The organism is Salmonella sp. SJTUF15581 (genome assembly GCF_043356775.1).
GTDB lineage: Bacteria > Pseudomonadota > Gammaproteobacteria > Enterobacterales > Enterobacteriaceae > Salmonella > Salmonella enterica.
Genome location: NZ_JBEUJY010000002.1, coordinates 631,673 through 673,044 on the forward strand (window position 1 = coordinate 631,673; position 41,372 = coordinate 673,044).

The following is a 41,372-nucleotide window of genomic DNA, read 5'->3' on the forward strand; positions in this document are numbered from 1 at the left end:
CTAACTTAGGCTTCTGCACTTTCCCAATCCTTCATATGTTGACGCATTATTTCTGCTAAAGAGAGGAAATAACGCTGCATAACTTGCCCAATCTCATCACGCCGCCCCTGGCGTATGACGTCAGCCAGTTCAGCGAAAAGCTGCGCCGACTCCTGATTATCTTTTTTCAGATGCAAAATAACATAAGAGACATAACCGTCCAGGAACTGCTGATACACCTTTTCCAGATAGCGGTTATTCACATAAGAAATCAGCATCGCATGACACTCCAGTTCGCAGGATTTGTCTTCTGCGACAGCCAGCGCTTGCGCACGTATCAGGAGGGCATCGCCTACTTCGCTGGGTATCAGCGAAAACATTTCGGCGGCCATCGCGGCAATCACGCGAAAAATATGACTCACGCGATCGGCCTCAAGATGCGCGACCTGCATGTGCCTGTTGGGCAGTCGGATTAAAAAACCTTCCTGTTCGAGTGACTGTAGCGCTTCTCGAACCGGCATTCGTGAAAGACCGAGCTGCTCCGCAATACTTTCCTGCGCGAGTTCTTCTCCCGCTTTTATATTGCCGGAAAGAATTTCATAGCGAAGCATTTGCGTAATGTGATCGCGGGTTTGCGTTCTTTGGATCTTTTTCACGACGTTCTCGTTAATAACCGATAAGACGTGAGGAGTTTAGCAGATTTAGTACTTGATTTCGTGGCTTGTTTACAGTCAAAGAAGCCGGAGCAAAAGCCCCGGCATCGGGCAGGAACAGCTTATTTATTAATAAAATCTTCACCCAACTGAATATCTTTTTTCAGCGTATCCAGCATAGCGTCCAGCGAATGTTGCTCGAAAGCGCTCAGTGTGCCGATGGATTTACGCTCTTCTACACCGTTTTTACCCAGCAGCAGCGGCTGAGAGAAGAAACGGGCATACTGACCGTCGCCTTCCACATAGGCGCATTCCACCACGCCTTTTTCGCCCTGCAGAGCGCGAACCAGAGAAAGGCCGAAACGCGCGGCAGCCTGGCCCATAGAGAGGGTTGCCGATCCGCCGCCAGCTTTCGCCTCGACGACTTCAGTACCGGCGTTCTGAATACGTTTAGTCAGCTCGGCCGCTTCTTGTTCGGTAAAACTTACGCCTGGAATCTGCGACAGCAGCGGCAGAATCGTCACGCCGGAGTGTCCGCCAATCACCGGAACTTCAACTTCCGTTGGCAGCTTACCTTTCAGCTCTGCGACAAAGGTATTAGAGCGGATGATATCCAGCGTGGTAACGCCAAACAGTTTGTTTTTGTCGTATACGCCTGCTTTTTTCAGCACTTCCGCCGCAATCGCAACGGTGGTGTTCACCGGGTTGGTGATAATGCCCACGCACGCTTTCGGGCAGGTTTTAGCGATCTGCTGCACCAGGTTTTTCACGATGCCGGCGTTAACGTTAAACAGGTCGGAACGGTCCATACCCGGCTTACGCGCCACACCAGCAGAAATCAGTACTACGTCAGCGCCTTCAAGCGCCGGGGTTGCGTCTTCACCGGAGAAACCTTTGATTTTTACAGCGGTGGGGATGTGGCTCAAATCAACGGCCACACCGGGAGTCACTGGAGCGATGTCGTACAGGGAGAGTTCTGAACCTGAAGGCAGTTGGTTTTTTAAAAGTAATGCCAGCGCCTGACCGATACCACCAGCAGCGCCGAGGACTGCGACTTTCATCCTAAACTCCTTATTATATGATTAGCTAAGTGTCTATTGCTCCGCGGCGGCGACCTTAATTCACAAATTCAATGATTACAATCCTCACTCATCAAGAATGCGGAGTCGCGCAATTTTGGCTTTTATGCATTTAATTTGCGTAATCCGGATCGACTGCAACCAGAGAGCAACGTTCCTACAGGTGGTGACAATATACCCTACTATCCTCTCAAAACAACATCATTTTGATAACAATTAATTTACTTTTAATCTTATTTGCGAGGCGTGACACAGGCATGTTTCTTGATAACGAAATTTGATAAAATTCCGCTCTTTCATAACATTATTTCAGCCTTAAACAAGGCAGACTGTTTGCATAAAAATTCATCTGTATGCACAATAATGTTGTTTCTACCGCCATATTACGGGTGACTTATGCGAAGCTCGGCTAAACAAGAAGAACTAGTAAGAGCGTTTAAAGCGCTCCTCAAAGAAGAAAAATTCAGCTCACAGGGCGAAATCGTCCTCGCGTTGCAGGATCAGGGCTTTGAAAATATCAATCAGTCCAAGGTCTCGCGCATGTTGACTAAGTTCGGCGCAGTGCGTACACGTAACGCAAAAATGGAAATGGTGTACTGTCTTCCGGCTGAACTGGGCGTCCCAACAACATCCAGTCCGTTGAAAAATCTGGTGCTGGATATCGACTATAACGACGCTGTCGTGGTGATTCATACCAGCCCCGGCGCAGCACAACTCATTGCGCGCCTGCTGGATTCACTGGGGAAAGCAGAAGGTATTCTCGGCACGATTGCCGGCGACGATACTATCTTCACTACGCCTGCCAGCGGCTTTTCCGTAAGAGATCTGTACGAAGCCATTCTGGAACTTTTTGAACAAGAGCTTTAGTCCCACTTCCTCCGTCGTCGTACGGCGGAGGCACCTTTTTGTCCTCTCCCCTCGCCGCTTTCCTGTACGGCTATCATTTGGCAAATGATGCCCTTAAACATTCACCGCATGAATGACAAATCAAAAAAACGCACAAAATGTCAAATTTTTTAACCTATTGATTTTCTTTTATTTTTTAAACAGCAGCGGCGAAAAACAGCAATTTTAATTCCATAACGTTATAAAAAATAAAATTTTTAATGCCTTTAAAAAGCAGAAACAATTAGCGTGGTATTAATTAATCGCGTGATTAGTGTATACTTAATTTTGTGATGAGGGTCACGAAACAAAGACCCCAGTAAAGGAATTCGACGAGGTAAAAATCATGAAAATCAAAACCACTGTTGCAACATTAAGTGTTCTGTCCGTTCTCTCTTTTGGCGCTTTCGCCGCAGAACCTATCAGCGCAGAGCAAGCGCAAAATCGTGAAGCAATCGGATCGGTTTCAGTCAGCGCTATCGGCTCATCGCCTATGGATATGAACGCCATGCTGAGCAAAAAAGCGGATGAACAAGGCGCTACGGCCTACCACATTACCGAAGCGCGTAGCGGCAGCAACTGGCACGCCACTGCCGAACTGTACAAATAAAATTCACCTGCCATCGCATATAACGTGTCATTGCTTCGCGGAGATATCGCATAAGAAAAGCCCATTAATCCGCGAGGTTGATCCTAGAAAGGAATAAAAGACCATGAAAACGAAATACATTATCGCATCACTCGGCCTGGCCACTCTGCTCTCTTTCGGCGCAAATGCCGCAGTACATCAGGTCAACGCGGAACAGGCGCAGAATCTGCAACCGATGGGCACCATTTCCGTCTCGCAGATTGGTAGTACGCCAATGGATATGCGCCAGGAGATCGTCGCTAAAGCTGAAAAAGCAGGCGCTAATAGCTATCGCATCATCGAATTAAAAGAAGGTGATAACTGGCACGCCACCGCCGAGTTGTATAAGTAAACCCTCGTCGTCTAACCCGACGACTTGCCCCCGCCTGTCAGGGGCTTTTTTATGCTTTTTCAATGCCGGACATTAAACCGTAGCCGCCCCTCCAGCTCTTCTTCCGCTTCATCAAAGAGTAAAATCAGCGCCCCGTAGCGCCTGCGCAGTTTATCAGGCAGGTGAACGAACTCAATCTCTAGCGGTAGAGGTAAGATATCGCTCATTACCGCATCCCATAATGTATCAAGATCGCTTACTTTCTCACTGGCAAGACCAAACGTCTGCGTAAACTCGCGATAAAAATCGCTTTGGTTTTTAATATCATTAAAATCAAAAGTATAGACATTCATAGCCAGCCACCATCCCCGACAGACAATTGTCTGTTTTACTACTAAGCATCATTATGCAGAGGTTTCACTTCCAGAAACGCTTTTAGCCCCGGAGCACTCTTGCGCTGTTTTTGTATCTCAAATAAGTATAGTCATAAAAAAACCGACGCTTTTGGCATCGGTTCTTGTGGGTTAGCTATCGGTAAGCGCGTTCTGGTATTTATGTAACATGCCCGTCAGGCGTTTAACCGGTTCCGTCACCTGCGGCGGCGCCTCCCAGATACGTAATTTCTCCTGATAGATATCCAGCTCATCCAGCAACTGACCAAAGTAGCGTCGCCGTTTATCATCGCTTCCGGCGGAAATAACATGGTCTGCGGTACGACGAAGCTGACGGTGGAACACTGACAGATCTTCATTAACCGGTATCGGCGCGTCGCGCAGACGTTGATGAGCAATGATCATCGTTAGCGCCAGGCGAAACTTCGGCAAATCGCCAGGGAATTTATTCATCAGCAAAAAGAGTTGCTGATATAACGCAGGCAGACGGTTTTCTTTACGACGTACCACGTTGGTCGTCATTGCCGAGACCGCAGCGGAAACAAACTGATTAAGCAGCACGCGACCGGTTCGATCTTTGGATTTATCACGCACCAGCAGGATGACGATAAACGCCAGCATACAGCCGACAATTTGCCCCAACGCGCTGTCGAGGAACTGGCTGAAATGGAACGTCATCGGATTATCCAACACAATAATGTTAATCGTACTGGCCAGCGCCCCCATCGACCCCAGACGCCGTTTCTGGACCTCAATGCCGATAAAGAACCCCAATACCGCCAGGCTCAAACATAACAACAGCATACTTTGCTGCGTATTGGGAATAATCACCAGGAAATAGAGCAATCCCAGCGGCAACGCCGCCAGAGTGCCATAAATAAAATCAATGCAGACCATGCGCGGATTGGGTAAACGCATCGCCAGCGAGGTCACCACAGCAATCATCACCATCGCGCCATTACCCGATGTCCAGCCGGTCCATAGCCAGAATAATGTCCCCAGAATGCAGGAAAGCGTGGTGCGCCAGAAGTTCACCATCGCATGGTGACGTTCAGCGGATTCCACTTTAACTACGGGCTCGCCTTGCAGGATCTCTTCTTCCGTCGTGCTGATTTTGGTGTTACTGATCACGCCGCGTTTAAGCAGCAGATAGCGCGTCGCAGCGCCTACCCAGCTATAAAGCGTGACGGGCGTTTCGCGCTCGCCGGTCCAGACAATAACACGCCGCATCCGTTTTAACTGCCTGTGGACGTCCTGTACCGTTTCAACCGGCGTCTCGAACAGTTCCCGGAATGTATCGGTAATCAGTTCCGGCCGCGTGTTTTGAATAAGATAAGTTTCACAGGATTGCGTAATCAGCGTGAGCGAAAGCGTATTCAACGCTTTCAGGCGGCGGTTAGCGCGTACCCAGCGCGAAGATTCCATATTCAGATTACTTCGCATCCCCTCCAGCGCCGCCGTGCGTCGCACCAGATCGCCCCAGGCGTTGTCGACTTCTTCGCTGTCGCCATGCTTAATACAAAGTTGCATTAGCTGATATTGCGCTACCAGTAAACTGTCCAGTTCGCGATCAACCTCCTGCTTTATCGATCGCGGCGAGAAAAGCAGATCCGCTAAAATAGCGCAGCCAATGCCGATGACGATTTCGCTACAGCGCTCAAGCGCAAATTGCGGCGTGAGCAGCGGCTCCGTCTGAATGGTAATCACAATGATCAGCGCAGTATAACCTGACAGTCCCCACGCATAAGAGTTTTCGATCCGTACTAAAGAGGAGATCCAGGTACAAAAACCGGCCCAGACACAGCACACCAGAATCATCAATAGCGGCGCGCGGATCATAGAGATAATAATGATAAGCGCGGCGATACAGCCAATAAACGTCCCGATAATACGCAACATTCCGCGATAACGGATAGCGCCGGAATAGGGTTCCCCGCCGGCGGCAAATGCCGGGCCTGCCGCCACGATCGCGGCGGTCAGCACCGCCCAACGCGGCGTCTCCAGTTGAAAATGGAAGCCGATAAATAATGCCAGCACAATGGCGCACGCCAGCTTTACCGCAAAACGAATGTGCTGGTTGGCAATGGAGAAAATGCCCATGACGATTAACCGAATTCGCGCAGCCGGTGCGCCAGTTTACGGAAGAAGGAGTCCTGGCTTGCGTCACGATCCTGCTTACCGGTGATCACGACGGTTGCCGTCGTACCGGCAGGCCACAAATTCCCCTGCTGCTCGTCGAGCCGGATGCGCACCGGAACACGCTGGGCCAGACGCACCCATTCGAGGTTAGAGTCTATCGTCGCCATCCCTTTCGCATCGCTGGTACTGCTGGCATTCGTTACCCCTGCCGCCACGCTATCGACGGTACCTTTTAATACCCGGTTGCTGCCAAGCGGCGTGATTTCGGCACGATATCCCGGACGCACGCCTTCCAGCTTGGTCTCTTCCATATAGGCCTGCACATAAAAAGAGTTCTTTTTCACCAGGGCGACGGCTGTGGAACCGCGGGTAATAAATTCACCGGCATAAACATTGAGGTTAGTCACCCAGCCGTCGGCAGGCGCGCGAATGACGGTGCGCTCCAGATCGAGTTTAGCCAGATCGCGCGTCGCCTGGGCTTTAGCCAGTTGATGCAGTACAGTCTGCAAGACATTGTTCGCCTGATCGATCTCTTCCCGGGACATCGCCTGTACGCCGAGGCGATTACGGCGACCGGCTTCCTGGCGTTTTTCCTGCGCCAGGACCTGATAATAGGCTACATCAGCTTCCGCTTCCGCCAGCGCTTTTTGATAGCGTGGCTGATCGATGGTAAACAGGACCTGATCCTTTTTCACCAGTTGGTTATCATGCACGTTTACATGGGTAATCAGGCCCGCGACATCCGGGGCAATAGCGACGACATCGGCGCTAAAACGCGCGTCACGCGTCCAGGGAGATTCGGTGTAATACACCCAGGCGCGGAAAATGGCGATAAAGGCCAGAATAACCAGTACGAGGGTAATGGCCGTACGGGAGAGTTTTCTTGTTAGTGTTTTCACTTCAACCTCAAACGAACAGGCGCGATATTAAATAAAACAGACAACAATACAGCGCGGTATTGAACAGAGCCGGATGCCAGACAAAATCATAGATACCCGTCGGCACAAGCATCCGACGCACCAGCCAAAAAATAGCCAGTGACAAAAGCAATTCGAAAAATATCGGTGGGAAGGAAAGACCAAACACCACGATAACGGGAAACAGACTCATGTTGACCTTGATTTCTGAGAGAGAGCAGGCGATAGATTGTTAAGCTACATCGCCGCAGAGAAGGGCAAGAAACGCCAGGCGAGAGCGACATAGCTCTTATTCGAATAATAGTATATTAACGTAATTGTTATGCTGTTATCTATATTATGTGATCTAAATCACTTTTAAGCCAGAGTGAATAATGGAACGATTAAAACGAATGTCGGTATTCGCCAAAGTTGTCGAGTTTGGCTCTTTTACCGCCGCAGCCAGACAGCTGCAAATGAGCGTATCGTCCATCAGCCAGACTGTGGCGAAACTGGAAGATGAGCTTCAGGTTAAATTGCTCAACCGCAGCACACGCAGCATTGGGCTCACCGAAGCTGGAAAAATCTATTATCAGGGCTGTCGTCGTATGCTGCATGAAGTGCAGGATGTTCACGAGCAGCTTTACGCTTTTAATAACACGCCTATCGGTACATTGCGTATCGGCTGTTCTTCAACCATGGCGCAAAATGTGCTGGCCGGGCTTACCGCAAAATTATTAAAAGAGTATCCCGGTCTGGCGGTCAATCTGGTGACAGGAATTCCGGCCCCGGATTTAATTGCCGACGGGCTGGACGTGGTGATCCGCGTGGGCGCGCTGCAAGACTCCAGCCTGTTTTCCCGTCGACTCGGCGCGATGCCGATGGTTGTGTGCGCCGCCAAGCCGTACCTCGCTCAGTACGGCGTCCCGGAAAAACCCGCCGATCTCAGTAGCCATTCCTGGCTGGAATATAGCGTGCGCCCGGATAATGAGTTTGAACTTATCGCGCCGGAAGGAATTTCTACCCGACTGATTCCACAGGGGCGGTTCGTCACTAACGATCCGATGACGCTGGTACGCTGGCTGACCGCCGGAACCGGAATCGCCTATGTGCCGCTGATGTGGGTGATCGATGAGATCAATCGTGGCGATCTGGAGATCCTGCTGCCTCGCTATCAGTCCGATCCCCGTCCGGTGTACGCGCTGTACACCGAAAAAGATAAGCTGCCGCTTAAAGTGCAGGTAGTGATTAACGCGTTAACTGACTATTTTGTCGATGTCGCACACCTGTTTCAGGGGATGCACGGGCGAGGGAAAGAAAAATAAAAACACCGGGTAATTGCGGAAGACGATTGTAGCCAGATGCCACCCGAGGCAGACATTTCCTGATGGCGCTGCGCTTATCAGGCCTGGGCGGCACACACCACAGGCCTGATAAGGCGGACAGTTATGCGGTGCCGCCAACCGTCAGGTTATCGACTTTCAGCGTCGGCTGGCCTACGCCTACCGGCAGACTTTGACCCTCTTTACCGCAGACCCCCACCCCGTTATCCAGCTTAAGGTCGTTGCCGACCATGGAGATCTGTTGCATCGTTTCAATGCCTGATCCAATCAACGTCGCGCCCTTCACCGGCGTCGTGACTTTACCGTTTTCAATCAGATACGCTTCCGAGGTAGAGAACACAAACTTGCCGGAGGTGATATCTACCTGACCGCCGCCAAAGTTAGGCGCATAGATGCCGTACTCAACGGATTCGATAATTTCCTGCGGCGTTGACTGCCCCGCCAACATATAGGTATTCGTCATACGCGGCATTGGCAGATGCGCATAAGATTCGCGACGCCCGTTACCGGTCGGCGCAGCGCCCATCAGGCGCGCGTTCAGCTTGTCCTGCATGTATCCTTTCAGTACGCCATTTTCAATCAATACGTTGTACTGGCCTGGCGTACCTTCATCATCGATAGCAACGGAGCCGCGACGGTTCATCATTGTGCCGTCATCCACTACGGTGCAAAGCGCGGAGGCAACCTGCTCGCCGATCTGACCGCTAAACACAGATGTCCCACGACGGTTAAAATCACCTTCCAGCCCGTGACCGACCGCTTCGTGCAGCAATACGCCCGGCCACCCGGCGCCCAGAACCACCGGTAACGTCCCCGCTGGCGCAGCGACCGCGGAGAGATTAACCAGCGCCATGCGTACCGCTTCTTTCGCCCACGCGTCAGCGCGAACCTCGCCGTCGAGATCGGCAAGAAAATACTCATAACCAAAGCGACCGCCGCCGCCGCTGGCGCCGCGCTCGCGTTTACCGTCTTCTTCCACCTGCACGCTAACGGACAACCGCACCAGTGGACGGACATCCGCCGCCAGCGTCCCGTCGGTCGCCGCCACGAGGATTAATTCATATACGCCGGTCAGGCTGGCGTTAACTTCCTGCACGCGTTTATCGGCTTCTCGCGCCACTTTGTCAACGCGTCTGAGGATATCCAGCTTCTCTTCGCGGCTCATACTTTGCAGCGGATCAAGGGTGGTGTAGAGCGGCTGATGCGCTACGGCGGCGAGCGTTTTTACCTTGCCTTCGCCGTTCTCGCGTACAATGGTTCGCGCTGCCTGCGCACTCTGCTCCAGCGCCAGGAGGCTTATCTGGTCAGCATAAGCAAAACCGGTTTTTTCGCCGCTAATGGCGCGAACGCCAACGCCCTGGTCGATATTATATGAGCCATCTTTAATGATGCGGTCTTCTAAAACCCAGGATTCGTGATAGCTCGACTGAAAATAGAGGTCGCCATAATCAAGACGGCGTTCGGCCAGTTGGCCCAAAATAGCGAACAGATCCTGATGGTTCAGGCCATTCGCCGCTAGCAATTGTTCACTTACCAGGTTCAGACTCATCGTTTTTGCTACTCGTTGATTTCTGCCGGATGGCGGTTCACGCCTTATCCGGACTACGTTGTTAGATTGTACAAACCGGATAAACGCAGCGCCGTCCGGCATGACTATTTACTGAGAGTGGGGCAATTCCTCGCCCCCGTCAAATCATTGCTGGCTTTCTTTTCTCGGTTGGCGCAGAACTTCGTTGATCTGCGGCGCATCGACCGGACCGGTAATGCGATATCGCAAAATGGAGACCTTGCTCCATAGCGGCCCCAACACTTTACTGGCGGCAAATACCGCCGCGCCGACAATCGGGTTAACGGCAAACGCGGCGGCGACGCCCACGGTGGCGGAAATTTCCGGCGCGACAACGGCCTCCATATCAAGACGACGACGCACCAGATCAACAGAACCTTTCATTGCAATATCCGCTTCCAGCCCATCCACCAGCGTATCGTCAGTATGCAGGACGCCATCTTTAATCCACGCGGTACTATGAATAGAGTCGAAATAGAAGCCCTCACTAAAGGTATCTCTGAAGTCAAACCGCAGCTTACGCAGCAACGCGTCAAAACTGAGCAGCCGCAGTAGCTGTCCGGCATGACCGCTACTGAGATCAGTAAACTCGCCTTTGCCCAGACGCGTACGTAAAATCCCGTTGAGCGTGGCTTCCTCAGGTTGCCAGGGCGGGTTTCGCCAGTGCAGATCGTAATCTACGTTAAAAGACGCGTTCTGGATTGGCGTCGAGATACCGAAGAACCCGGCAGCCGTGTCGAGGTTACTACCATGCAGACTACCTTTCAGCGAGGTTCGTTCATTACCCGGCGCATTCACCCACTCGCCGTTCGCTTTCAAACGGGCGAATCCGGTATCGATCAGGCCATTCGCCAGAGTCAGCGTATTGCCTTTGATGGCGAAATCGCCATCAATACGCCCATATTTTTGCCCCCACAGCCAGCACTCTTCGCAGCGAAGCTGTAAGTCCGGCCAGCCGCGGAAGCTAATCGTGTTCGCCGAAGCCAACGGCGATGTCGGCGTTGGTGACGAGGCGTGCGTTTTTGCGACGCCAGGGTTGTAGTACAGGTACTTAATGTTCGCCAGCCACGGCGCATGGTTGCGCATGAGCAGCGTGGCGTTCACCTCACGGCCCTGCGCTTCAATTTTTGTTCCGTTCAGCGAGGGGGCTGAAACGACGCTCAAATTGTTCCACTGCTGGCCGCCCAGCGATAGCGCGGGAGTACGCAACGTGACGCGTTGAGGAAACTCGGCCGAACTGCTCACGTTATCCACCGCGCCTTTCTGGAATAACGCCAGCCACTGCGCGCCATCCAGCGCCGGCAGATTGAGCTCAACGCCTTGTTGAGCAGGTAATGGCGGAATCGTCCGGCTGTCCGTCGTCCAGATAGCCCGATCCAACGTCAGCTTCTGATTTAATAACCAGCGGCTGTTAAAGTGATTTTTACTCCCTGCGCTCCCCGTTAGCGCAAAACTTTTCAGGTTGCCGTCAGCCTGAATGTTCACCGGAATGGCTTCGCCTGCGGGTTTATTTAGCGGAGAAGGTAAGTGACTACTCACATTTCTCAGATCGCCGTTCAGCTCGATGTGATAAGTGGTGTCAGCGTGATATGGAAGATCGATGCCGACTTTACCATTCCACGTCACGCTGCCGCTCAGGGCGTCATTCAGTTGCGGCGGTAAGACGCCCATACGCGTTGGCTGCCAGTTACCGTTCAGGTTGACGGCGACCTGATAGGCTTTTGCCCCTTCCGTCGTACTGAAATCCAGGTTCAGCGGCTGATTAAACCAGTTTGCCGTCAGCGGCCCGCTTTTTAGCGCGCCATTCACAAAGCTGAATTTACCGTTCAGATTTTTGAGCGTGCTGTTTAGCGGCTTAATAAACAGACTGTTATTACGCAACGAGACATCGCCCTCGGCGGTAACCTGTTCTCCGTCCAGCGGAATATCAAGATGTAAGCGAGCATTCACATCGCCATCTAATTGGAGCTCCGCCAGCGTCGAGCCAAGCGAGTCTTTTAGCGGCGTCTCGTCAAAATAAGGCCCAACGGCTTTTCCCGGCCCGTTAATATCGGCATCAATGAGCAGTTTCTCTTTGGAATAATCCGGAATCGCCGCCGCGAGTTTGCTGGCCTTCACCCCGCCCAAATCGACGCTATCCGAACGCATCCACAGACCGTCGTTCAGGAAATCCAGTTCAATGTTGAGATTTTTTAGCGCCGGCCAGTCGGGTTGAAAAGCAAACGTCGCATTGCGCAGCGGCACCAGCACTTCAAACTGACCTTCGTTATGCTTATAGGGAAAGAGGTGCGGGTTACCACCGTAAACCAACGTGGCGTTATCCGCCTCGCCGCCCTGAATCGCGCCGCTAAGGTAATCGACCAGCGCTTTGCCCATCAGGTTTTCCGGAAAATAGCGCCACGCCTGAGATCCATCGTCGGTACTGATTCCGGCCAGAATACCCAGCCACGGTTCGTCGCCCGTCGGTTGCAGATAGCGGAACCCGCCGCGCGCATGTACCGCCTTTGCTTTGACGTCAATGTCGCGGCCATCAAGCTGAAAGCCGTTCTCATTCTTCAACCAACTAAGCGTCGCGACGCCGTTTTCAATTTCCAGCGGCGCGCGAAAAACGGTTTCATAGGGCATCTTAGCCTGCTGCATCGCAACCTTCATCTGCCCGTCTTCTACGCTTCCCGCCAGCGTACCGGAAAAATGTTCCGCGCCGGGCAACAGCTTCCACTGTTTCCAGGCAAGATTTTCCCACGATGCCTGAAAACGCGTTTTTTCGGTCGCCTGTAGCGGAATATCCAGCGCCAGTGTGGCGATCTTTCCGCTCGGCTGCGTAGCCTGCCATATTTCGCCCAGCACAGGCGACAGTTTAGCCGCCAGCGGACGTAATGCTTCCAGCCCCGCCAGTTCAAGATTACTGGCGCGAATGCGTAGCTCATCGCTACGTGTGTGATTCTCGCCGCCGACGTCCTGCTGCGGGAGCCAGGCCACGGTTAAGGCTCCGCTCGGCCAGGGTTTACCATCAAGCGTAATCCGTGTGTCCGGAATATAAAACTGCCAGCCCGGCTGCTCGCGGCTAATCTGCGCCGTCAGGTTATCGACAGACAGCGTGTGCGTCGTGTTATCGCCCAGCCAGCTTGCGCCGCCCTGTTTCAGCCAGACGTCTCCTCCGGCGATTTCGCCTTTACTGAGCGTCATCCAGCCTTCCAGACTGAAACGCGCCGTCTGGAGCGCCACATTATCCTGCATCCATTTGCCCAGCCACGGCTTGACGTCAATATCGTCGGCCTGTAACCAGACTCTGCCGTTATTCAGCAAACCGTCGTCATCGCGTAAATCCATCCGCACCTGCATCACGCCGTGCTGCCCGGTCAGGCTGGAGAGGCTGACCTCGCCTTCGGCGCGGTGCCGCTCTTTGCCGTTTAGCCAGGTAAGCTGTGGGATCGCCAGCTCCGCGCGTTGTCCGGAAAGCGTCAGAAAACTGATTTGGCTATCGCGCAGATCGAAATGATCGAACTGCCGCAGGAAAAGATCGCTTAAACGGCTGGTTTCGATGCCTTCGCCGTCGCTGCTTTGAAGAGGCGTGTTGGTGCGGAAATTGAGTTGCCAGAAGGTCAGGTCGCGAAACTGCCAGCGCATATGCAACAGGCTTTGCCAGACGTCCAGCGCCAGCGTAACGCGTTTTATCGACAGTTCGCCGCCATCTTTCAGGGCGGCATGAATATTATGCGCTTCCAGCGTAGGGCCAAAATTTTGCCAGCTTGCGGAGAGTTGGCTGGCGGCCACCGGCACGCCGGTCACAGACTCAATCTTATTCAGGATAGCTGGACGCCAGGCGTCAAGATGAGGCAACGCCAGGCGCAGCCCGCTAACCAGCAGCGCTGCAATGACGATGAGCGCGGCTCCAGTGAGCAATAAAATCCCCGGCAATCGCCTCACGCGTCTCTCCTTGTCTGCCAAAAAATACGACTCACAACCTTGCTTTGCCGGACGGCGGCGTGAACGCCTTATCCGGCCTGCAAATGCTCGTACGGGTCGCGGTCTTTTACATCATTACGACGTCAAACTGCTCCTGGTTATAAAGCGGTTCGACCTGAACTTTAACCTGTTTGCCGACAAAGATTTCGACTTCCGCCAGCGCGTGTGATTCTTCGCCTTTCAGCGCTTCCGCCACCGCAGGAGAAGCATAAACCAGGAAGCGATCGGAGTCATAAGCGTGATGAACACGTACAATTTCACGCATGATCTCATAGCAGACGGTTTCCACCGTTTTTACCGTCCCGCGGCCATGACAGGTTGGACATTCGTTACAAAGCACATGTTCCACGCTTTCACGAGTCCGTTTACGGGTCATTTCCACCAGTCCCAGCGGCGAAAAACCGTTAATACTGGTTTTCACGCGATCCTTACTTAACGCCTGTTCCAGCGAATGCAGCACCCGGCGGCGATGATCTTCATTATTCATGTCGATAAAATCGATAATGATAATGCCGCCCAGATTACGCAGGCGTAGCTGGCGGGCAATGGCCTGAGTCGCTTCAATATTGGTATTAAAAATGGTGTCGTCGAGATTACGGTGTCCGACAAACGCGCCGGTATTGATATCTACCGTCGTCATCGCTTCGGTTTGGTCGATAATCAGATAACCGCCGGACTTGAGTTCAACCTTACGCTCCAGCGCGCGCTGGATCTCATTTTCCACGTCATAAAGATCGAAGATCGGCTGATGGCCACTGTAATGCTCCAGCTTACTGGTCATTTCCGGGATGTATTCTGCGGTAAACTCCAGCAGCGACTCATAGGTCAGACGTGAGTCGACGCGAATTCGGTCCAACTGCGCATCGGCGAAATCGCGCAGCACGCGCTGCGCCAGCGCCAGTTCGCCATACATCTGGTAGCGCGTTTGCGGACGCTTTTTGCGCTCCATGACTTTCGTCCAGACGCGCTTGAGATAGGCGGCGTCAGACGCGAGATCCTCTTCACACACGCCTTCCGCCGCGGTACGGATAATAAACCCGCCCTGTTCGTCGCAGTATTCCGCCACCACCTTTTTCAGGCGCTCGCGTTCACTTTCGCTTTCGATGCGCTGGGAAACGCCAACGTGTGACGCGCCGGGCATAAAAACAAGGTAACGGGAGGGCAACGTGATGTCCGTGGTCAAACGCGCGCCTTTCGTGCCGAGCGGATCTTTCACTACCTGCACCATCAGATCCTGTCCCTGACGCACCAGTTCGGAGATATCGCGCACGGTAAACTGTTTTTGCTCGTCGCCCGCCACGCATTCGGTATGCGGCATAATGTCGGAAGCATGAAGAAATGCGGCTTTATCCAGCCCAATATCTACAAAAGCCGCCTGCATACCTGGAAGTACACGACTTACACGACCTTTGTAGATATTGCCTACGATTCCGCGTCGCGCTTCGCGCTCAATATGGATTTCCTGAAGAATACCGCCATCAATGTACGCCACGCGCGTTTCCGATGGCGTTACGTTTACCAACAATTCAGCCGTCATGTTTATCCCTTTTATCACGCAGTGCGTTAAAATGACTCAACAACTCATACGTTTCAACCAGCGGTAAGCCGACCACGGCGTGATAGCTGCCATTTATCTTCCTGACAAAACAGCCACCCCGCCCCTGAATACCGTATGCACCTGCTTTATCTAAAGGCTCGCCGCTGGCGACATAGCCAGTAATATCCTGCGCAGAAAGCGTGCGGAAAGTCACCTCCGTTACCACCAGACAATCCAGCGTCTGCTGCGAGTCCGCAAGCGCAACAGCAGTCATCACCTGATGCGTATTTCCGGAAAGCAAACGCAGCATTTCTGCGGCATGAGCGGCGTCGCGCGGCTTTTCCAGCACCTCGCCGTTTAACACGACTATCGTATCCGCGCCCAACACCGGCAGATCACGGGGAACCAGCGCCACGCCAGCCTGCGCCTTTTCGCGCGCCAGCCGAACAACATACTGCTGCGCGCTTTCCTGAGCACGCCGTTGCTCTTCAATACCAGGCACGACCTGCTCGAATGAAAATCCAAGTTGAGTCAATAATTCCTGGCGACGCGGGGAACCGGAAGCAAGATACAGAGTTGTCATATCGACCTTTATTGCACAGCAAACTGCTGGCGTACTTTACGCATCAGCAAAAAGAGCCAGGGCCACAGCACGCCATTGACTACACTACTCCAGAACACTTCCGGTCTGAAAGAGACGTTGATCACTAAAAACTCGGCCCAGAAAACAATAATGTCCACGGCCAGTGAAAGCAACATTACCACCAGCGCCTGCTGCCAGAGCGCCAGGTTACGGAAGAGCTGGAATTTCAGAGCGACCAGGTAGGCGACAATACTCATCGACAGAGCGCGCACGCCAAGTGTGGAACCGCTGATGAGATCAAGTATGGCACCCATCACAAATCCCGTCCCCACATTTACGCGGTGCGGCAGGGCCAGAATCCAGTACAGTAAGATGAGCAAAACCCAGTTTGGCCGGAAAACAATGATGTCGTCCGGCCAGGGCATGATTTGCAGCAACAACGCAATAAGAAACGAGAGCCAGATAACCCAGCGCCCCTGGCTACGATAGCTCGCCACCATTACCCTCCCGGCGCACGCGCAGGCGGCGTGGTCGCGCCCGAAGGCGATGGTTGCGTTGATACCGGCGCAGCCTGGCCCGCAGATGGCTGAGTAATCCCCGTCGCCGGATCCGGCACTGGCGCCGGAGGCCCCATCGCATCCGGAGAAGGCAACACCTGCGGCATCATCTGCATCAGGCGCTCATTGGCGACGCGGTGAACCTCTTCCGGCGTCATCGGATTGGCGCCGTTACGATCGGCTCCCCACAACAGCAGCAGATAGCGCAAACGCTGCAAACCCGCGGTTGGACGTGCCTGAATGACGGTATAAGCGCGCTGAGTGTCCAGCTTGACGGAGGAGACCACCGCCACCGGATACCCTTCCGGGAAACGCCCACCAAGTCCGGACGTTACCAGCACATCGCCAACGCGAATATCGGTATTGGCGGGCAGATGTTCAAGCTGAAGATCGTCAGTGCAGCCGTTACCGGCGGCAATCACGCGGATGTCATTGCGCAGTACCTGAATCGGCAGCGCATGAGTCGCATCGCAAATCAGCAACACGCGGCTGGTCAGTTTCGCCACGGCGACAACCTGCCCTACGACACCTTTGTCGCTAATGACCGGTTGACCTTCATATACGCCATTAACGCTGCCTTTATCGATAACGACCTGATCGCTGTAAGGATCGTTAACCGTTGAAATAACCTGCGTCACCATTTTCTGCTCGTCCTGACGCAGCGGCGACCCCAGCAGCTCGCGCAACCGCGCGTTCTCCTGTTTGTACTGCCCCAGCATCAGCAGGTCGCTGTTTTTTAGCAGTAATTCCTGGCGCAGCGCCCGGTTTTCCAGCTCAAGCTGGTCGCGAGAAGCCAGCGTTTGCGACACGCTGTCGAGCAGTTCACGAGGGCCGTTTGAAATAAAATAGAAAGGACTGACGGCAGTGTCCATGTACGTTCGGATTTGACTGAACGTCCCCAGGCGGCTGTCGGCAATGATAACGCCGAGCGCCACCAGCACCGCCAGAATAAGGCGAATCTGTAGCGACGGGCCACGGCTAAAAATTGGCTTCATAGGCTATGCGTATTCTCGCGTCGGAGAGGCAGGACAATCCAGGGATAATCCTGCCCGTATCCAACTACTCTTCGCTGAACAGGTCGCCGCCGTGCATATCGATCATTTCCAGCGCCTTGCCGCCGCCGCGCGCCACACAGGTCAGCGGATCTTCAGCAACCACGACAGGAATGCCCGTCTCTTCCATTAACAGACGGTCAAGGTTACGCAGCAGCGCGCCGCCGCCGGTGAGCACCATACCGCGCTCGGAGATGTCTGACGCCAGCTCCGGCGGACACTGTTCCAGCGCCACCATTACCGCGCTGACGATACCGGTCAACGGTTCCTGCAACGCTTCCAGAATCTCGTTTGAGTTCAGGGTAAAGCCGCGTGGAACGCCTTCCGCCAGGTTACGGCCACGCACTTCGATCTCGCGGACTTCGTCGCCCGGATAAGCGGAACCGATTTCGTGTTTAATACGTTCTGCGGTGGCTTCACCAATCAGAGAACCGTAGTTACGACGAACGTAATTAATGATGGCTTCGTCGAAGCGGTCACCACCAATACGGACAGAAGAAGAGTAAACCACGCCGTTCAGGGAGATCACGGCAACTTCAGTGGTACCACCACCGATATCCACAACCATTGAACCGGTTGCTTCAGAAACTGGCAGACCTGCGCCGATCGCGGCCGCCATCGGCTCTTCGATCAAAAAGACTTCACGGGCGCCTGCGCCCTGAGCGGATTCACGAATTGCGCGGCGTTCTACCTGCGTCGCGCCGACCGGCACGCATACCAGTACGCGCGGGCTTGGGCGCATAAAGCTGTTGCTGTGCACTTGTTTAATAAAGTGCTGGAGCATTTTTTCGGTCACAAAGAAGTCAGCGATAACGCCGTCTTTCATCGGACGGATCGCAGCGATATTGCCCGGCGTACGGCCCAGCATCTGCTTCGCATCATGACCGACTGCAGCCACGCTTTTCGGCGAACCGGCACGATCCTGACGAATGGCCACAACGGAAGGCTCATTCAATACGATGCCTTGTCCTTTTACATAAATGAGGGTATTCGCGGTACCCAGGTCAATGGACAGGTCATTGGAAAACATGCCACGAAATTTTTTCAACATACTAAGGGATAATCCTGAAAGCTGGGGCGGAAAACAAAATCCGCTTACTTTACCAACCACACGCAGCAGCGACAAGGCGCAAAAATCATCTGCTACGGTGAAAATTAGTGCAGTTCGTTTCCTTTGTTACAAATCTCGGCCTGAGTCCCTCAGGGCTGAAAAAATCAGCAGCAATCCTCGCCTTCGTTTGCAACCTGTCAAAGGTCATTCACCTGCATATTTGCTGCAACAATCTGGCGAGCAGACAAGCACACCCCCATGAGGCGCAGCGCGCGTTATTCTACGTGAAAACAAATTAAACGGCAGGTTAAACCGAGTATCTTTGCGAATATTTTTTCACGTTTGTGTCAAGTAGTTGGGAGGAGGCAAAAAAATCACCCTGCCCGCCAGCCACGCCGCGTTTTGTCAGCGTCTGCCACTCGCCGCGCGAACGGACGCCCGTCGCGTAAACCTGCGTAGGCGTACCCGCGCAGGCCTCTACCAGACTTTGAACCAGAAGCTGGTTTTCCGTTCGCTTCTCAATGTTTCTGACCAGACTCGGATGCAGCTTGAGTAATTCCACATTGAGCGCTTTAATCCAGCTCGTGCTAACCAGCGTCAAACCCGCCTGTGTCACCGCCACCCGAACGCCAAGCGCATTAACTAAGCGAAGGATGGGTTGTAACCGGCTGATGTGTTGACAAACATCTGCCTCCGCAAGTTCAATAATTATGCGATTTCGCTGTGATTTTTCACACTGCATTAACGTATCGCGCAACCAGCGCTGAAAACGCGGACGAATCAGCGACTCAACCGTCAACTGCATTGCCAGATTTTCATCCGGCCAGTAGCCCAGCAACGTAATCAGGCGGCTAATTTGTAATCTGTCATACTCTTCCGATAAACCAAATTGCAACACCATCGGCATATACTCCGCCGAGCTCACCTCTTCTTTACCGTCATAGATGCGACACATCAATTCCCGATGATGTACGCGACCTTCTCGCGTGACCGCTGGTTTTTGATAAAGTCGCGGTCCGCCCCGGTTCAGCATCTGCTCAATCAATGTGCGCCAGCGCACATTGCCGCGCCCTTTTTCCGGCAGAGTGTCGTCGTAGATAGCCCAGCTATTTCCCCCCTGCAGGGCGGCATTCCGCGCCGCGGCTTCAGCATGTTCCATCACCTGCTCGGTGGACTGTCCGCTGCGCCAGGCGCAAATGCCGATATGTACCATATCGTCACGATCGAGCATTTTGTTAGCCGGTAGCGCATCGACAGCTTTTAAAAGTTGTCCGGCAATACTTTCCGCTTCTTTCAGCGTTCGATGCGGTAGCAGCACGGCAAAGTCGCTGCGGTGATAACGCGCCAGCAGCGAGCCTGGGTAACGCATAATAAATGTCGATAGCAGATTGATAAGCATAAACATCTGCTCTTCCGCCTGATTGCCTCCCAGGCTGTCGCGCAGAAGATTGAAATCTGGCAAGCGGATCATCATCACCACGCCATGCACTCCCACTTTTTCCTGATCTTCCAGCAGCGTCGCCAGTTGGTTATCAAAGAACAGACGGTTACCGAGCCCGGTTTTGGTGTCCTGCGCGGCGTAGGAGCGAATGAGGGTGTCCAGGCGACTACGCTGTTCGTGAGCAAACTGAATTTCGGAAAGCAATACATCAAGCGCGCTACTGGTGCGCGCTGGCCATTCGTAAACAGAACCGCGGACATTCGCCCCGCGTTCGCCGTTCAGAATACGCGTTGAGCGAATTTCCAGAAGCTCCTGCCCGGAAAGCTGCCGCTGCAGCCAGCGCACCGATAAAAACAAAATCAGAACGATAAAACCGATCGCCAGCGTCAGCGGCGCCGTGGTGATCAGTGAGTGAAAATAATTACCCATCGGGTCCTGATAAACCAGACGTAGCGACATTCCTGGATGTTTTATCAGCGGTACGACCAGCTCGCGATACATGTCGCTGGTGCCGGCTGGCCGATAACCTCTGGCACGAGAATGGCTGTAGACGCTGCGCTCCCCCTGCAACAGATCGACACGCACAATATCGGAAGCGATCATGAGTTCGTCGATTTGCGGCGTCAGCGAGACAATATCATGGGTCACCAGGTGCGTATCAATGGCTGTCGCCGTCGCCTGCACACGGCTGACATACTTATACTGTACGGCGTTATAAAAGCTTAGCGAGCAACCTATCAGAGTCACGAAGATCGTTAACCCCGTGAGCAGCGTGATAAAAGCTGAGAATTTCGTCGTTAATCGCATCCTTGAGTTAACTCCGACGGTTATAAACAGTATGAAAAAGCGAATCTGAAGGCGGAATTCGCCACGGCGCGCAATGAAGCAGGCATACTACCAAAATGGATCTATCTGGCAATTTATTGCGTTGCATCGGCATCACGTTTTAATTAGCGAGTATAGTCTTCGTAGCTATTTTTCCAATCTACCATGTAAAGTGAGGACAGGTTATGCAGGCGTTGATCTTAGAACAGCAGGACGGTAAAACCCTCGCATCCGTGCAACATCTCGAAGAGAGTCAACTGCCGGCAGGTGATGTGACGGTGGATGTCCACTGGTCCAGCCTGAATTATAAAGATGCTCTGGCTATCACCGGAAAAGGGAAAATTATCCGTCATTTTCCGATGATTCCTGGTATTGATTTCGCCGGCACCGTTCACGCAAGCGAAGATCCTCGCTTTCATGCAGGCCAGGAAGTACTACTGACTGGCTGGGGCGTGGGCGAAAACCACTGGGGCGGCCTGGCCGAACGCGCACGCGTTAAAGGCGACTGGCTGGTCGCGCTGCCTGCGGGACTGAGCAGCCGTAACGCCATGATCATCGGCACCGCCGGTTTTACCGCCATGCTGTGCGTCATGGCGCTTGAAGATGCAGGTATTCGCCCGCAAGACGGTGAGGTTGTCGTCACCGGCGCCAGCGGCGGCGTGGGCAGCACTGCCGTTGCATTACTGCATAAGCTGGGCTATCAGGTTGCAGCAGTATCAGGACGTGAAAGCACCCACGGCTATCTTAAGAGCCTGGGAGCTAACCGTATTCTCAGCCGCGATGAGTTTGCTGAATCTCGCCCGTTGGAAAAACAGCTGTGGGCCGGTGCAATTGATACCGTTGGCGATAAAGTGCTGGCGAAAGTGCTGGCACAGATGAACTATGGCGGTTGCGTGGCCGCCTGCGGCCTGGCGGGCGGCTTCGCGCTGCCGACCACCGTTATGCCATTCATTCTGCGTAATGTGCGTTTGCAAGGGGTGGACTCGGTGATGACCCCACCGGCACGTCGCGCAGAAGCCTGGGCGCGTTTGGTTAAGGATCTGCCGGAATCGTTCTATGCTCAGGCCGCCACAGAGATTACGCTGGCGGATGCGCCGAAGTTCGCCGATGCCATCATCAATAATCAGGTTCAGGGCCGTACGCTGGTGAAGATAAAATAACGTCACGTATAAAAAAATTTACACTTAATTAACTATTTATTTTTACACATTGACACACTCCCTGTCATATTCACTACACGCCATGTTGTGGTGGGTAGACCGGGAGTCTGTGATGAAAAAGATACGTCCATTAACAGAAGCCGATGTGACTGCGGAATCGGCTTTTTTTATGCAGCGCCGACAGGTGCTAAAAGCATTAGGCATCAGCGCGGCCGCCTTATCCTTACCCTCAACGGCGCAGGCCGATCTCTTCAGTTGGTTTAAAGGCAACGATCGTCCGAAAGCGCCTGCCGGTAAACCGCTTGAGTTTAGTCAGCCTGCCGCCTGGCGAAGCGATTTAGCGTTAACGCCGGAAGATAAGGTGACGGGCTACAACAATTTCTATGAGTTTGGCCTTGATAAAGCCGACCCGGCGGCCAATGCCGGAAGTCTGAAAACCGAACCGTGGACGTTGAAAATCAGCGGGGAAGTCGCGAAGCCATTTACGCTGGATTACGACGATTTAACACATCGTTTCCCATTAGAAGAGCGTATCTATCGAATGCGCTGCGTCGAAGCGTGGTCCATGGTCGTACCGTGGATTGGTTTCCCTTTATATAAGCTACTCGCGCAGGCACAGCCCACCAGCCACGCTAAATATGTGGCATTCGAAACGCTATACGCGCCGGATGATATGCCAGGACAGAAAGATCGCTTTATTGGCGGCGGGCTGAAATACCCTTATGTCGAAGGGCTACGTCTGGACGAAGCCATGCATCCGCTGACTCTGATGACCGTTGGCGTCTATGGTAAGGCGTTACCCCCGCAAAACGGCGCGCCCATTCGACTTATCGTTCCATGGAAGTATGGTTTTAAAGGTATTAAATCTATTGTCAGCATTAAACTCACCCGCGAACGTCCGCCAACCACCTGGAATTTGTCGGCTCCCAACGAATATGGTTTTTATGCCAATGTGAACCCGCATGTGGATCATCCACGCTGGTCTCAGGCTACCGAACGCTTTATTGGTTCAGGCGGTATCCTTGATGTGCAAAGGCAGCCGACGCTGCTGTTTAACGGCTATGCCAATGAAGTCGCTTCGCTGTATCGCGGTCTCAATTTGCGGGAGAATTTTTAAGTGCGTCTGACAGCAAAACAGATAACCTGGCTAAAAGTTTGTCTGCATCTTGCCGGTTTTTTGCCGCTTCTGTGGCTCTTTTGGGCGATAAATCACGGTGGACTCAGCGCAGACCCGGTAAAGGATATCCAACACTTTACCGGCAGAACCGCGCTCAAATTTTTGCTCGCCACCTTGCTGGTTTCACCGCTGGCGCGCTACGCTAAACAGCCATTATTGATACGCACACGCCGCCTGTTAGGATTATGGTGTTTCGTTTGGGCTACGCTGCATTTAACCAGCTATGCCTTACTGGAACTGGGGATACATAACCTGGCGTTGTTAGGAAGCGAGTTGATTTCACGCCCTTATTTGACGCTTGGGATCATTAGCTGGCTGGTGTTATTGGCGCTGACGTTGACCTCAACGCAATTTGCGCAGCGTAAATTGGGCAAACGCTGGCAAACACTGCATAACGTCGTCTATCTTGTCGCGATCCTGGCTCCCATACATTACCTGTGGTCGGTAAAGATTTTATCACCGCAACCGGTCATCTACGCGGCATTAGCGTTAGCCCTTTTAGCGTTGCGTTACCGGAAGTTTCGCCAGTGGTGGCGCTAGTTTGGTGAACTGTGCGGTCGATTGCAAAACGCAAAACAGGTAATGTCCTTTTTATGTTTCGGGTTGATTATCTTCCCTGATAAGACCAGTATTTAGCTGCCAATTGCGACGAAATAGTTATAATGTGCGACTTTACATTGCCCAACGGCGATTTTCGTTCGCAGAAAGGGTGACAATCGAGCAATGAAGGTATATTTTGTTTTTTGCCCGAAAATGGCAGAAGATAGCCACACAATGACTGGCAAATCATGAATTTCACCTTCGGGTGCTACGGCATAACAGGCAAATCAAAGATGCGCGGTATTTTACCCGCGGCAGTCATTCACATGCTTTACAGACGGCGCTAAAACGCCTGTCACAATCACACTAAACAAAGAGTACGGAACCCACTCATGGATATTCGTAAGATTAAAAAACTGATCGAGCTGGTTGAAGAATCAGGTATCTCCGAACTGGAAATTTCTGAAGGCGAAGAATCTGTTCGCATCAGCCGCACAACGGCAAACGCCGGTTTTCCGGTGATGCAGCAGGCTTATGCGGCGCCGATGATGCAGCAACCCGCTCTGTCTAACGCTGTCGCGCCAGCGGCTACTCCAGCAATGGAAGCGCCTGCCGCAGCGGAAATCAGTGGTCACATCGTACGCTCCCCAATGGTTGGTACTTTCTACCGCACCCCAAGCCCGGACGCGAAAGCGTTCATCGAAGTGGGCCAGAAAGTGAACGTGGGCGATACCCTGTGCATCGTTGAAGCCATGAAAATGATGAACCAGATCGAAGCAGACAAAGCAGGTACTGTGAAAGCGATTCTGGTCGAAAGTGGTCAACCGGTAGAATTTGACGAGCCACTGGTCGTCATCGAGTAACGAGGCGAACATGTTGGATAAAATTGTCATCGCCAACCGCGGCGAGATCGCACTACGTATTCTTCGAGCCTGTAAAGAACTCGGCATCAAGACCGTCGCTGTGCACTCAAGCGCGGATCGCGATTTAAAACACGTATTGCTGGCGGATGAGACGGTCTGTATTGGCCCGGCACCGTCCGTAAAAAGTTATCTGAACATCCCGGCTATCATTAGCGCCGCTGAAATCACCGGCGCGGTGGCAATCCACCCGGGTTACGGCTTCCTTTCTGAGAACGCCAATTTTGCCGAGCAGGTTGAACGCTCCGGCTTTATCTTTATCGGCCCGAAAGCGGACACCATCCGCCTGATGGGTGATAAAGTGTCCGCGATTACCGCGATGAAAAAAGCGGGCGTGCCGACCGTACCAGGATCTGACGGCCCGCTGGGCGACGATATGAATGCGAACCGCGCTCATGCCAAACGTATTGGCTATCCGGTGATCATCAAAGCGTCCGGCGGCGGCGGCGGCCGCGGTATGCGCGTGGTTCGTAGCGATGCTGAACTGGCGCAGTCCATCTCCATGACCAAAGCGGAAGCGAAAGCGGCTTTCAGCAACGACATGGTATACATGGAAAAATACCTGGAAAATCCACGCCACATCGAAATTCAGGTGCTGGCGGACGGCCAGGGCAACGCTATCTATCTGGCGGAACGCGACTGTTCCATGCAGCGTCGCCACCAGAAAGTGGTTGAAGAAGCCCCGGCGCCAGGCATTACGCCGGAACTGCGTCGCTATATCGGCGAACGCTGCGCGAAAGCGTGCGTAGACATCGGCTATCGCGGCGCAGGGACGTTCGAATTCCTGTTCGAAAACGGCGAGTTCTATTTCATCGAAATGAACACCCGTATTCAGGTTGAACACCCGGTGACTGAAATGATTACCGGCGTCGATTTGATCAAAGAGCAGTTGCGCATCGCGGCGGGTCAGCCGCTGTCGATCACACAGGACGAAGTTGTCGTTCGAGGCCATGCGGTAGAATGCCGTATCAATGCCGAAGATCCGAACACCTTCCTGCCAAGCCCTGGCAAAATCACGCGCTTCCATGCGCCTGGCGGCTTTGGCGTTCGCTGGGAATCTCATATCTACGCGGGCTACACGGTGCCGCCGTACTATGATTCCATGATCGGCAAGCTCATCTGCTACGGTGAAAACCGCGACGTGGCGATTGCCCGTATGAAAAATGCCCTGCAGGAACTGATTATCGATGGTATCAAAACCAATATCGATCTGCAGACCCGCATCATGAATGACGAGCACTTCCAGCACGGTGGAACCAACATCCACTATCTGGAGAAAAAACTCGGTCTTCAGGAAAAGTAATCGCACGTTAATCTCAAAAGGCCGGTGAATCCGGCCTTTTTTATTTCTGGGGATAGCGATGCCCCATCATGTACAATTCCCGCTTTCTTCACCCATAAGGGACAAAAAATGGACGCTCGTTTTGTTCAGGCCCATAAAGAGGCGCGCTGGGCGCTGTGGCTGACCCTTTGCTATCTGGCGGCATGGTTAGTGGCTGCTTACTTACCTGGAGACTCGCCGGGAATTACCGGTCTGCCGCACTGGTTCGAAATGGCCTGCTTATTGACGCCGCTGGTCTTTATTTTGCTGTGCTGGGCGATGGTGAAATTCATTTATCGCGATATTTCGCTGGAGGATGACGATGCAGCTTGAGGTCATTCTACCGCTGGTAGCCTATCTGATCGTGGTCTTCGGGGTCTCGATTTACGCTATGCGCAAGCGTACCGCCGGCACTTTTTTAAACGAATATTTTCTTGGCAGCCGTTCGATGGGCGGGATCGTGCTCGCGATGACGCTTACCGCCACCTATATTAGCGCCAGTTCATTTATCGGCGGTCCCGGCGCGGCTTATAAATACGGTCTGGGCTGGGTCTTGCTGGCGATGATCCAGCTTCCCGCCGTCTGGCTTTCACTGGGTATTCTGGGTAAAAAATTCGCTATCCTGGCGCGTCGCTATAATGCCGTCACGCTTAACGATATGCTATTCGCGCGTTACCAAAGCCGCCTGCTGGTGTGGTTGGCAAGCCTGAGTTTATTGGTCGCGTTTATTGGCGCAATGACCGTACAATTTATCGGCGGCGCGCGACTGCTGGAAACCGCGGCGGGAATTCCCTACGAAACCGGCCTGCTAATATTTGGCGTCAGTATCGCACTCTATACGGCGTTTGGCGGCTTTCGCGCCAGCGTACTTAACGATACGCTACAGGGCCTGGTGATGCTGGTCGGCACGATAGTGCTGCTGGTGGGCGTGGTGCATGCGGCGGGCGGTCTAAGTCAGGCCGTTGACACGCTGCACGCTCTCGACCCCAAACTGGTAACGCCGCAGGGCGCCGATGACATACTTTCTCCCGCCTTTATGACCTCTTTTTGGGTACTGGTCTGTTTTGGTGTGATTGGCCTGCCGCATACGGCGGTGCGCTGCATCTCCTATAAAGACAGTAAAGCGGTACACCGGGGCATTATTATCGGTACGATTGTCGTGGCGATTTTAATGTTCGGGATGCACCTTGCCGGCGCGCTGGGTCGCGCGGTGCTTCCGGATCTGACGGTGCCGGATCTGGTGATCCCAACGCTAATGGTGAAAGTTTTGCCGCCGTTTGCCGCCGGGATCTTCCTCGCTGCGCCAATGGCGGCGATCATGTCAACAATTAACGCCCAACTGCTGCAAAGTTCCGCGACGATCATTAAAGATCTCTATCTCAACCTGCGCCCCGATCAGATGCAAAATGAGATCCGGCTGAAGCGTATGTCGGCAGCGATTACATTACTGCTAGGCGCGCTGTTGCTGCTGGCAGCATGGAAACCGCCAGAGATGATCATTTGGCTCAACCTGCTGGCGTTTGGCGGCCTGGAAGCGGTGTTCTTATGGCCGCTGGTATTGGGTCTTTACTGGGAGCGGGCAAACGCGGCAGGCGCATTAAGCGCCATGATCGTGGGCGGCGTGCTATATGCCCTGCTTGCCACATTTAATATTCAGTACCTGGGCTTTCATCCGATTGTGCCCGCGTTACTGTTAAGTTTATTGGCTTTTCTGATCGGAAACCGATTCGGCTCTTCCGCTTCGCAAGCCACCGTATTGTCTACTGATAAATAAAGAGTTTTGCCATGCCATGGATCCAATTGAAACTGAATACCACCGGCGCGAATGCTGAAGAGCTGAGTGATGCGCTGATGGAAGCGGGCGCCGTTTCCATTACCTTTCAGGATACGCACGATACGCCGGTTTTTGAGCCGTTGCCGGGCGAAACCCGTCTGTGGGGCGATACCGATGTGATCGGTCTGTTCGACGCCGAAACCGACATGAAAGACGTTGTCGCGATTCTGGAGCAACATCCGCTGCTGGGTGCCGGATTTGCCCATAAAATCGAACAACTGGAAGATAAAGACTGGGAACGCGAATGGATGGATAATTTCCATCCGATGCGTTTTGGCGAGCGTCTGTGGATTTGTCCCAGCTGGCGTGACATTCCGGACGAGAATGCCGTCAACGTGATGCTCGACCCGGGACTGGCGTTCGGTACGGGTACGCACCCCACCACCTCTTTATGTCTGCAATGGCTGGACGGGCTCGATCTCAACGGCAAAACCGTGATCGACTTTGGCTGCGGTTCAGGCATTCTGGCGATTGCCGCGCTGAAGCTGGGAGCAGCAAAGGCGATTGGTATTGATATCGATCCGCAAGCTATTCAGGCCAGCCGCGATAATGCCGAACGCAACGGCGTGTCTGATCGGCTGGAGCTGTACCTGCCGAAAGACCAGCCAGAAGCCATGAAAGCCGACGTGGTCGTCGCTAACATCCTGGCAGGCCCATTACGCGAACTGGCCCCGTTAATCAGCGTACTGCCCGTTGAGGGCGGTCTGCTGGGGCTTTCAGGTATTCTCGCCAGCCAGGCGGAAAGCGTCTGTGATGCTTACGCCGAGCTTTTCACTCTCGACCCGGTCGTCGAAAAAGAAGAGTGGTGCCGCATTACTGGCCGTAAAAAATAATTCTTGTCAGCGTGGTCGCCCGGCCACGCTTTTCTCCACACAACTGCCTGAACACCTTTCTGTCACCGAGACATCATTAAATTCATCAAATAAATGCCTGAAATGACCTCTTTGTCACTATCCATCTGGATAAACAGCTGCTACCAGCGGACAAAAGGTACTGGCGTTTTAACGGGTCGCAGCCATCGTCCTCGTGCTTAGTAATGCTGTCCGGGTTGTTCTGCTGCATCCGCTAACCCTCTCTTCAACGCAGCTGGAAAAATTTATCCGTGCCGTTCATGAACACAAAAGCGCGTCTGTGCGCCCCCTTCCGACTGACAATGGAGAAAAATCACGCGCAGCGGGAAGTGATCTTGTCCTGAAACGAGACGGCGATCCCATTCATTTGGGGTAATTAGCTTATAAAAAAAGCAGATTATTCCGCTTATCTTGTTTCTGGACGAAGAAATAGAGAGAAGTTACGGGAATTTGTAAGCGCGTACAAAACCGCCGACAATAAATAACCCTATGATTTTACTGAATTATAAATTTATTTTGCTGTTTTTAAGCACGATTCATTGATCTACAACAGTGGATTGTTCAAAGTTTGGCCTTTCATCTCGTGCAAAAAATGCGTAATATACGCCGCCTTGCAGTCACAGTATGGTCATTTCTTAACTCATGCGCATCGGACAATATCAGCTCAGAAATCGCCTGATCGCAGCGCCCATGGCTGGCATTACTGACAGACCTTTCCGGACGCTGTGCTATGAGATGGGAGCAGGATTGACAGTATCCGAGATGATGTCTTCTAACCCGCAAGTGTGGGAAAGCGATAAATCTCGTTTACGGATGGTGCACGTTGATGAGCCAGGAATTCGCACGGTGCAAATTGCCGGTAGCGATCCTGTTGAGATGGCCGATGCCGCACGTATTAACGTGGAAAGCGGCGCCCAGATTATTGATATCAATATGGGGTGCCCGGCGAAGAAAGTGAATCGTAAGCTGGCAGGTTCAGCCCTCTTGCAGTACCCGGATTTAGTGAAGTCTATACTCATCGGGGTCGTAAACGCAGTGGACGTTCCTGTGACTCTCAAGATTCGCACCGGCTGGGCGCCGGAACACCGTAACTGCGTAGAGATTGCCCAACTGGCTGAAGATTGTGGTATTCAGGCTCTGACCATCCATGGCCGCACCCGCGCCTGTTTGTTCAACGGAGAAGCTGAATACGACAGTATTCGGGCAGTTAAGCAGAAAGTTTCCATTCCGATTATCGCGAATGGCGACATTACTAACCCGCATAAAGCCAGAGCTGTTCTCGACTATACAGGGGCGGATGCCCTGATGATAGGCCGCGCAGCTCAGGGAAGACCCTGGATCTTTCGGGAAATCCAGCATTATCTGGACACTGGGGAGCTGCTTCCGCCGCTGCCGCTGGCAGAGGTAAAGCGCTTGCTTTGCACGCATGTTCGGGAACTGCATGACTTTTACGGTCAGGCAAAAGGGTACCGAATCGCGCGTAAACACGTCTCCTGGTATCTCCAGGAGCACGCTCCAGACGACCAGTTTCGGCGCACATTCAACGCTATTGAGGACGCCAGCGAACAGCTGGAGGCGTTGGAGGCATACTTCGAAAATTTTGCGTAAACAGAAATAAAGAGCTGACAGAACTATGTTCGAACAACGCGTAAATTCTGACGTACTGACCGTTTCTACCGTTAACTCTCAGGATCAGGTAACCCAAAAACCCCTGCGTGACTCGGTTAAACAGGCACTGAAGAACTATTTTGCTCAACTGAATGGTCAGGACGTTAATGACCTGTATGAGCTGGTACTGGCTGAAGTAGAACAGCCCCTGTTGGACATGGTGATGCAATACACCCGTGGTAACCAGACCCGTGCTGCTCTGATGATGGGCATCAACCGTGGTACGCTGCGTAAAAAATTAAAAAAATACGGCATGAACTAATTTCGATTAGCTAACTGCTTGTTTAAAAAGGCGCTACTCGGCATGGGGAAGCGCCTTTTTTATACGCATCACATGGAATTTGGTCATGAAAGCGGAATGTGAACCTCAGTACTTTGGCGATGAATCGAAGAAGATTATTCACGGTGACGCGCTAACAGAACTTAAAAAACTGCCTTCTGAAAGCATTGACTTAATTTTTGCCGATCCGCCTTACAATATCGGAAAAGATTTCGACGGTATGGTGGAATCCTGGGACGAAGCGTCTTTTCTGGCCTGGCTGTATGAATGCATTGATGAGTGCCACCGCGTACTGAAGAAACACGGCACCATGTACATCATGAATAGCACAGAAAATATGCCGTATATCGATCTCAAATGCCGAACGCTTTTTACCATCAAAAGCCGTATCGTCTGGTCCTATGATAGTTCCGGGGTGCAGGCGAAAAAATACTTTGGTTCTATGTATGAACCGATCCTGATGATGGTAAAGAACCCGAAAAGCTATACCTTTAATCGTGACGCGATTCTGGTCGAAACCACTACGGGCGCTAAGCGCGCGCTAATCGATTATCGAAAAAACCCGCCCCAACCATACAATCAGAAAAAAGTGCCGGGCAACGTCTGGTCATTTCCTCGCGTACGTTATCTGATGGATGAATATGAAAACCATCCTACGCAAAAGCCCAGCGCGCTGTTAAAACGGATCATACTGGCCTCTTCTAACCCGAGCGATACCGTATTGGACCCTTTCGCGGGCAGTTTCACCACAGGCGCTGTCGCAGCGGCGTCAGGTCGTAAGTTTATCGGTATTGAACTCAATAATGAGTACGTAAAAATGGGGCTCAGAAGATTGAGCGTCACTTCGCATTATTCAGAAAATGAACTTGCAAAAGTCAAAAAGAGAAAAACACAAAACCTGTCCAAAAAGCAGCGAAATGTCGGGATAAACGCGCTATCTTCAGAGAAGTAAAAGCATTGTAAGTCCGCTTTTCAGCGTCAAAATTTCATGTATATTCCCAGCACGCATGGACATGAATACACAGGATTTGACGATGATACGTAAGTATTGGTGGCTGGTTGTTTTTGCCGTCTCCGTTTTTCTTTTTGATGCGCTTTTGATGCAATGGATCGAATTGATGGCGACTGAACAGGATAAGTGCCGAAACATGGATTCGGTTAACCCTCTTAAATTGATCAATTGTACCGATCTGGAGTAGCGAACCGGGCGATTTAACCTATGATTATTTATCACCCGGATTTCTTTTATCCCTTATAAAAACAGGGAATTAAAACACGTTGAGGATAAAAGAAGGGGTGATACTGTCTCGTCCTGTTCTTTTCCTGCATAACCAATGAGCTAATGATACATGCCGGTTAGTGAGTACAACCACATCCTTGTGGCGGTTTCATTTGCTGTCGCTATTTTTGCGTCCTATACCGCATTAAATATGGCCGGACGCGTAGCCGGAAGCGCCCGATCAAACGCCAGAATATGGCTAATGGGCGGCGGCTTCGCGCTGGGCGTCGGTATTTGGGCGATGCATTTTGTCGGGATGCTGGCGATGGATCACGCGATGAACATGCGCTTCGATCCGTTCCTCACCGGCCTCTCCATGCTGATCGCGATCGGCTCCTCCCTGTTTGCGCTATGGCTGGTTAGCGCTGAAAAACTGCGCCTGCGCCGTTTACTACCGGGCGCGCTGGTGATGGGACTGGGCATCAGCGCAATGCATTATACCGGGATGGCGGCGCTGCAATTTGCTTCCATTATCGTCTGGAATAGCGCGTGGGTTGCCCTCTTTATCATTATCGCGCTACTGGCGTCCTGCGCCGCGCTGTGGCTCACGTTCCGCCTGCGTCATGAGGGAACAGATGTCGCCCTGAGGCGAGCAGGCGCCGCGGTATTAATGGGGATAGCTATCGCCGGCATGCATTACGCCGGCATGAAGGCCGCACACTTTCCCCAAAACTGGCCGATGGAGCATCGTGGCGTCGATAGCAACTGGCTGGCTGTTCTTGTCAGCGTGGTCGCGCTGACTATCCTGGGTATTACTCTGCTGGTTTCTTTATTTGACGCCCGGCTTCAGGCCCGTACCGCACTACTTGCCTCTTCGCTGGCGCAGGCGAACCAGGAACTGGCGCAGTTGGCGCTGCATGATACGCTCACCCGTTTACCAAACCGGGTACTTCTTGAGGATCGTCTGGAACAGGCCATCAGCAAAGCGAATCGGGAAGGCACGTCTTTCGCGCTACTGTTTATGGATCTGGATGGCTTTAAAGCCGTTAATGACGCTTATGGTCATGATATCGGCGATAAGCTACTGGTGGCGGTCACGCATCGTCTGAACCAACCACTGAGCGGGCAGTTTACCCTGGCGCGGATTGGCGGCGACGAATTTGTGCTGCTTGCAGAAGTCAGCGCGCCTGACGAAGCGGCTTCCCTTGCCAGCGCGCTGGTACATTCGATAGATGCGCCCTTTACGATAGATCCGTACGAACTGGTCGTCACCCTTAGCGTGGGAATAGCGCTCTATCCGCTGGACGGAAAAAACGAACGGGAACTGATGTTCAACGCCGATGCCGCAATGTACCACACGAAACATACGGGGCGTAACGGATACCATTTCTTTCAGCCATCAATGAATATGCTGGCGCAAACCCAACTTCAGCTAATGAATGACCTGTGGCTGGCGCTGGAAAGACAAGAACTCAGGCTAGTGTATCAGCCTAAATTTCAGGCCCCTGCCGGCCCCATTGTAGGATTTGAGGCCCTGTTGCGCTGGTATCATCCAAAACAAGGCGTACTGAATCCTGACCAGTTTTTACCGCTGGCGGAAAAAACGGGTCTTATCGTCACTATCGGTAGCTGGGTGATAGACGAGGCGTGTCGACAGCTCCGCGAGTGGCACTTACAGGGATACGCCTTATGGTCAGTGGCGGTAAATCTGTCCGCCTTACAATTTGAGCAGCCCGGGCTTGTGGACACCATTACGCGGAGCCTGGCCCGACACAGTATCCGTCCCGATTTATTGATTCTGGAAATCACCGAAACCACGGCGATGAACAAGCCAGAGCAAAGCGTCGCTATACTCACCAGATTAACGGAAATGGGGGTTAAGGCCTCTATTGACGACTTTGGCACCGGTTATTCCAGCCTTCTCTATCTGAAACGTCTTCCGGCGTGCGAACTAAAAATTGATCGCGCTTTCGTACATGAACTCAGCGAGGCAGGCGACGGCGCGACCATTGTTGCGGCTATTGTCGCGCTGGCGAAAGCGTTAAATCTGCAAATTGTGGCAGAAGGGGTAGAAAATGAAACGCAGCAACAATTTTTGACCCAGTTAGGATGCCATACGCTTCAGGGGTTCCTGCTTGGCAAGCCGCGTACGGCAGAGGAAATTGCTCGCGATATTCGGGACCCTGCCAATATATTCACAAGGTAAATATATAATATCAACTCAAAATAATCTCAGGCTTCTTCCGCCTGTTGTTCATTTGGCATTAATTGCCTCACACTGCCATCCGGGCTTAGCATTTTTAATACATTATCGACTAATGCAGGCGCCTGCTTATAAAGATCATAACTTGTGGGATTCATTAACCAGTTCTTTACTATTCCGCTAAAACTACCATGCAGAATAATTAATATGACATCCAGATCAAGACTGCCTGAGATCAGCTTTTTATCCATACATCGCTGTAATACTTCAAGCAGCGACTGATGATGGAAACCCATCTTCTCCCGAATGGCCTGTTCCGATATCATACCATTATGGAATTCACATTTATGATATAAAATCTGCATTAATGCCTGCTGACGAGGCACTGCCGCAATATATTGTAAGGCTGCAATAAATTTCTCTCGTAGATCCTGTAAAGGATTATCATTCCAGCATCCCGTAAGCCTATCCTGAATAAGTTCGCGTAAAGGTGGTTGCTGTAACCAAACCTCATTAAACAACTGCGTTTTATTCTCAAAGTGCCAGTAGATGGCGCCCCGCGTGACATCAGCGGCATCAGCGATATCATTCAGCGTCGTGTTGGCAACGCCGCGCAAAGCGAACTGCGCAATAGCGGTTTCAATCAAGTGTTGCCGCGTTTTAAGCGCATCCGCCTTCGTTTTCTTCGCCATAATTAAGATATCCTGGACCATAAAAACGATAAATACGCTGATAAAATACTCAGCACAAAAAACAACTTTACCATGTCCTTTTTAGTCAGACGAGAGACAGCTATTTTTATTTCGCACAATATCGCCAAATCAATAATAAAAACAAATAAATTAATAAAACATATTCATATAAAATATATATTTCTATTTATGTTATTCAACATCATGATTTTACTAATCGGGACATTATGAAACGACAGGGAATAGTTCTTTTTTTTTGCTTTTATGTGCCGTGAACCCCATCCCAAAATAAGTATTGCTTACATCACAAGCTAATAATTTGTAGGATACCCCACTGCTATTCTATTTTTCGCGCGTTAACGCCTTACCGTTATCCGGTGAATAACGAGCTTTCGGTTTTTTAAGGAACAGTAATGACGAAACATGCCAGGTTTTCACTCCTGCCCTCATTCATCATATTCTCTGCTGCGCTGCTGGCCGGTTGTAATGACCAGGGAGATACCCAGGCTCATGCCGGCGAGCCGCAAGTCACCGTCCATGTGGTCGAAACAGCGCCGCTAGCCGTAACGACCGAACTTCCCGGACGTACGTCCGCATTTCGCATTGCGGAGGTTCGCCCCCAGGTGAGCGGGATCGTGCTTAAAAGAAACTTCACCGAAGGTAGCGATGTAGAGGCCGGACAGTCGCTTTATCAGATCGATCCTGCCACTTATCAGGCCGATTATGACAGCGCTAAAGGCGAACTTGCTAAAAGCGAAGCGGCTGCGGCTATCGCGCACCTGACGGTCAAACGCTATGTTCCACTGGTCGGCACAAAATATATCAGCCAACAGGAATATGATCAGGCGATTGCCGACGCCCGCCAGGCCGATGCCGCCGTTGTGGCGGCAAAAGCCGCTGTTGAAAGCGCGCGTATTAACCTTGCGTATACCAAAGTCACCTCACCCATCAGCGGCCGTATAGGAAAATCTAATGTGACTGAAGGCGCGCTGGTGACTAATGGTCAGTCAACTGAACTGGCTACCGTGCAACAACTCGATCCGATTTATGTCGACGTGACGCAATCAAGCAACGACTTTATGCGACTCAAGCAATCCGTCGAACAAGGTAACCTGCATAAAGACAGCGCCAGTAGCACGGTTCAACTGGTAATGGAAAATGGTCAGGTCTACCCGATTAAAGGCACGCTGCAATTTTCCGACGTTACCGTAGATGAAAGCACCGGCTCTATCACGCTCAGGGCGGTGTTCCCTAACCCGCAACACAGTCTGCTTCCCGGTATGTTTGTTCGCGCCCGCATTGATGAAGGCGTCCAGCCCAATGCCATCCTTGTCCCCCAGCAGGGCGTAACCCGCACGCCGCGCGGCGACGCAATGGTGATGGTGGTTAACGATAAAAGCCAGGTCGAAGCCCGCAATGTCGTGGCGGCGCAGGCTATTGGCGATAAATGGCTCATCAGCGAAGGGTTAAAACCGGGCGATAAGGTCATCGTCAGCGGCTTACAAAAAGCGCGACCGGGCGTCCAGGTGAAAGCCACTACCGATGCTCCTGCAGCGAAAACGGCGCAATAAGGTAACCGTACATGGCAAACTTTTTTATTAGACGTCCTATTTTCGCCTGGGTTCTGGCCATTATCCTGATGATGGCTGGCGCACTGGCAATAATGCAACTTCCCGTTGCACAGTATCCAACCATTGCGCCGCCAGCGGTTTCTATTTCTGCAACCTATCCTGGCGCGGATGCGCAGACGGTACAGGATACGGTTACTCAGGTTATCGAACAAAATATGAACGGTATCGATAACCTGATGTATATGTCCTCTACCAGCGACTCTGCTGGTAGCGTGACCATCACCCTGACCTTCCAGTCCGGAACCGATCCGGATATCGCGCAGGTTCAGGTGCAAAATAAATTGCAGCTCGCCACGCCTTTACTGCCGCAAGAAGTCCAGCAGCAGGGGATTAGCGTTGAAAAGTCCAGCAGCAGCTTTTTGATGGTCGCCGGGTTCGTCTCGGATAATCCGAACACTACCCAGGACGACATCTCTGACTATGTCGCCTCTAACATTAAGGATTCTATCAGCCGTCTTAATGGTGTGGGCGACGTTCAGCTATTTGGCGCACAGTACGCCATGCGTATCTGGCTGGATGCGAATCTGCTAAATAAATACCAGCTCACGCCAGTTGACGTCATCAACCAGTTAAAAGTACAGAACGACCAGATTGCGGCAGGCCAACTGGGCGGTACGCCAGCATTACCGGGCCAGCAGCTTAACGCCTCAATCATCGCCCAAACGCGTCTGAAAGATCCGGAAGAGTTCGGCAAAGTTACGTTGCGTGTCAATACCGACGGTTCTGTCGTCCATCTCAAAGATGTCGCGCGTATTGAGCTTGGCGGTGAAAACTATAACGTTGTAGCGCGCATTAACGGTAAACCGGCCTCCGGTCTCGGTATTAAACTGGCGACCGGCGCTAACGCGCTGGATACCGCAACCGCAATCAAAGCGAAACTGGCGGAACTGCAGCCTTTCTTCCCTCAGGGAATGAAGGTGGTTTATCCTTATGACACAACGCCCTTCGTAAAAATATCTATCCACGAAGTGGTAAAAACGCTGTTTGAAGCGATTATTCTGGTGTTCCTGGTAATGTATCTGTTCTTACAGAATATCCGGGCAACCCTGATTCCTACCATCGCTGTTCCTGTCGTGTTGCTAGGCACTTTTGCGGTACTCGCCGCCTTTGGCTATTCCATCAATACTCTGACGATGTTTGGTATGGTACTGGCGATAGGGCTGTTGGTTGACGATGCGATAGTGGTCGTAGAAAACGTTGAACGTGTAATGATGGAGGATAACCTTTCTCCCCGAGAGGCGACGGAAAAATCCATGTCGCAGATTCAGGGAGCGCTGGTTGGTATCGCGATGGTACTGTCTGCGGTATTTATCCCGATGGCCTTTTTTGGCGGCTCGACCGGGGCAATTTATCGCCAGTTCTCTATTACTATTGTTTCAGCAATGGCGCTATCCGTTCTGGTTGCGTTGATTCTGACGCCAGCACTGTGCGCTACGCTGCTTAAACCCGTATCTGCTGAACATCACGAGAAAAAAAGCGGCTTCTTTGGCTGGTTCAATACCAGGTTTGACCACAGCGTTAACCACTATACTAACAGCGTAAGCGGCATCGTGCGTAATACGGGTCGCTATCTCATTATCTATCTGCTTATTGTAGTCGGAATGGCGGTTCTGTTTTTACGCCTCCCGACCTCCTTCCTGCCGGAAGAAGATCAGGGGGTATTCCTGACCATGATTCAGCTCCCCTCTGGCGCTACGCAAGAACGTACGCAGAAAGTGCTGGATCAAGTCACTCATTACTACCTGAATAATGAAAAAGCGAACGTCGAAAGCGTGTTTACCGTAAACGGCTTTAGCTTTAGCGGTCAGGGACAAAACTCAGGGATGGCATTTGTTAGCCTTAAACCCTGGGAAGAGCGTAACGGTGAAGAAAATAGCGTCGAAGCCGTTATCGCCAGAGCGACACGCGCCTTCAGCCAGATTCGCGACGGGTTGGTGTTCCCCTTCAACATGCCGGCAATTGTCGAGTTAGGTACCGCGACAGGTTTCGACTTTGAACTGATTGATCAGGGAGGGCTCGGTCACGATGCGTTAACGAAAGCGCGTAATCAACTCCTGGGTATGGTCGCGAAGCATCCTGATCTATTAGTGCGCGTACGCCCGAACGGGCTCGAAGACACGCCACAGTTCAAGCTGGATGTCGATCAAGAAAAAGCGCAGGCGCTCGGTGTTTCGCTGTCTGATATCAACGAAACCATCTCCGCGGCGTTGGGCGGCTATTACGTTAACGACTTTATCGATCGCGGACGAGTGAAAAAAGTATACGTTCAGGCTGACGCTCAGTTCCGTATGCTGCCGGGAGATATCAACAATCTTTATGTACGCAGCGCCAATGGCGAGATGGTGCCCTTCTCTACCTTTAGCTCAGCACGGTGGATTTATGGTTCGCCACGCCTGGAACGCTATAACGGGATGCCGTCAATGGAACTGCTCGGTGAAGCAGCGCCCGGACGAAGTACCGGTGAAGCCATGTCGTTAATGGAAAACCTGGCTTCACAGCTGCCAAACGGTATTGGCTATGACTGGACAGGTATGTCGTATCAGGAACGGTTGTCAGGTAACCAGGCGCCGGCGCTGTACGCAATCTCACTCATTGTCGTTTTCCTCTGCCTTGCCGCTCTGTATGAAAGCTGGTCAATTCCGTTCTCGGTAATGCTGGTCGTACCGCTCGGCGTGGTTGGCGCTCTGCTTGCAGCGTCATTGCGCGGTCTGAACAATGACGTTTACTTCCAGGTTGGCTTGTTAACCACTATTGGCCTTTCTGCTAAAAACGCCATCCTGATTGTCGAGTTCGCCAAAGATCTCATGGAAAAAGAAGGACGTGGATTGATTGAAGCGACGCTGGAAGCATCCCGTATGCGTTTACGTCCTATTCTAATGACCTCGCTGGCCTTTATTCTCGGGGTAATGCCGTTAGTTATCAGTCGTGGCGCAGGTAGTGGTGCACAGAACGCAGTAGGCACAGGGGTTATGGGGGGAATGTTAACCGCAACCTTATTAGCTATCTTCTTCGTGCCAGTATTCTTCGTTGTTGTAAAACGCCGATTTAATCGCCATCATGATTAACCGGTAAACAGAGGCGTCTTCGGACGCCTTTTTAAACGGTACGTCTTTATCTCCGCTATTCCCCCCTCTCCGCTTACCTCTGCATTCTCCATAGTTTTTACAATTCACATGAATTGAGATGATTCCTCATGTCGGCCATTTTTTCTGTGGTGGTAAAATAACTCTCGTTTTCGCAGCGGTTAGAGCCAGCATTTACGTTGCTGTACTTCGCGAAACGCTGATTAATGAGGTAACACCATGAAAAGACTAATTCCAGTTGCATTGCTTACCACCTTATTGGCAGGTTGTGCACATGATTCTCCCTGCGTACCGGTTTATGACGATCAAGGGCGGCTGGTTCATACCAATACATGTATGAAAGGTACTACGCAGGATAACTGGGAGACAGCAGGCGCTATTGCTGGCGGCGCTGCGGCGGTAGCAGGGTTGACGATGGGTATCATTGCGCTTTCTAAATGATACATGCAGGCGCGGCAATGCCGCGCTTTCAGTAATAATATAAAGGTCGTAAGGATACTCAGCGACGTAATCTATTCAGCCTATCCCCCGAAAGTTAACACGATAAAACGCTCTCTTTTCTTACTCGCCCATCCCGATGGTATTTATTCTATTTCTTGTCCGATGCAGACAAAATTGTAGCTTGATAGCATCGTAAGCCGCATTACAAACAGGCTTTATATAGTAAAGTAAGACTTAGAGCGTGGTCATTAGGCGTAATTATTACAGACAGTCTGGATATAAACCGGAGCATACACGTAATACATGAGGATTTTGAGCACTGCCCCAGGGCCAAACTGGCAAATAAAATAGCCTAATGGGCCAGATTCTTAGTCCTCAGCGAATATCTCTATTGCTTATTAGAGGCGTAAGTAAAAGCCGTTTGTACATCTACTTCAGCACGGTTCACATTCGATGGTTCAGGCGGATATATGGCGGGAAATCACGTTTACTAAAACGGTTTTTATCCACTCTACGAAGATGTTTAAAACGCGTCGGCGCCATTAACCGATAACTTTTTCCATAGAGAGATAAATGCAAAAAGGCCCAATCTTTCGATTGAGCCTTTTGCTTTATTTGATGTCTGGCAGTTTATGGCGGGCGTCCTGCCCGCCACCCTCCGGGCCGTTGCTGCGCAACGTTCAAATCCGCTCCCGGCGGATTTGTCCTCCTCAGGAGAGTACTCACCGACAAACAACAGATAAAACAAAAGGCCCAGTCTTTCGACTGAGCCTTTTGTTTTATTTGATGTCTGGCAGTTCCCTACTCTCGCATGGGGAGACCCCACACTACCATCGGCGCTACGGCGTTTCACTTCTGAGTTCGGCATGGGGTCAGGTGGGACCACCGCGCTACTGCCGCCAGACAAATTCTTTTTCAAATACCGAACTTTAACCGTATTAAGTGGTGCTGATACCCAGAGTCGAACTGGGGACCTCACCCTTACCAAGGGTGCGCTCTACCAACTGAGCCATATCAGCACACTAAATTTGATGCCTGGCAGTTCCCTACTCTCGCATGGGGAGACCCCACACTACCATCGGCGCTACGGCGTTTCACTTCTGAGTTCGGCATGGGGTCAGGTGGGACCACCGCGCTACGGCCGCCAGGCAAATTCTTTGTGCTCTGTCCTGTGTCTTTTACACTGATACGGCGTTGGCTGCTCTTGCGAGCGTCAGTCACATACTTCTGTATGCTCCTTCCGTCGCTGCGTTTGCCGCCTTGTCTCAGCGTAAAATCCTTCGGACTCTGAATCTGAGCTGAAAATTGTTGTCTTCTCAATCCGCCAAAACATCTTCGGCGTTGTAAGGTTAAGCCTCACGGTTCATTAGTACCGGTTAGCTCAACGCATCGCTGCGCTTACACACCCGGCCTATCAACGTCGTCGTCTTCAACGTTCCTTCAGGAGA

The 41,372-nt window shown here is 52.1% G+C and carries 36 protein-coding genes, 1 tRNA gene and 3 rRNA genes (1 of these 40 cut by a window edge); 20 read left to right on the forward strand and 20 right to left on the reverse strand.

Annotated elements, in window-relative coordinates:
- From ABVN36_RS06585 to mdh, 3 genes are all read right to left on the reverse strand, one after another.
- On the reverse strand, nt 1–19 hold the beginning of the coding sequence (locus ABVN36_RS06585; RefSeq protein WP_001171581.1) for a GntR family transcriptional regulator. It extends 647 nt beyond the left edge of the window; only the first 19 of its 666 coding nucleotides appear in the window; it begins with the start codon at nt 17–19; its stop codon lies beyond the left edge, outside the window.
- Nucleotides 6–635, reverse strand: a complete 630-nt coding sequence (locus tag ABVN36_RS06590) for a GntR family transcriptional regulator (RefSeq protein ID WP_000723776.1) — start codon at nt 633–635, stop codon at nt 6–8. Before ABVN36_RS06590 ends, ABVN36_RS06585 begins: the two co-directional genes overlap by 14 nt.
- Nucleotides 636–754: 119 nt before the next feature.
- The gene (gene mdh / locus ABVN36_RS06595; RefSeq protein WP_000861586.1) at nt 755–1,693 is read right to left on the reverse strand and encodes a malate dehydrogenase; all 939 of its coding nucleotides are present in this window, start codon (nt 1,691–1,693) and stop codon (nt 755–757) included.
- A gap of 414 nt (nt 1,694–2,107) precedes the next feature.
- On the opposite strand from mdh, the gene argR reads away from it, so the two are divergent.
- The 3 genes from argR (at nt 2,108) to yhcN-B (ending at nt 3,576) form a co-directional block, all read left to right on the forward strand.
- Nucleotides 2,108–2,578 (forward strand): transcriptional regulator ArgR, encoded by a 471-nt coding sequence (gene argR, locus ABVN36_RS06600; protein WP_001257852.1) that lies wholly within the window; start codon nt 2,108–2,110, stop codon nt 2,576–2,578.
- Between the two features lie 364 nt (nt 2,579–2,942).
- Nucleotides 2,943–3,206 (forward strand): peroxide/acid stress response protein YhcN, encoded by a 264-nt coding sequence (gene yhcN, locus ABVN36_RS06605; protein ID WP_000695695.1) that lies wholly within the window; start codon nt 2,943–2,945, stop codon nt 3,204–3,206.
- Nucleotides 3,207–3,309: 103 nt separating this feature from the next.
- Entirely contained in the window at nt 3,310–3,576 is a 267-nt protein-coding gene (gene yhcN-B, locus ABVN36_RS06610) for a DUF1471 family stress response protein YhcN-B (RefSeq protein ID WP_000853277.1), read from the forward strand.
- A 59-nt stretch (nt 3,577–3,635) separates the two neighbouring features.
- On the opposite strand, the gene ABVN36_RS06615 is transcribed toward yhcN-B, so the two are convergent.
- The 4 genes from ABVN36_RS06615 to aaeX all read right to left on the reverse strand — a co-directional run bounded on the left by ABVN36_RS06615 (nt 3,636) and on the right by aaeX (nt 7,196).
- Nucleotides 3,636–3,908 carry a hypothetical protein gene (locus ABVN36_RS06615; protein WP_001103887.1) on the reverse strand — a complete coding sequence of 91 codons (273 nt, stop codon included), beginning with the start codon at nt 3,906–3,908 and terminating at the stop codon, nt 3,636–3,638.
- Nucleotides 3,909–4,079: 171 nt separating this feature from the next.
- The gene (gene aaeB, locus ABVN36_RS06620; RefSeq protein WP_023137826.1) at nt 4,080–6,047 is read right to left on the reverse strand and encodes a p-hydroxybenzoic acid efflux pump subunit AaeB; all 1,968 of its coding nucleotides are present in this window, start codon (nt 6,045–6,047) and stop codon (nt 4,080–4,082) included.
- A gap of 5 nt (nt 6,048–6,052) precedes the next feature.
- A complete protein-coding gene (gene aaeA, locus ABVN36_RS06625) occupies nt 6,053–6,985 on the reverse strand; it encodes a p-hydroxybenzoic acid efflux pump subunit AaeA (RefSeq protein WP_000855134.1) in 933 nt (310 codons plus the stop codon).
- Between the two features lie 7 nt (nt 6,986–6,992).
- On the reverse strand, nt 6,993–7,196 hold the full coding sequence (gene aaeX / locus ABVN36_RS06630; RefSeq protein ID WP_000051840.1) for a p-hydroxybenzoic acid efflux pump operon protein AaeX: 204 nt from the start codon (nt 7,194–7,196) through the stop codon (nt 6,993–6,995).
- 181 nt (nt 7,197–7,377) lie between these two features.
- Between aaeX and aaeR the strand changes: the two genes are divergently transcribed.
- Complete coding sequence (gene aaeR, locus ABVN36_RS06635; protein WP_000440300.1) at nt 7,378–8,307, forward strand: HTH-type transcriptional activator AaeR; 930 nt, start codon at nt 7,378–7,380, stop codon at nt 8,305–8,307.
- 121 nt (nt 8,308–8,428) lie between these two features.
- On the opposite strand, the gene tldD is transcribed toward aaeR, so the two are convergent.
- The 8 genes from tldD to csrD all read right to left on the reverse strand — a co-directional run bounded on the left by tldD (nt 8,429) and on the right by csrD (nt 20,886).
- The gene (gene tldD, locus ABVN36_RS06640; protein WP_000055940.1) at nt 8,429–9,874 is read right to left on the reverse strand and encodes a metalloprotease TldD; all 1,446 of its coding nucleotides are present in this window, start codon (nt 9,872–9,874) and stop codon (nt 8,429–8,431) included.
- Nucleotides 9,875–10,018: 144 nt separating this feature from the next.
- Entirely contained in the window at nt 10,019–13,819 is a 3,801-nt protein-coding gene (gene yhdP / locus ABVN36_RS06645; protein ID WP_023137827.1) for an AsmA2 domain-containing protein YhdP, read from the reverse strand.
- Nucleotides 13,820–13,925: 106 nt separating this feature from the next.
- Nucleotides 13,926–15,395 carry a ribonuclease G gene (gene rng, locus ABVN36_RS06650; RefSeq protein ID WP_000123188.1) on the reverse strand — a complete coding sequence of 490 codons (1,470 nt, stop codon included), beginning with the start codon at nt 15,393–15,395 and terminating at the stop codon, nt 13,926–13,928.
- Nucleotides 15,385–15,978 (reverse strand): nucleoside triphosphate pyrophosphatase, encoded by a 594-nt coding sequence (locus tag ABVN36_RS06655; protein WP_000210306.1) that lies wholly within the window; start codon nt 15,976–15,978, stop codon nt 15,385–15,387. Before ABVN36_RS06655 ends, rng begins: the two co-directional genes overlap by 11 nt.
- Nucleotides 15,979–15,986: 8 nt before the next feature.
- Nucleotides 15,987–16,475, reverse strand: a complete 489-nt coding sequence (gene mreD, locus ABVN36_RS06660) for a rod shape-determining protein MreD (protein ID WP_000179403.1) — start codon at nt 16,473–16,475, stop codon at nt 15,987–15,989.
- Between the two features lie 2 nt (nt 16,476–16,477).
- Nucleotides 16,478–17,530 carry a rod shape-determining protein MreC gene (gene mreC / locus ABVN36_RS06665; protein WP_000802536.1) on the reverse strand — a complete coding sequence of 351 codons (1,053 nt, stop codon included), beginning with the start codon at nt 17,528–17,530 and terminating at the stop codon, nt 16,478–16,480.
- 64 nt (nt 17,531–17,594) lie between these two features.
- On the reverse strand, nt 17,595–18,638 hold the full coding sequence (mreB, locus tag ABVN36_RS06670; RefSeq protein WP_000913396.1) for a rod shape-determining protein MreB: 1,044 nt from the start codon (nt 18,636–18,638) through the stop codon (nt 17,595–17,597).
- Between the two features lie 307 nt (nt 18,639–18,945).
- The gene (gene csrD, locus ABVN36_RS06675) at nt 18,946–20,886 is read right to left on the reverse strand and encodes an RNase E specificity factor CsrD (RefSeq protein WP_001241381.1); all 1,941 of its coding nucleotides are present in this window, start codon (nt 20,884–20,886) and stop codon (nt 18,946–18,948) included.
- 203 nt (nt 20,887–21,089) lie between these two features.
- On the opposite strand from csrD, the gene ABVN36_RS06680 reads away from it, so the two are divergent.
- The 13 genes from ABVN36_RS06680 to ABVN36_RS06740 all read left to right on the forward strand — a co-directional run bounded on the left by ABVN36_RS06680 (nt 21,090) and on the right by ABVN36_RS06740 (nt 34,080).
- On the forward strand, nt 21,090–22,064 hold the full coding sequence (locus tag ABVN36_RS06680; protein WP_001148246.1) for an MDR family oxidoreductase: 975 nt from the start codon (nt 21,090–21,092) through the stop codon (nt 22,062–22,064).
- A gap of 112 nt (nt 22,065–22,176) precedes the next feature.
- Entirely contained in the window at nt 22,177–23,181 is a 1,005-nt protein-coding gene (gene msrP / locus ABVN36_RS06685; RefSeq protein ID WP_000723876.1) for a protein-methionine-sulfoxide reductase catalytic subunit MsrP, read from the forward strand.
- On the forward strand, nt 23,182–23,781 hold the full coding sequence (gene msrQ / locus ABVN36_RS06690) for a protein-methionine-sulfoxide reductase heme-binding subunit MsrQ (RefSeq protein ID WP_001240053.1): 600 nt from the start codon (nt 23,182–23,184) through the stop codon (nt 23,779–23,781).
- A gap of 392 nt (nt 23,782–24,173) precedes the next feature.
- Complete coding sequence (accB, locus tag ABVN36_RS06695) at nt 24,174–24,644, forward strand: acetyl-CoA carboxylase biotin carboxyl carrier protein (RefSeq protein WP_000354626.1); 471 nt, start codon at nt 24,174–24,176, stop codon at nt 24,642–24,644.
- 10 nt (nt 24,645–24,654) lie between these two features.
- On the forward strand, nt 24,655–26,004 hold the full coding sequence (accC, locus tag ABVN36_RS06700; protein WP_000884627.1) for an acetyl-CoA carboxylase biotin carboxylase subunit: 1,350 nt from the start codon (nt 24,655–24,657) through the stop codon (nt 26,002–26,004).
- Between the two features lie 108 nt (nt 26,005–26,112).
- Nucleotides 26,113–26,355, forward strand: coding sequence for a YhdT family protein (locus ABVN36_RS06705; protein ID WP_000340018.1), 243 nt, complete (start codon nt 26,113–26,115; stop codon nt 26,353–26,355).
- Nucleotides 26,345–27,796: a sodium/pantothenate symporter gene (gene panF, locus ABVN36_RS06710; protein WP_001175684.1), complete on the forward strand. Its 1,452-nt coding sequence runs from the start codon at nt 26,345–26,347 to the stop codon at nt 27,794–27,796. The genes ABVN36_RS06705 and panF overlap by 11 nt, the downstream gene beginning before the upstream one ends.
- A gap of 11 nt (nt 27,797–27,807) precedes the next feature.
- A complete protein-coding gene (gene prmA / locus ABVN36_RS06715) occupies nt 27,808–28,689 on the forward strand; it encodes a 50S ribosomal protein L11 methyltransferase (RefSeq protein ID WP_001145849.1) in 882 nt (293 codons plus the stop codon).
- 660 nt (nt 28,690–29,349) lie between these two features.
- The gene (gene dusB, locus ABVN36_RS06720) at nt 29,350–30,315 is read left to right on the forward strand and encodes a tRNA dihydrouridine synthase DusB (protein ID WP_001219664.1); all 966 of its coding nucleotides are present in this window, start codon (nt 29,350–29,352) and stop codon (nt 30,313–30,315) included.
- Between the two features lie 25 nt (nt 30,316–30,340).
- Nucleotides 30,341–30,637, forward strand: coding sequence for a DNA-binding transcriptional regulator Fis (gene fis, locus ABVN36_RS06725; protein ID WP_000462905.1), 297 nt, complete (start codon nt 30,341–30,343; stop codon nt 30,635–30,637).
- Nucleotides 30,638–30,722: 85 nt separating this feature from the next.
- A complete protein-coding gene (yhdJ, locus tag ABVN36_RS06730; RefSeq protein WP_000642611.1) occupies nt 30,723–31,607 on the forward strand; it encodes an adenine-specific DNA-methyltransferase in 885 nt (294 codons plus the stop codon).
- 82 nt (nt 31,608–31,689) lie between these two features.
- Nucleotides 31,690–31,854: a DUF2556 family protein gene (locus ABVN36_RS06735; RefSeq protein ID WP_000620015.1), complete on the forward strand. Its 165-nt coding sequence runs from the start codon at nt 31,690–31,692 to the stop codon at nt 31,852–31,854.
- Between the two features lie 150 nt (nt 31,855–32,004).
- Nucleotides 32,005–34,080, forward strand: coding sequence for a bifunctional diguanylate cyclase/phosphodiesterase (locus ABVN36_RS06740; RefSeq protein ID WP_033903555.1), 2,076 nt, complete (start codon nt 32,005–32,007; stop codon nt 34,078–34,080).
- A 26-nt stretch (nt 34,081–34,106) separates the two neighbouring features.
- On the opposite strand, the gene envR is transcribed toward ABVN36_RS06740, so the two are convergent.
- Nucleotides 34,107–34,769, reverse strand: a complete 663-nt coding sequence (gene envR, locus ABVN36_RS06745; RefSeq protein ID WP_001085725.1) for an acrEF/envCD operon transcriptional regulator — start codon at nt 34,767–34,769, stop codon at nt 34,107–34,109.
- 413 nt (nt 34,770–35,182) lie between these two features.
- Between envR and ABVN36_RS06750 the strand changes: the two genes are divergently transcribed.
- From ABVN36_RS06750 to ABVN36_RS06760, 3 genes are all read left to right on the forward strand, one after another.
- On the forward strand, nt 35,183–36,340 hold the full coding sequence (locus ABVN36_RS06750) for an efflux RND transporter periplasmic adaptor subunit (RefSeq protein ID WP_000160383.1): 1,158 nt from the start codon (nt 35,183–35,185) through the stop codon (nt 36,338–36,340).
- An 11-nt stretch (nt 36,341–36,351) separates the two neighbouring features.
- Nucleotides 36,352–39,465 (forward strand): efflux RND transporter permease subunit, encoded by a 3,114-nt coding sequence (locus ABVN36_RS06755; RefSeq protein WP_001273283.1) that lies wholly within the window; start codon nt 36,352–36,354, stop codon nt 39,463–39,465.
- A 237-nt stretch (nt 39,466–39,702) separates the two neighbouring features.
- Nucleotides 39,703–39,924, forward strand: coding sequence for a membrane protein (locus ABVN36_RS06760; RefSeq protein ID WP_000825645.1), 222 nt, complete (start codon nt 39,703–39,705; stop codon nt 39,922–39,924).
- A gap of 788 nt (nt 39,925–40,712) precedes the next feature.
- Here ABVN36_RS06760 and rrf (ABVN36_RS06765) read toward each other — a convergent pair.
- The 4 genes from rrf (ABVN36_RS06765) to ABVN36_RS06780 all read right to left on the reverse strand — a co-directional run.
- Nucleotides 40,713–40,828: ribosomal RNA gene (gene rrf / locus ABVN36_RS06765) — 5S ribosomal RNA — on the reverse strand.
- A 39-nt stretch (nt 40,829–40,867) separates the two neighbouring features.
- Nucleotides 40,868–40,943 (reverse strand) — tRNA-Thr (locus ABVN36_RS06770).
- Nucleotides 40,944–40,957: 14 nt separating this feature from the next.
- Nucleotides 40,958–41,073: ribosomal RNA gene (gene rrf, locus ABVN36_RS06775) — 5S ribosomal RNA — on the reverse strand.
- Between the two features lie 196 nt (nt 41,074–41,269).
- Nucleotides 41,270–41,372 (reverse strand): 23S ribosomal RNA (locus tag ABVN36_RS06780); the annotation flags it as partial.

Excerpts from the sequence above, each read along its gene's own strand:
- mdh (WP_000861586.1), bottom strand. The coding sequence starts at position 1,693 with ATGAAAGTCGCAGTCCTCGGCGCTGCTGGTGGTATCGGTCAGGCGCTG.
- argR (WP_001257852.1), top strand. The coding sequence starts at position 2,108 with ATGCGAAGCTCGGCTAAACAAGAAGAACTAGTAAGAGCGTTTAAAGCG.
- yhcN (WP_000695695.1), top strand. The coding sequence starts at position 2,943 with ATGAAAATCAAAACCACTGTTGCAACATTAAGTGTTCTGTCCGTTCTC.
- yhcN-B (WP_000853277.1), top strand. The coding sequence starts at position 3,310 with ATGAAAACGAAATACATTATCGCATCACTCGGCCTGGCCACTCTGCTC.
- ABVN36_RS06615 (WP_001103887.1), bottom strand. The coding sequence starts at position 3,908 with ATGAATGTCTATACTTTTGATTTTAATGATATTAAAAACCAAAGCGAT.
- aaeB (WP_023137826.1), bottom strand. The coding sequence starts at position 6,047 with ATGGGCATTTTCTCCATTGCCAACCAGCACATTCGTTTTGCGGTAAAG.
- aaeX (WP_000051840.1), bottom strand. The coding sequence starts at position 7,196 with ATGAGTCTGTTTCCCGTTATCGTGGTGTTTGGTCTTTCCTTCCCACCG.
- aaeR (WP_000440300.1), top strand. The coding sequence starts at position 7,378 with ATGGAACGATTAAAACGAATGTCGGTATTCGCCAAAGTTGTCGAGTTT.
- tldD (WP_000055940.1), bottom strand. The coding sequence starts at position 9,874 with ATGAGTCTGAACCTGGTAAGTGAACAATTGCTAGCGGCGAATGGCCTG.
- rng (WP_000123188.1), bottom strand. The coding sequence starts at position 15,395 with ATGACGGCTGAATTGTTGGTAAACGTAACGCCATCGGAAACGCGCGTG.
- ABVN36_RS06655 (WP_000210306.1), bottom strand. The coding sequence starts at position 15,978 with ATGACAACTCTGTATCTTGCTTCCGGTTCCCCGCGTCGCCAGGAATTA.
- mreC (WP_000802536.1), bottom strand. The coding sequence starts at position 17,530 with ATGAAGCCAATTTTTAGCCGTGGCCCGTCGCTACAGATTCGCCTTATT.
- mreB (WP_000913396.1), bottom strand. The coding sequence starts at position 18,638 with ATGTTGAAAAAATTTCGTGGCATGTTTTCCAATGACCTGTCCATTGAC.
- csrD (WP_001241381.1), bottom strand. The coding sequence starts at position 20,886 with ATGCGATTAACGACGAAATTCTCAGCTTTTATCACGCTGCTCACGGGG.
- ABVN36_RS06680 (WP_001148246.1), top strand. The coding sequence starts at position 21,090 with ATGCAGGCGTTGATCTTAGAACAGCAGGACGGTAAAACCCTCGCATCC.
- msrP (WP_000723876.1), top strand. The coding sequence starts at position 22,177 with ATGAAAAAGATACGTCCATTAACAGAAGCCGATGTGACTGCGGAATCG.
- accB (WP_000354626.1), top strand. The coding sequence starts at position 24,174 with ATGGATATTCGTAAGATTAAAAAACTGATCGAGCTGGTTGAAGAATCA.
- accC (WP_000884627.1), top strand. The coding sequence starts at position 24,655 with ATGTTGGATAAAATTGTCATCGCCAACCGCGGCGAGATCGCACTACGT.
- ABVN36_RS06705 (WP_000340018.1), top strand. The coding sequence starts at position 26,113 with ATGGACGCTCGTTTTGTTCAGGCCCATAAAGAGGCGCGCTGGGCGCTG.
- panF (WP_001175684.1), top strand. The coding sequence starts at position 26,345 with ATGCAGCTTGAGGTCATTCTACCGCTGGTAGCCTATCTGATCGTGGTC.
- prmA (WP_001145849.1), top strand. The coding sequence starts at position 27,808 with ATGCCATGGATCCAATTGAAACTGAATACCACCGGCGCGAATGCTGAA.
- dusB (WP_001219664.1), top strand. The coding sequence starts at position 29,350 with ATGCGCATCGGACAATATCAGCTCAGAAATCGCCTGATCGCAGCGCCC.
- fis (WP_000462905.1), top strand. The coding sequence starts at position 30,341 with ATGTTCGAACAACGCGTAAATTCTGACGTACTGACCGTTTCTACCGTT.
- yhdJ (WP_000642611.1), top strand. The coding sequence starts at position 30,723 with ATGAAAGCGGAATGTGAACCTCAGTACTTTGGCGATGAATCGAAGAAG.
- ABVN36_RS06735 (WP_000620015.1), top strand. The coding sequence starts at position 31,690 with ATGATACGTAAGTATTGGTGGCTGGTTGTTTTTGCCGTCTCCGTTTTT.
- ABVN36_RS06740 (WP_033903555.1), top strand. The coding sequence starts at position 32,005 with ATGCCGGTTAGTGAGTACAACCACATCCTTGTGGCGGTTTCATTTGCT.
- envR (WP_001085725.1), bottom strand. The coding sequence starts at position 34,769 with ATGGCGAAGAAAACGAAGGCGGATGCGCTTAAAACGCGGCAACACTTG.
- ABVN36_RS06750 (WP_000160383.1), top strand. The coding sequence starts at position 35,183 with ATGACGAAACATGCCAGGTTTTCACTCCTGCCCTCATTCATCATATTC.
- ABVN36_RS06755 (WP_001273283.1), top strand. The coding sequence starts at position 36,352 with ATGGCAAACTTTTTTATTAGACGTCCTATTTTCGCCTGGGTTCTGGCC.
- ABVN36_RS06760 (WP_000825645.1), top strand. The coding sequence starts at position 39,703 with ATGAAAAGACTAATTCCAGTTGCATTGCTTACCACCTTATTGGCAGGT.